This is a genomic window from Sphingomonas sp. SKA58, from assembly GCF_000153545.1.
Classification (GTDB): domain Bacteria; phylum Pseudomonadota; class Alphaproteobacteria; order Sphingomonadales; family Sphingomonadaceae; genus Sphingobium; species Sphingobium soli.
The window spans coordinates 666,959-724,629 of record NZ_CH959306.1 but is presented as its reverse complement, the minus strand read 5'-3'; the positions used below and the strand labels follow the sequence as shown (position 1 = coordinate 724,629).

The 57,671-nt window shown below is 62.3% G+C and carries 49 protein-coding genes, 1 tRNA gene, 2 pseudogenes and 1 other annotated feature (1 of these 53 cut by a window edge); of the genes and pseudogenes, 26 read left to right on the top strand and 26 right to left on the bottom strand.

Annotated features, from left to right (window positions below):
• The 5 genes from SKA58_RS03965 to SKA58_RS03945 form a co-directional block, all read left to right on the top strand.
• Window positions 1-1,058 carry the 3' portion of a PQQ-like beta-propeller repeat protein gene (locus tag SKA58_RS03965; RefSeq protein ID WP_009821066.1) on the top strand. The gene continues 304 nt to the left of window position 1, outside the view, so only the last 1,058 of its 1,362 coding nucleotides appear in the window; its start codon lies beyond the left edge, outside the window; its stop codon occupies window positions 1,056-1,058.
• Window positions 1,059-1,173: 115 nt separating this feature from the next.
• Window positions 1,174-2,544 carry a ribosome biogenesis GTPase Der gene (gene der, locus SKA58_RS03960; RefSeq protein WP_009821065.1) on the top strand — a complete coding sequence of 457 codons (1,371 nt, stop codon included), beginning with the start codon at window positions 1,174-1,176 and terminating at the stop codon, window positions 2,542-2,544.
• Entirely contained in the window at window positions 2,534-2,776 is a 243-nt protein-coding gene (locus SKA58_RS03955; protein WP_009821064.1) for a sulfurtransferase TusA family protein, read from the top strand. The genes der and SKA58_RS03955 overlap by 11 nt, the downstream gene beginning before the upstream one ends.
• A gap of 54 nt (window positions 2,777-2,830) precedes the next feature.
• The gene (locus SKA58_RS03950) at window positions 2,831-3,271 is read left to right on the top strand and encodes an Hpt domain-containing protein (protein ID WP_009821063.1); all 441 of its coding nucleotides are present in this window, start codon (window positions 2,831-2,833) and stop codon (window positions 3,269-3,271) included.
• Between the two features lie 59 nt (window positions 3,272-3,330).
• Complete coding sequence (locus SKA58_RS03945) at window positions 3,331-4,347, top strand: LLM class flavin-dependent oxidoreductase (protein ID WP_037542552.1); 1,017 nt, start codon at window positions 3,331-3,333, stop codon at window positions 4,345-4,347.
• Here the strand turns inward: SKA58_RS03945 and SKA58_RS03940 are convergent.
• Window positions 4,313-5,431, bottom strand: a complete 1,119-nt coding sequence (locus SKA58_RS03940) for an acyltransferase family protein (protein ID WP_009821061.1) — start codon at window positions 5,429-5,431, stop codon at window positions 4,313-4,315. The genes SKA58_RS03945 and SKA58_RS03940 overlap by 35 nt on opposite strands.
• 190 nt (window positions 5,432-5,621) lie before the next feature.
• On the opposite strand from SKA58_RS03940, the gene SKA58_RS03935 reads away from it, so the two are divergent.
• Window positions 5,622-7,259 (top strand): ATP-binding protein, encoded by a 1,638-nt coding sequence (locus SKA58_RS03935; RefSeq protein ID WP_371388878.1) that lies wholly within the window; start codon window positions 5,622-5,624, stop codon window positions 7,257-7,259.
• Window positions 7,260-7,263: 4 nt separating this feature from the next.
• Here the strand turns inward: SKA58_RS03935 and SKA58_RS03930 are convergent, their stop codons facing one another.
• From SKA58_RS03930 to SKA58_RS03900, 7 genes are all read right to left on the bottom strand, one after another.
• Window positions 7,264-8,715 (bottom strand): MATE family efflux transporter, encoded by a 1,452-nt coding sequence (locus SKA58_RS03930; protein ID WP_037542550.1) that lies wholly within the window; start codon window positions 8,713-8,715, stop codon window positions 7,264-7,266.
• Between the two features lie 143 nt (window positions 8,716-8,858).
• The gene (locus tag SKA58_RS03925; RefSeq protein WP_009821058.1) at window positions 8,859-11,777 is read right to left on the bottom strand and encodes a valine--tRNA ligase; all 2,919 of its coding nucleotides are present in this window, start codon (window positions 11,775-11,777) and stop codon (window positions 8,859-8,861) included.
• Between the two features lie 45 nt (window positions 11,778-11,822).
• Window positions 11,823-12,509 carry an NnrU family protein gene (locus SKA58_RS03920; RefSeq protein ID WP_009821057.1) on the bottom strand — a complete coding sequence of 229 codons (687 nt, stop codon included), beginning with the start codon at window positions 12,507-12,509 and terminating at the stop codon, window positions 11,823-11,825.
• 52 nt (window positions 12,510-12,561) lie between these two features.
• On the bottom strand, window positions 12,562-14,589 hold the full coding sequence (locus SKA58_RS03915; protein ID WP_009821056.1) for a S9 family peptidase: 2,028 nt from the start codon (window positions 14,587-14,589) through the stop codon (window positions 12,562-12,564).
• 105 nt (window positions 14,590-14,694) lie between these two features.
• Window positions 14,695-15,165, bottom strand: coding sequence for a DUF2497 domain-containing protein (locus SKA58_RS03910; RefSeq protein ID WP_009821055.1), 471 nt, complete (start codon window positions 15,163-15,165; stop codon window positions 14,695-14,697).
• Between the two features lie 71 nt (window positions 15,166-15,236).
• Window positions 15,237-16,730: a TolC family outer membrane protein gene (locus SKA58_RS03905; protein ID WP_009821054.1), complete on the bottom strand. Its 1,494-nt coding sequence runs from the start codon at window positions 16,728-16,730 to the stop codon at window positions 15,237-15,239.
• Between the two features lie 20 nt (window positions 16,731-16,750).
• A complete protein-coding gene (locus SKA58_RS03900; protein ID WP_009821053.1) occupies window positions 16,751-17,383 on the bottom strand; it encodes a protein-L-isoaspartate O-methyltransferase family protein in 633 nt (210 codons plus the stop codon).
• Between the two features lie 189 nt (window positions 17,384-17,572).
• On the opposite strand from SKA58_RS03900, the gene SKA58_RS03895 reads away from it, so the two are divergent.
• From SKA58_RS03895 to SKA58_RS03890, 3 genes and pseudogenes are all read left to right on the top strand, one after another.
• Window positions 17,573-17,646, top strand: a tRNA-Cys gene (locus SKA58_RS03895).
• A gap of 174 nt (window positions 17,647-17,820) precedes the next feature.
• Window positions 17,821-17,931: a sequence feature (AL1L pseudoknot), on the top strand.
• Window positions 17,839-17,979, top strand: a pseudogene (locus SKA58_RS19325) (IS3 family transposase); the annotation flags it as partial. (Overlaps the previous feature by 93 nt.)
• Window positions 17,980-18,144: 165 nt before the next feature.
• Window positions 18,145-20,406, top strand: a complete 2,262-nt coding sequence (locus SKA58_RS03890; RefSeq protein WP_009821051.1) for a TonB-dependent receptor — start codon at window positions 18,145-18,147, stop codon at window positions 20,404-20,406.
• A gap of 147 nt (window positions 20,407-20,553) precedes the next feature.
• Here the strand turns inward: SKA58_RS03890 and SKA58_RS20245 are convergent.
• Both SKA58_RS20245 and SKA58_RS19100 read right to left on the bottom strand, forming a co-directional pair.
• Window positions 20,554-20,682 (bottom strand): annotated as a pseudogene (locus tag SKA58_RS20245) (LysR family transcriptional regulator); the annotation flags it as partial.
• A 135-nt stretch (window positions 20,683-20,817) separates the two neighbouring features.
• A complete protein-coding gene (locus SKA58_RS19100) occupies window positions 20,818-22,245 on the bottom strand; it encodes a LuxR C-terminal-related transcriptional regulator (RefSeq protein ID WP_009821050.1) in 1,428 nt (475 codons plus the stop codon).
• A 265-nt stretch (window positions 22,246-22,510) separates the two neighbouring features.
• On the opposite strand from SKA58_RS19100, the gene SKA58_RS03880 reads away from it, so the two are divergent.
• The 14 genes from SKA58_RS03880 to SKA58_RS03825 all read left to right on the top strand — a co-directional run bounded on the left by SKA58_RS03880 (window position 22,511) and on the right by SKA58_RS03825 (window position 33,993).
• The gene (locus SKA58_RS03880) at window positions 22,511-23,467 is read left to right on the top strand and encodes a ferritin-like domain-containing protein (RefSeq protein WP_009821049.1); all 957 of its coding nucleotides are present in this window, start codon (window positions 22,511-22,513) and stop codon (window positions 23,465-23,467) included.
• Between the two features lie 33 nt (window positions 23,468-23,500).
• Window positions 23,501-24,487, top strand: coding sequence for a ferritin-like domain-containing protein (locus SKA58_RS03875; RefSeq protein WP_009821048.1), 987 nt, complete (start codon window positions 23,501-23,503; stop codon window positions 24,485-24,487).
• 32 nt (window positions 24,488-24,519) lie between these two features.
• Complete coding sequence (locus tag SKA58_RS03870; RefSeq protein WP_009821047.1) at window positions 24,520-25,863, top strand: Nramp family divalent metal transporter; 1,344 nt, start codon at window positions 24,520-24,522, stop codon at window positions 25,861-25,863.
• A gap of 18 nt (window positions 25,864-25,881) precedes the next feature.
• Window positions 25,882-26,004 carry a hypothetical protein gene (locus SKA58_RS20465; RefSeq protein ID WP_009821046.1) on the top strand — a complete coding sequence of 41 codons (123 nt, stop codon included), beginning with the start codon at window positions 25,882-25,884 and terminating at the stop codon, window positions 26,002-26,004.
• A gap of 95 nt (window positions 26,005-26,099) precedes the next feature.
• Window positions 26,100-26,675 carry a sigma-70 family RNA polymerase sigma factor gene (locus SKA58_RS03865; protein WP_009821045.1) on the top strand — a complete coding sequence of 192 codons (576 nt, stop codon included), beginning with the start codon at window positions 26,100-26,102 and terminating at the stop codon, window positions 26,673-26,675.
• On the top strand, window positions 26,668-27,360 hold the full coding sequence (locus SKA58_RS03860) for an anti-sigma factor (protein ID WP_009821044.1): 693 nt from the start codon (window positions 26,668-26,670) through the stop codon (window positions 27,358-27,360). The genes SKA58_RS03865 and SKA58_RS03860 overlap by 8 nt, the downstream gene beginning before the upstream one ends.
• 87 nt (window positions 27,361-27,447) lie before the next feature.
• On the top strand, window positions 27,448-27,789 hold the full coding sequence (locus tag SKA58_RS20545; RefSeq protein ID WP_198005921.1) for a hypothetical protein: 342 nt from the start codon (window positions 27,448-27,450) through the stop codon (window positions 27,787-27,789).
• On the top strand, window positions 27,755-28,165 hold the full coding sequence (locus SKA58_RS03855; protein ID WP_050762991.1) for a MerC domain-containing protein: 411 nt from the start codon (window positions 27,755-27,757) through the stop codon (window positions 28,163-28,165). Before SKA58_RS20545 ends, SKA58_RS03855 begins: the two co-directional genes overlap by 35 nt.
• Window positions 28,162-28,395 carry a hypothetical protein gene (locus SKA58_RS03850; RefSeq protein WP_009821042.1) on the top strand — a complete coding sequence of 78 codons (234 nt, stop codon included), beginning with the start codon at window positions 28,162-28,164 and terminating at the stop codon, window positions 28,393-28,395. Before SKA58_RS03855 ends, SKA58_RS03850 begins: the two co-directional genes overlap by 4 nt.
• On the top strand, window positions 28,392-29,525 hold the full coding sequence (locus tag SKA58_RS03845) for a CobW family GTP-binding protein (RefSeq protein ID WP_009821041.1): 1,134 nt from the start codon (window positions 28,392-28,394) through the stop codon (window positions 29,523-29,525). The genes SKA58_RS03850 and SKA58_RS03845 overlap by 4 nt, the downstream gene beginning before the upstream one ends.
• Window positions 29,522-29,995, top strand: a complete 474-nt coding sequence (hisI, locus tag SKA58_RS03840) for a phosphoribosyl-AMP cyclohydrolase (RefSeq protein WP_009821040.1) — start codon at window positions 29,522-29,524, stop codon at window positions 29,993-29,995. The genes SKA58_RS03845 and hisI overlap by 4 nt, the downstream gene beginning before the upstream one ends.
• A 56-nt stretch (window positions 29,996-30,051) precedes the next feature.
• Complete coding sequence (locus SKA58_RS03835) at window positions 30,052-30,501, top strand: Fur family transcriptional regulator (RefSeq protein ID WP_232209360.1); 450 nt, start codon at window positions 30,052-30,054, stop codon at window positions 30,499-30,501.
• 35 nt (window positions 30,502-30,536) lie between these two features.
• Window positions 30,537-32,621, top strand: a complete 2,085-nt coding sequence (locus tag SKA58_RS03830; RefSeq protein WP_009821038.1) for a M3 family metallopeptidase — start codon at window positions 30,537-30,539, stop codon at window positions 32,619-32,621.
• Window positions 32,622-32,685: 64 nt separating this feature from the next.
• Window positions 32,686-33,993: an alkaline phosphatase PhoX gene (locus tag SKA58_RS03825; RefSeq protein ID WP_232209359.1), complete on the top strand. Its 1,308-nt coding sequence runs from the start codon at window positions 32,686-32,688 to the stop codon at window positions 33,991-33,993.
• A 201-nt stretch (window positions 33,994-34,194) separates the two neighbouring features.
• Here SKA58_RS03825 and SKA58_RS03820 read toward each other — a convergent pair whose 3' ends face one another.
• The 12 genes from SKA58_RS03820 to SKA58_RS03760 all read right to left on the bottom strand — a co-directional run bounded on the left by SKA58_RS03820 (window position 34,195) and on the right by SKA58_RS03760 (window position 47,882).
• Entirely contained in the window at window positions 34,195-34,398 is a 204-nt protein-coding gene (locus tag SKA58_RS03820; RefSeq protein ID WP_009821036.1) for a hypothetical protein, read from the bottom strand.
• Window positions 34,399-34,501: 103 nt separating this feature from the next.
• Window positions 34,502-34,963 carry a DUF3299 domain-containing protein gene (locus SKA58_RS03815; protein WP_009821035.1) on the bottom strand — a complete coding sequence of 154 codons (462 nt, stop codon included), beginning with the start codon at window positions 34,961-34,963 and terminating at the stop codon, window positions 34,502-34,504.
• A 147-nt stretch (window positions 34,964-35,110) separates the two neighbouring features.
• Complete coding sequence (locus tag SKA58_RS03810; RefSeq protein WP_009821034.1) at window positions 35,111-35,602, bottom strand: DUF3299 domain-containing protein; 492 nt, start codon at window positions 35,600-35,602, stop codon at window positions 35,111-35,113.
• 11 nt (window positions 35,603-35,613) lie between these two features.
• Window positions 35,614-36,909, bottom strand: coding sequence for an ABC transporter permease (locus SKA58_RS03805; RefSeq protein WP_009821033.1), 1,296 nt, complete (start codon window positions 36,907-36,909; stop codon window positions 35,614-35,616).
• On the bottom strand, window positions 36,906-37,553 hold the full coding sequence (locus tag SKA58_RS03800; protein ID WP_232209358.1) for an ABC transporter ATP-binding protein: 648 nt from the start codon (window positions 37,551-37,553) through the stop codon (window positions 36,906-36,908). Before SKA58_RS03800 ends, SKA58_RS03805 begins: the two co-directional genes overlap by 4 nt.
• Window positions 37,554-37,952: 399 nt before the next feature.
• Complete coding sequence (locus SKA58_RS03790) at window positions 37,953-39,782, bottom strand: CocE/NonD family hydrolase (RefSeq protein ID WP_009821030.1); 1,830 nt, start codon at window positions 39,780-39,782, stop codon at window positions 37,953-37,955.
• A gap of 133 nt (window positions 39,783-39,915) precedes the next feature.
• Complete coding sequence (locus SKA58_RS03785; RefSeq protein ID WP_009821029.1) at window positions 39,916-40,740, bottom strand: class I SAM-dependent methyltransferase; 825 nt, start codon at window positions 40,738-40,740, stop codon at window positions 39,916-39,918.
• 1 nt (window position 40,741) lies between these two features.
• On the bottom strand, window positions 40,742-42,796 hold the full coding sequence (locus SKA58_RS03780; RefSeq protein WP_009821028.1) for a S46 family peptidase: 2,055 nt from the start codon (window positions 42,794-42,796) through the stop codon (window positions 40,742-40,744).
• A 74-nt stretch (window positions 42,797-42,870) separates the two neighbouring features.
• Window positions 42,871-43,467 (bottom strand): DUF1826 domain-containing protein, encoded by a 597-nt coding sequence (locus tag SKA58_RS03775; RefSeq protein WP_009821027.1) that lies wholly within the window; start codon window positions 43,465-43,467, stop codon window positions 42,871-42,873.
• Window positions 43,464-44,687, bottom strand: coding sequence for a GTP-binding protein (locus tag SKA58_RS03770; protein WP_009821026.1), 1,224 nt, complete (start codon window positions 44,685-44,687; stop codon window positions 43,464-43,466). Before SKA58_RS03770 ends, SKA58_RS03775 begins: the two co-directional genes overlap by 4 nt.
• 334 nt (window positions 44,688-45,021) lie before the next feature.
• Window positions 45,022-45,747: a hypothetical protein gene (locus SKA58_RS03765; protein ID WP_009821025.1), complete on the bottom strand. Its 726-nt coding sequence runs from the start codon at window positions 45,745-45,747 to the stop codon at window positions 45,022-45,024.
• A gap of 53 nt (window positions 45,748-45,800) precedes the next feature.
• Window positions 45,801-47,882: a TonB-dependent receptor domain-containing protein gene (locus tag SKA58_RS03760; protein WP_037542093.1), complete on the bottom strand. Its 2,082-nt coding sequence runs from the start codon at window positions 47,880-47,882 to the stop codon at window positions 45,801-45,803.
• A 541-nt stretch (window positions 47,883-48,423) separates the two neighbouring features.
• Between SKA58_RS03760 and SKA58_RS03755 the strand changes: the two genes are divergently transcribed.
• The 3 genes from SKA58_RS03755 (at window position 48,424) to infC (ending at window position 53,937) form a co-directional block, all read left to right on the top strand.
• Complete coding sequence (locus SKA58_RS03755) at window positions 48,424-50,547, top strand: TonB-dependent receptor (RefSeq protein ID WP_009821023.1); 2,124 nt, start codon at window positions 48,424-48,426, stop codon at window positions 50,545-50,547.
• Between the two features lie 728 nt (window positions 50,548-51,275).
• On the top strand, window positions 51,276-53,273 hold the full coding sequence (gene thrS, locus SKA58_RS03750; protein ID WP_009821021.1) for a threonine--tRNA ligase: 1,998 nt from the start codon (window positions 51,276-51,278) through the stop codon (window positions 53,271-53,273).
• Window positions 53,274-53,403: 130 nt separating this feature from the next.
• A complete protein-coding gene (gene infC / locus SKA58_RS03745) occupies window positions 53,404-53,937 on the top strand; it encodes a translation initiation factor IF-3 (protein WP_037542090.1) in 534 nt (177 codons plus the stop codon).
• 125 nt (window positions 53,938-54,062) lie between these two features.
• Here the strand turns inward: infC and SKA58_RS03740 are convergent, their stop codons facing one another.
• The 4 genes from SKA58_RS03740 to SKA58_RS03730 form a co-directional block, all read right to left on the bottom strand.
• Window positions 54,063-55,178 carry a zinc-binding dehydrogenase gene (locus SKA58_RS03740; protein WP_037542087.1) on the bottom strand — a complete coding sequence of 372 codons (1,116 nt, stop codon included), beginning with the start codon at window positions 55,176-55,178 and terminating at the stop codon, window positions 54,063-54,065.
• 76 nt (window positions 55,179-55,254) lie between these two features.
• Complete coding sequence (msrA, locus tag SKA58_RS03735; RefSeq protein ID WP_009821018.1) at window positions 55,255-55,929, bottom strand: peptide-methionine (S)-S-oxide reductase MsrA; 675 nt, start codon at window positions 55,927-55,929, stop codon at window positions 55,255-55,257.
• A complete protein-coding gene (locus tag SKA58_RS20000) occupies window positions 55,913-56,065 on the bottom strand; it encodes a hypothetical protein (RefSeq protein WP_009821017.1) in 153 nt (50 codons plus the stop codon). The genes msrA and SKA58_RS20000 overlap by 17 nt, the downstream gene beginning before the upstream one ends.
• Before the next feature lie 279 nt (window positions 56,066-56,344).
• The gene (locus tag SKA58_RS03730; RefSeq protein ID WP_009821016.1) at window positions 56,345-57,547 is read right to left on the bottom strand and encodes a pyridoxal phosphate-dependent aminotransferase; all 1,203 of its coding nucleotides are present in this window, start codon (window positions 57,545-57,547) and stop codon (window positions 56,345-56,347) included.
• Window positions 57,548-57,671 lie beyond the last annotated feature (124 nt).

Genomic DNA, 57,671 nt, shown 5'->3' with positions numbered 1-57,671 from the left:
CGAGCCAGGCCTGGACTGTCTCCATTCAGGGCAGCAAGCCCCAGGCGCGCCTGGCCGCGTCCCCCGTGGTGTCGGACGGCAAGCTCTATATCATCGACGCGGGCGCGCATGTGATCGCCTTCGACGCCGCGAGCGGCTCCAGATTGTGGCAGACATCGCTGCCGGCCGAAGGCAATGGCCGGGCGCTGTTCGGCGGTGGCGTCAGCGTGCTGGGCGACCGGCTGTTCGCCAGCACGGGCGTCGGCGATGTGGTTTCGATGGAGGCGGCGACCGGCAAGATCCTGTGGCAAAAGCATTTGGGCGGTCCGCTGCGCGGCGCGCCGACGCTGGAAAATGGCCATGTCTATGTCATGGGACAGGACAACCAGATTTTCGCGCTGAACCAGAGCGACGGCGTCACCCAATGGACCGACAGCGGTACGTTGCAGGTAACGGGCATCTTCGGCGTTGCAGCCCCAGCCGCCGCGCAAGGCACGGTGATCGCCGGCTACAGCTCGGGCGAAATTTCCGCCTATCGCTATGAAAATGGCCGTTCGCTGTGGGGTGACGCGCTGTCGCGCACCAGCATTTCGACCGCTGTCGCCACGCTGACCGACATCGATGCCGATCCGGTTATCGACCGCGGCCGGGTCTTCGCCATTGGCCAGGGCGGTCGCATGGCCAGCTATGAACTCACCAGCGGCCAGCGCATCTGGGAAATCAACATCGCGGGCATTTCGACGCCGGCGGTGGTGGGCGAATGGGTTTTCGCCGTCACCAGCGATGCCAAGCTGCTGTGCGTATCGCGCGCGACCGGCAAGATCCGCTGGATCAGCCAGCTGCGCCGCTGGGTGAAGGAAAAGAAGAAGGACAAGGCGATCCGCTGGACTGGCCCGGTGCTGGCGGGCGGCCGGCTGATCGTGGTGTCCACGCGGGGCGAAATGGTCTATGTCGATCCCGCGTCTGGCGATGTTCAGTCGACAGTCGACATGGACCGTTCCATGTCGCTGTCCCCGGTCGTCGCCAACAACATGCTCTACATATTGGCCGACGACGGGAAGCTGACGGCGTTCCGTTAAGCCGCATACTCATGCTAAGCGTGCTCCTGCGCAGGCAGGGGGGTGGGGTCCACTCGATGGGCCAGCCCCCTGCCCGCGCGGGAGCATCTGTTTTTTGACTGGAAGGATAAGGGCCATGCTGCCCACCGTAGCGATCGTCGGACGCCCCAATGTGGGCAAGTCCACCCTGTTCAACCGCCTGGTCGGCAAGAAGCTGGCGCTGGTGGATGACCAGCCGGGCGTGACGCGCGACCGGCGGGAAGGTGAGGCGCATCTTCTGGGTCTGGACTTCACCATCATCGACACCGCCGGCTATGAGGATGAAGACCCGCAGTCGCTGCCGGGCCGGATGCGTATCCAAACGGAGGCGGCGGTCGACAATTGCGACGTCGCCCTGTTCCTGGTCGACGCGCGAGCGGGGATCACGCCGCTGGACGAGGAAATCGCCCGCTGGCTGCGCGAAGGCGATGCGCCCGTCGTGCTGGTCGCCAACAAGGCGGAAGGCCGGGCATCCGAAGGCGGCGTCATGGAGGCCTTTGGCCTGGGCCTTGGCGAGCCCATCCCCTTTTCCGCCGAACATGGCCAGGGCATGGCCGACCTGTTCCAGGCATTGCTGCCTCACCTCGACCGTGAGGAAGAGGAGGAGCCGGAAGCCGACGGCGACAGCGAAGCGGACATGGAGAACGCGCCGCTTAAACTGGCGATCGTGGGCCGCCCGAACGCAGGAAAGTCCACTCTTATCAACAGGTTGTTGGGTGAAAACCGGTTGCTGACGGGGCCGGAGGCCGGCATCACCCGCGACAGCATCGCCGTCGACTGGAGCTGGACCAGCCGCGAGGGGCTGGAGCGGCCCGTGCGCCTCATCGACACAGCGGGCATGCGCAAGCGCGCGAAGGTGCAGGACAAGCTGGAGAAGCTGGCGGTCAGCGACGGCCTGAACGCCGTGAACTTTGCCGAAGTGGTCGTGCTGTTGCTCGATTCCACGCGCGGGCTGGAAGCGCAGGATCTGCGCATCGCCGACAAGGTGCTGGAGGAAGGGCGTGCGCTGGTCATCGCGCTCAACAAATGGGATACGGTGGATAATGGCTCGGCGCTCTATCAGGGCATCAAGCAGGCGCTGTCCGACGGTCTGGCGCAGGTGCGCGGCGTGCCGATCATGACCGTGTCGGCCGCGACCGGAAAGGGCCTGGATGACCTGATCCATGTCGCGTTCGAAACGCGCACCGCCTGGTCGCAGCGTATTTCCACCGGCATCCTCAATCGCTGGTTCGAGCGCGCGCTGGAGGCCAATCCGCCGCCAGCGCCCGGCGGCAAGCGCATCAAGTTGCGCTACATCACCCAGAACAAGACGCGGCCGCCGACCTTCGTTCTGTTCGGCACACGGCTCGACGAACTGCCCGAAAGCTATCGCCGCTATCTGGTGAACGGCATCCGCAAGGAACTGGGCTTTGGCGCGGTGCCGGTTCGGCTGACGCTGCGCAGCGCGAAGAACCCCTTTGGCAAATGACGATGATTCGGTGGCGATCAACGCGCGGGGGATGAAATGCCCCTGGCCCGCACTGCGCGCCGCCCGCGCGATGCGAGAGGCGCATGCCATCCTGATCGAGGCGGATGATCCCATAGCGGGCGCGGAACTGGCCGCGCTCTCGGCCCAGCATGGCTGGGATTTCGCCGCGATCGGGCAGGATCGCTATCGGCTTTCGCATCGCGTGAGCGGACCCGAAGCCCACGAAATTTAACCGGCTGTTTACGCGCCCCCCTTATGTTCGCACGCGCATGTAAGGGAGTGGCGCGTGCTGCATCAACAATCCGACCTGGTGGACTTGACCGAGCTGGCGCGCGCGCGCGCGGAGCTGGGCGCAGCCTATTTGCGCATCCTGAGCTATTTCAAGGAAGACGGCGTCAAATCGATCCATGAGATCGAGGAAGCCATGCGCACCCGCAATGCAACCGCGCTGGTGCGCCCGGCCCATACGCTGAAGGGCGAATCCGCCCAATTCTGCGCGCATCGCCTGTCGGCGCTTGCCGAAACGATCGAAATGACCGCGCGCCGCTGTGTTGAAATGCATGAGACGCCCGACGAGCTGATCGAAACGGTCGTCGCGCTACGCCCCTGTTTTAGCGAAACCATCGCCCTGCTCGACCGTGATGCCAATCCTTTGGCGGCGCGCCGCCCGGGAGGCTTTGGCCGCCGCGTGGGCGCGCCGCAGGCCAGCTTCGGGCGCGCGGGCTGATCGCAGACCTCACCTAATACGTCTTGAACTGAAACGCATCATGCCCCCATATGGTGGGCATGACAAGCTTTTCCCTGCTCGACCTTGTCCCCGTGCGCGAAGGCGGCGACGTCGCGTCCGCGCTGGCCCAGACAGCTGACCTTGCCGCCCATGCCGAACGCCTTGGCTATCACCGTTTCTGGGTGGCCGAGCATCATGGCATGGCGGGGATTGCATCGGCCGCGACCGCCGTGGTGCTGGCGCATATCGGCCATGCCACCTCCACCATGCGCATCGGCGCGGGCGGCATCATGCTGCCCAATCATGCGCCGTTGGTGATTGCCGAACAGTTTGGCACGCTCGACGCGCTGTTTCCCGGCCGCGTCGACCTGGGCCTTGGCCGAGCGCCGGGATCGGATCAGAAGGTCGCGCAGGCGATCCGCCGGAACCTCAGCGGCGGCGCTGATCAGTTCCCCCGCGATGTGATGGAATTGCAGGCTTTTCTGGCGGGCGACGATCGACTGGGCATTCAGGCGACACCGGGCGCCGGTGCGGACGTGCCGCTGTGGATCTTGGGTTCAAGCCTCTATGGCGCGCAACTCGCTGCGGCGCTCGGCCTGCCCTATGCCTTCGCATCCCACTTCGCGCCGGCTGCGCTGGACGAGGCAATCGCCATCTACCGGCGCGACTTTCGCCCCTCCGCCCAGCTCGACCGACCCTATGTCATGGCGGCCTATAACGTCTTCGCCGCCGACAGCCAGGAGGAGGCGACGTTGCTCGCCAGTTCGATGCAGCAGGCCTTCGTGCGGCTGCGCACTGGCCAGCCGGGCAAGCTGCAACCGCCGGTGCCCGATTATCTGGCCAGCCTGCCCATGCAGGCGCGCGCGATGCTGGCCGATGTGATGAGCGTGTCGAGCATCGGCACCAGGCAAGATGTCGAACGCGATCTTGCCGCCTTTCTGGATCGCACGCAGGCCGATGAAATCATCCTGACCGGGCAGATCCACGATCCTGATGCGCGCAAGCACAGCTTCGCCATCGCCATGGCCGCCGCGCAGGCGATTACGGCGCGCGCACCAGAACCGGTTGATCCCTGACCCGGGCCGGGCCGAGCCGGCCGCCGCTCAGCAATGCCGCCGCGCGCGGCGCGACGCGCCGCAGCGCCGATCCGACCGCAATGACGACGAGCAGCACGATCAGCGGCTGAAGGATCAGGTAAATCGGATAGAGCGGCGATCCCATGTCGCCGGTGATCTTTCCGATCAACGGGCCGCCCAGCCAGATCAGGATCAGATGCGCGCAGAACAGAAAGAACATATAGGGTTCGATCCGCAGCAGCAGCCCCCGCGCGCCCGATCCCGCCAGTCTCCATGCGATCCGCCAGAAAGCGACGGCAGCAGCGATCCGCACGCTCATGTCGATCGCCCTCTGCACCATGGACCATTCGCCATCCCCCACGGCCACGGCCCGGTAAAGCTGCACCATCATCAGCAAGAGGAAGGGCAGCAGCGCGAGCCATAGCGGCATGCGCGCCACGACCTGCTCTGTCCCCTGCCGGCGCGCCAATATGCCGATGACGAAGAAGAACAGGATCGATGCGCGCATCAGCACCGGCGGCCCCAGCCCCGCCACCTGCGCGGCGGCTGCTGCCAGTGCGATCAGAATCAGCACCCAGTTAGGCAGCCGCACCAACAGGGGCGCGACGAGCATGCACAGGAACAGATCGCGCAGGAACGGCATCTGGACATTGATGTCGGGATTGCGCGTCAGGATGAACAATTCCTGCGCCACCCATTCCAGCGAACTGGGCGTGGGCGCCTTAAGATGGAACAGCAAGGCCGCGCCCGATACGAACAGGATGGCAAGCGCGTTCCACAGCACCATCGGCAGCAGGATCGTCCGCGCCTTGCGCGCCACATGCGTGGTCCAGGCGCGCGACGTGCCCGATCCGGCGACCAGCCAGCCCGAGATCAGGCCCAAGAGCGGCACCGCGCTGCGCCCGAACACCTCCATCAGCGTCCAGCGCAGCGTGTCCTGCCCCGTGCCCCGCAAAGCCGCCAGCGCAATGCCGTTGAGCCCGGTCCAGGCATGGACATAGACCACGCCCAATATGCAGATGACCCGCGCGATGGCGATGGCGTCGGATCGGCGTGCGCGGTCGGCGACTATCGTTTCGGACAAGAAAGCATCCTGTGTTCAGCTGGCGCTTGAAATGCCTGAAGCTGATCCATGTTCCCTTGTCCAGCCTTAGCATGCAACCGGGATCACAGCCGACCGACGCGGCTAAGCCAAAATTTACCTCTTCCTTCTAAAGCCTTGATGTTTGCCGGGTCTCAATCGGCGCCAAGGAAACGGATGCACCATGTCCTACATGTCGGACGCCCAGAATTTTGCCGCGTCGTCCACGCCGGATCATCCGCATTCCATGGGCATGATCTTCCAGATTGCCGGGTCCAGTTCCAAAGTGCTGATCGACGCGCAGCGCCTGGGGATATTGGGCCAGGACGCCGATCCCTGCGTCGCGATGGCGGGACAGGTCGGCAGCCAGGTCAAGATGCGGGTCGGCGGCTGCTGGCTCATCGCCAGCGTGCGCACCATGGCGCTGGATCAGGCGACGCACAGCGTCATCGCGGACATTGATTTTCTGGGTGAAGGCGATGAGGAGTCGGCGACCGGCCGCATCCATCATTTCCGGCGCGGCGTCACCCGCTATCCCACGCCCGGCACCGACATCTTCCCGGTGTCGAGCGCCGACATGCAACAGATTTACGCCGCCGATGACCGCGCCAATGTCGAAATCGGCACCGTCTACCCGACCAGCGAAACGCGCGCGGCGCTCTATGTCGATTCGATGCTGGGCAAGCATTTTGCGCTGCTGGGCTCGACCGGCACCGGCAAGTCGACCAGCGCGGCGCTGATCCTGCATCGCATCTGCGACCTGTCGCCCCAGGGGCATATCGTCATGATCGATCCCCATGGCGAATATGGCGCCGCCTTCGCGCAGAATGGTGCGGTCTATGACGTCAGCAACCTGGCCCTGCCCTATTGGCTGATGAATTTCGAGGAGCATTGCGAGGTGTTCGTGACCTCGCAGGGGGCCGACCGCACGGTTGACAGCGACATCCTGGCCAAATGCCTGCTCGCCGCGCGATCGAAGAACCGGCTGGCCGAAAGCATCGGTCGGCTGACGGTCGATTCGCCTGTCCCTTATCTTCTGTCCGACCTCACCACCATCCTTCAGAACGAGATGGGAAAGCTGGACAAGGGCACGGGCGCGCTGCCCTATATGCGGCTCAAGACCAAGATCGACGAGATCAAGGCCGATCCGCGCTACAGCTTCATGTTTTCCGGTATGCTGGTCGCGGACACGATGCAGCAGTTCATTGCCAAAATTTTCCGCCTGCCCTCCGATGGCAAGCCCATTTCCATCATCGATGTGTCGGCCATGCCATCCGACATCACCTCGACCGTGGTGTCGGTGCTGTCGCGGCTGGTGTTCGACTATGCCATCTGGGCACGGGACGAACCGCAGCGGCCGATCCTGCTGGTGTGCGAGGAAGCGCATCGCTACATCCCCTCCTCCACCAGCGGATCGGGTCAGGCCGTGCGCAAGATATTGGAGCGGATCGCCAAGGAAGGCCGCAAATATGGCGTGTCGCTGGGCCTCATCACCCAGCGACCATCCGATCTGGCCGAAGGCGTGCTGTCGCAATGCGGCACCATCATCGCCATGCGACTCAACAATGATCGCGACCAGGCATTCGTGAAGGCGGCGATGCCCGAAGGCGCGCGCGGCTTCCTGGATACCATTCCTGCGCTGCGCAACCGCGAGGCGATCATCTGCGGCGAAGGCGTCGCGGTGCCGATCCGCGTCGCGCTCGACAATCTGGAGCCGCAGCGCCGCCCGGCGTCCAATGATCCCAGCTTTACCGATCTGTGGCGGCAATCGGGCGGCGAGGCTGATATTCTGGCGCGCACCATCACCCGCTGGCGCAGCCAGGGGCGCTGACACCTTATCCTACCGGGGCGATTCGGCCGGCAGGCTCGGTTTCGCTGTTCACGCTTTCGCGGCATTGTTCGGCATGGACCGGCGCCATCAGCTTCGCCTTGCGCCAGCCCCCATGCAGATACACCGCCGACGCGAGCAGCAGCGCGGTCAGCGATCCGGCCGGGAAACTCAGCCACAGGGCGTTCGCATCCAGCACCGGATAGGCGAGATAATAAAAGCCCAGCCGCACCGCGAACAATGTGAAGATAAGGATCAGCAGCGGCGCGACCACCACGCCATTGGCGCGCATGACCCCGAACAGGATCATGGTGCAGCCAAAGAAGATGAAGCTCCAGCTGGCGAGCAGCTGCATCGTCCAGGCCGCCTCAATCGCTGCCTGATTATTGCCCAGGAACAGCGCCAGCAGTGGTTCGTGGAACAGCAGGATCACCGCCACCATCGCACTGGTCACGGCCAGCAGATAGCCCAGGCCATAGCCGGTGATGCGGCTGATCCGGTCCCACCGCGCCGCGCCGATATTCTGCGCCGCCATCGCGCTGACCGCCGCGCCCATGGCCATCGCGGGCATTTGAAGATAGGTCCAGATCTGCTGGGCCGCGCCATAGGCGGCCGTCACCAGCAACCCTTCCCGGTTGACGAGGCCGATCATCACCAGGCCAGAGAGCGACATGACGATCATCTGCAACCCCATCGGCAGCCCCTTGCCCAGCAGCACGCGCATCTGGTCTGCTGCGGGCCAGAGGTAGCGCAGTTCGGCCCCGCGCAGCCGCAGCGGCATGTCCTTGGCATAGATGAAGGCGACGACGCCGATCAGGCTGATGAACCCGGCCGCCGCCGTCGCTGCCGCTGACCCCGCAATCCCGAAAACCGGGACCGGCCCCAGCCCCAGGATCAGTACGGGATTGAGCACCAGGTCGATGGCGACGCTGACGATCATGAAGATGAGCGGGGTGCGCGCGTCGCCCGCGCCGCGCAGGCCCATCATGATCATGACGACCAGCAAGGTCGCGGGCATGGCGAAGAAAATAACGCGCAGATAAACGAGCGCCAGGTCGAACGCCTCCTGCGGGGTCGCGAGCAGGCGCAGCAGCGCGGGTGCGCCGATCCAGCCGGCAAGGGCGACGCCCAGCCCCAGCATCGAACAAAAGCCGACCGCCGTGCCGAACGCGCGTCGCGCCGCGTCGATATCCTTCGCGCCGACCGACTGGGCGACCACCACGGTCGATGCCATGCCGAACCCGAACACGACGGAAAACATGAGGAACATGATGATATTGGCGTTGGCGGTCGCGGCCAGCGCCTGCGCGCCCAGGAAACGGCCGACCCAGATGGCGTTGATCGAGCCATTCAAGGACTGGAGAATGTTGGACGCCAGCGTCGGCATGGCAAAGAGCAGCAGCGTCGATCCGATCGCCCCCTGCGTCAGGTCTTTGCGGTCTGGTTTGCCTGTCGCCATTGTCTGCATCTCCCCGCACAGGCTGGATGAGGAGGCGGACCATGGCCGCCTCCGTTCGCCCTGAGCCTGTCGAAGGGCCATTCTTCTATCAAGGAAGAAAGGGGCTTCGACAAGCTCAGCCCGAACGGGTCATAGGCGCGTGCTTATCCCAACCGTTCCAACGCGGCCTTCAACCGCTCGGCTTCGGCCGTTTTTTCGGCATGGTCCTCGCGCGCCTTGGCGACGGCTTCGGGCTTGGCCTTTTCGACGAAGCTGGCATTGGACAGGCGAACGCCCAGACCATCGCGCTCCTTCTCCGCGCTGGCCAGCGCCTTGGCAAGCCGCGCCTTTTCCGCCGCAATGTCGATCACGCCTTCCAGCGGCAGGATGAAGGTCGCTTCGTCCACGACGATCTGCGCCGCGCCGCCGGCGGGCGGTTCGCCAAAGCTCAGGCTCTCCACCCGGCCAAGCCGCGCCAGCGCGACGCCCTGCCGGTCGAGCCGGCGGTGCGTGTCCTCCGCTGCGCCGCTCACGACCATGGGTAGCTTCGCGCCCGGTGGGACATTGAGTTCCGTCCGCGCAGTGCGGATCGCGCTCACCAGTCGGATCAGCCAGTCGATTTCCGCCTGCGCTTGCCTGTCGACGGCGGCCAGCGCCTGCGGCCATTGCGCCACGATCAGTTCGTTCGCGCGCGCGCCGGTCAGGCTCCATAACTCTTCGGTTATGAACGGCATGAACGGGTGGAGCATGACGAGAATCTGATCGAACGCCCAGCCCGCTACGGCGCGGGTTTCGTCGTCCATCGCGCCTTTGGTCAGTTCGATATACCAGTCGCAAAACTGGTCCCAGACGAAGTGATAGATGGCGTTGGCCGCCGCGTCGAAGCGCAGGTCGGCCATGGCAAGGTCAATCGCCTGCACCGTGGCCACCGTTTCGGCGATAATCCAGCGATTGACCGGCAGCGTAGCGGCGGGCGCTTCATGGGCTGTCGAGGCGGTTACGCCGTTCGACTGCAGAAAGCGCGCCGCATTCCACAGCTTGGTGGCAAAGTTGCGATAGCCCTCGACCCGCTTTTCATCCATCTTCACGTCGCGGCCCTGGCTTTCCATCGCCGCCATGAAGAAGCGCAGCGCATCCGCGCCGAACCGGTCGATCAGGCCCAGCGGATCGACCACATTGCCCTTGGACTTGGACATTTTCTGCCCATCCGCTGCGCGCACCAGGCCATGGAGATAGAGTTTACGCCACGGCACATCACCCATGAACTCCATGCCCTGCATCGCCATGCGCGCGTCCCAGAAGAACAGGATGTCGAAGCCTGAAATCAGCAGATCGTTGGGATAGTGGCGCGCGAGCAAGCTTTGACCCGTTCGGCCTGAGCCTGTCGAAGCCCTGTCCTTGTTTTCAGAAGACAAGGACTGCCCTTCGACAAGCTCAGGGCGAACGGAGGTTGGTTCTTCGGGCCAGCCAAGCGTGCCGAACGGCCAGAGCGCAGAGGAAAACCAAGTGTCAAGGACGTCCGGGTCACGCCACAGCTCCACGCCCGTAAGCTTTCCTTCGTTGGAATGGATCATGCCGCCGACGCCGCTCGGATTTTCGTCATCCGGCAAGTCCACCTGCACGTCGGGACCGTAATATTCTCTTGCCAACGCCAAGGCTTCTTCAGCCGTCTCCGCGACGAAAGCCTTCGGTTCGCTATCACCTCCGAAACTTGGCCCATCCTTCGCATCGCCAAACCATGCAGGAATCTGATGCCCCCACCACAGTTGCCGCGACACGCACCAGGGCTGGATATTCTCCATCCAGTTGAAGAAGGTCTTTTCCCATGTCCTGGGCACGATCTCGATCGCGCCGTCGCGCACGGCCTGCATTGGGGCGACCGCCAGCTTTGCCGCGTCGACATACCATTGGTCGGTCAGCCAGGGTTCGATGACCACGCCGGAGCGATCCCCGAACGGCGTCTGGATCGTGCGCGGCTCGAAATCGGCGGAAACCTCCTCACCGTCCTTGTTCTTCGTCACATGCGCGACGAGGAAACCGAGCGCTTTCATCTCAGCCACCACGGCTTCGCGCGCGCCATCGACGCCGTCGCGCTTGAAGCGGTGCAGCCCCAGAAATGCGTCGGGGATAAGGCCGTCGGCGGTCTGGACGACATTGGCGTCTGGGTCGAACATGTTGAGCATGTCGCCGGCCTTGAAGCCCGCGCGCTTGCCCACCTCGAAATCGTTGAAGTCATGTCCCGGCGTGATCTTGACCGCGCCCGTGCCCAGTTCCGGGTCGGCATGATCGTCGGCGACGATCGGGATGCGCCGGCCGGTGATCGGAAGAACGATCTGCTTGCCGATGACATCCTTGTAGCGCGCGTCGTCGGGATGCACCGCGACCGCCATGTCGGCCAGCATCGTTTCGGGCCGCGTCGTCGCGACGACGATATGGTCGCTGCCATCGGCCAGGGTCACGCCATCGGCCAGCGGATAGCGGAAGCGCCAGAAACCGCCCTTGGTCTCGACCGTCTCGACCTCCAGGTCAGAAATGGCCGATCGGAAATGCGGGTCCCAGTTGACCAGCCTTTTGTCGCGATAGAGCAGGCCGCGCTTGTGCAGTTCCACGAACACCTTGACCACGGCCTTGGAAAAGCCCTCATCCATGGTGAAGCGTTCATTCGCCCAGTCCATCGAACAGCCCAGCCGCCGCAGCTGACGCGTGATCGCGCCGCCGCTTTCGGCTTTCCACTCCCACACCTTGGCGATGAAATCCTCGCGGCTATAGTCGGTGCGCTTTTCGCCCTTGGCGTTGAGCTGGCGTTCCACCACCATTTGTGTGGCGATACCCGCATGGTCGGTGCCCACCACCCACAGCGCATCCTTGCCGCGCAGCCGTTCGTAGCGGATGACGATATCCTGCAACGTGTTGTCGAGCGCATGGCCGATATGCAGGCTGCCCGTGACATTGGGCGGCGGATTGACGATGGTGAAAGGCGTGGCGTCGGGGCGATCGGGGCGGAACAGCCCCTTTTCCTCCCAATGCTGATACCAGCGGGTTTCGATGGACGCGGGGTCGAATGTCTTGGGCAGCTCGGTCATGACAGCGCCCTTAAAGGCCCTGCCCGCTCCATTCCAGCGAAACTATCAGCCGATCCAGCGCCAGATGCCCGCCGCCCAGCCCGCAAGCGGCATATGCGCCCAGGTCGCGGCCAGCCACACGACCACGCCGCCCGCCAGGGCATGGGCGCCGAACCGCCCGAACCGCGCCCGTCCCGCCACGATGGCGGCGAACGGCCAATAGCTGGTTTTCGCCTCCCATTCCCGCCATTGCGCCGGTTGCAGCCGTTCCTTTTTCCGGTCCTGCAATGCCGCGCCGACCAGTGACAGGATCAGGATGGCGAGCGCGACGATGATATTCTTGGCGACCGGATAGACCAGAATATGGCTCAGCCCCCAGAGGGCAAAGGCCCAGAGCATGGGATGACGCGTCACCGCGAATACGCCCTTCGCCTGCGCCGGCACGCGCACCGCGCCGTCCGGGTCGGGCATTGCCGGATTGCCGACCAGCGATCCCATTAGAAGGACCGACGCCAACAACATGATGATCGTCGCCAGCGCCCACAGGCCATCGCCAACCGGCCAGAGCATTTCCGTTACGGATGCGGAACGATACGCCATGACCAACCACCCGAGGGTCGCGAAGGCCACCAGCGAATAGAGCCCCAGAAACCCCTTCTCCCCCACCCGCGCGACCAGCGGCGCGCGCAAGGGGTGGGACAAAAGGAAATGCGTGCCGACAAAGGCGATCGCCGCACTCATCACCATCGACATGGCCGCCCCCTACCCAAGGAAGCGGCCAGTCTATCACAGCCCGCGCTGCTGTCTATTTCGCCGTCCACTTGTCGAGCCAGCCCAGCGCCTCGCCATACCATTGCAACGAGTTTTTGGGCTTGAGCACCCAGTGATTTTCGTCGGGGAAAACCAGCAGTTTCGATGGGATGTCCCGCCGTTGCAATGCGGTGAAGGCGGCCAGCCCCTGGGTATAGGGGATGCGGAAATCCTTTTCCCCCGTCACCACCAGCATCGGCATCTTCCATTGCGCGACATGGTTGACCGGGTTCCATTTCTCGAACTCCTGCGGCACCTCAAAATAAGGGCCGCCATGTTCCCATTCGTCGAACCAAAGCTCCTCGGTTTCATAGGCCATGGCCCGCGCATCGAACACGCCGTCATGCTGGACCAGGCATTTGAACCCATCGGGCCACTGCCCCGCGATCCAGTTCATCATATAGCCGCCATAGCTGGCGCCGAGCGCACAGGCATTGCCGGCATCGACCTGCGCATCCTGCGCCGCGGCGGCGGCGAGGCCCAGTTTCAGGTCTTCCAGCGGCTTACCGCCCCAATCTTTGTTGATGCTGTCGGTAAAGGCCTGGCCATAGCCGGTGGAGCCGTGGAAATCGACGATCACCGCGGCATAGCCATGGGCGGCGAACGCCTTTGGATTCCAGCGATAGGACCAGCTGTCGCTGAAGCTGCCCTGCGGCCCGCCATGGACCAGGAAGGCGACGGGCAATTTGCCGGTCGCGCCCTTCGGCTTGACGATCTGCCCCCAGACGGTGTCGCCATTGGCGCCCTTGAAGCTGTAGCGTTCGACCGACACATCGTCGACGCCCGCCAGCCTGTCGGCATTGACGCGGGTCAGGCGCACCGGCTTGCCCCTGGCCGGCATCTTCCAGAAATCGGCGGGCGACTGGATGCTGTCGAGCGCATAGACGAACCCGCCCTGCGGCAAGGGAATGACGCTGCCGGCATGGCCCTTGCCGGTCAGGCGCGTCACCTTGCCCAACGCGGCATCGACCCGGAATACCGGATTGTCGAGCACGTCATTGGCCGTCACCAACAGCGACTTGCCATCCGCCGCCCAGGCGATCGACCCGACCGACCGGTCCCATCCTTCGGTCAGCGCGCGCGTTTCGCCGGTCGCGATATTGCGCAGCGTCAGCACCAGCCGGTCCGCTTCGTAACCCGGCCGCTTCATCGCCGCATAGGCCAGCCATTGGCCATCGGGCGACACCGCCGGCATCGTGTCGGTCGCGTCATTGGCGTCGGTCAGGTTGGTCGGCGCCGCGCTGCCATCGGCGGGGGTGGAGAAAATGTCGAGATTGGTCGACAGCGGCTCGATCCGTCCCGCCTCCCGCAAGGCGAAGAACAGGGTCTTGCCGTCCCTGCTCCAGGCGATCTCTTCCGCGCCGCCAAAGGGCTTTGACGGGCTGTCGCCGACCAAACCGCCCATCACCGACACGGCTGGGCCACCGGCAATCGGCATGACGAATATCTGAGATCGCTGGCCATCCGACCATGTGTCCCAATGGCGCACGAACAGTTGCTCGTAAACGCGGCCGCTGCCCGCATCTGCCGGCGCGGTCGGCTTTACATCGTCCAGCGTCTTCGCGCCCACCGGCCGGTCGGCCCATAGCGCGACCTTCATGCCATCGGGGCTGAGCAGGAAACCGGAAATGCCGCCGGGGGCCTTGCTGATCTGAACCGGATCACCGCCGCTCAGCGCCACCCGCCAGAGTTGATCGTCGCCGCTCGCGTCCGACTGAAAGTAGAGCGCCGACCCGTCGGGCGAAAAGACGGGCGAGGCTTCATTCTTGTCCGCCACCGAAGCGATCTTGCGCGGCGTCTGGCCTGGCCGATCGATGGCAAGCAGATAAAGGTCCGTGCGCCCGCGATTGGCGGCCAGGTCGGTGCTGCGCAGCTGATAGGCCAGCCATTTGCCGTCCGGCGACACCGCCGGCGCGCCGATCCGGTCAAGGCTCACCATGTCGGCGGGCGTGAACGGCCGGGCCAGCGCGGGCGCGCAGGCCAGTGCCATCGCGCCGATCCCTGCAAGCAGCAAAGTCTTCATGCATATGTCCCCATGTCGTGCAGACGACGGTTAAGGCCGCAAGGCCCGTGCGCCGTCAGGATGACAGGGGTCTAGGCCGCTGCGTCAGCGGCCGCAAGACCGGCCTTAGCGGCTGGTGATGCGCGCGATTTCCTTGGCCACCATATCCTCGACCAGCGCGGGAAGGCGTGCATCGAGCCATTCCTTGAGCATCGGCCGCAGCATGGAACGGACGAGGCCGTCCAGCGTGTTTTCCTCGCCATCGCGCGGGGCGACCAGCATGGAAGACAGCGCGGAAAGCGAATGGCGCGCGGCCACCTCGCTTTCGACCGACAGGATCGTATCCTCGCCTTTCGGATCGGACGGCTTGGTGGCAGCAGCTTTGGGAGCGGGCATCACTTCCTCCTCCGCGACCTCATCGGTCAATTCCAGCACTTCCTCGATCGCGGGCGCGACCGGCACGGACGCCGCCCGGGCGCTATCGGCGCGGGTGCGGCGGGGCGCGGCCTGCACCGCTTCCTCGCCTTCCTCGGCGATGATCCGCTTGATGGACGAGAGTATCTCTTCCATCGAGGGTTCCTTGGTCATGTCACCCATGGATAGTCCCCGTCCAAAATCCATTGCGCAGCGATACCGCCTTAGAATTACCTGATCCGGTTAACAAGCGGTTAAGGCTGGCGGGCCGTCGCGGGATCGACTTTGGCATCCTGCGCGGGCGTGTCAACGGTCCGCGTCGCCACTGGCGCGGGCGCGGCGCCCCAGTCCCAGTCGAACCATTTGCCCTCGACCCGGTCATAATTGACCATCGGATCATAGAGCGTGCCGCTTTCCAGTCCCAAATCCTTCGCTTCGGCGTGCCCCATCGCGGCGAGCAGCGTGAAGCCGGCGACATAGGCGTTACGCTGCGCCGACACCAGTTCGACCCGCGCGATCAGCGCTTCCTGCTCGGCATTGAGGATGTCGAGGATGGTGCGGCTGCCCACCGAATTTTCCGCCCGCACGCCTTCCAGCGACAAGCCCGTGGCGTCCACCGCCTTGCGGCTGGACTGGATCGTCTGGAGCGACGCCTGCCAGCTGGCATAGGCCGCACGCGTCTGCGCGATGACGTTGCGTTCGGTTTCAATCTCCTGCTCGATCGCCTGCGATTCGAGCGCCTGATTCTGCCGCACCTGCGCGGCGGGTCGTCCACCCTGATAGAGCGGGATCGTCAGTTGGACGCCGGCGGCGGCCTGCTTGTTGACCTGCGGCCCTTCGATGCTGTTGCCGTCGGCGTCGAGCGCAGTGCCACCGAGCGTATGGAGATAGTTGGTATAACCCGCCTGGGTGAAGGCGGAGATGGTCGGCAGCACGGTGCCGCGCGCCGCCTTCACGTCATAACGCCGCGCATCGCGCTGCTTCTTGGCCGCCAATATGTCGGGATTGTCATTGAGCGCGACGCGCACCGCGATCGACGGGTCGGCCGGCAGGCCGGGGAGCTGCGGCGGCGGCTCCAGCGCGTCGGGCGCTTCCCCCACCAGCGCGATGTAATTTTCGCGGCTGGTGATGAGGTTGGCCTGCGCCGTCTGCAGGTCGGACCGGGCCAGCGCCAGCCGCGATTCGGACTGGGCGACGTCAGTGCGCGTCAGGTCGCCGACCTCGAACCGGTCGTTGGTCGCCTGAAGATTGACCTCCAGCACATTCACATTGGCCTGATTGAGCGACACGATCGCGCTGTCGCGGATCACGTCCATATAGGCCGCGACGGTTTGCGAGAAAATGCTGGCTTCGGTGCCGCGCAGGCCCGCCTGCCCCGCCTCCACCCGCACTTCGGCGGCCTTGACGCTGTTGCGCACGGACCCGCCGGAATAGATCGGCACGCTCAGGGATGCCTGGGCGTTCAGCGTGCGCTGGGGCGAGGTGAAGCTGATCGTGGGCTTGAGGATGCTTTCGCTATAGCTGCCCTGGATGTCGGCGGCCGGTCGACCATTGGCCTTTTGAATAGGCACATTCTCGTCGGTCGCGCGCTGCCCCGCGCGCGCGCCGGTCAGCGTCGGGTTCGACGCATAGGCCTTCGCCAGCGCACCCTGCAGCGTTTCGGCATGCACGGGCAGGCTGATGGCGGAAGACAGCAACAGCAGGGCAGCTGCGGCATGGTGCCGTTTATAGGTGCGCTTGCCTGTCATCTCCCCCGCTCATCCTCCTTCTAGAACGTAAACGTCTTGGCCGCGCCGAACCCGGGCAGAGCCACCATTTCAATATCCGCCAGGCTGCCAAGCCCCAGCGCGCCGCCGACCGTCCGGCCCGCGCACAGACGCGTGACGCCACGATCGATGATTCCGGTCACGACGCGGGCGCCATCGGCAAGCTGCTGAACGAGCGCGGCGGGGACTTCCTCCACCGCGCCATCGATGAACAATATGTCATAGGGCGCGCCATCGGGCGCACCGGCGGCCAGAGCGCCCCGCACGAGGGTCACGCCCGGGACGGCAATCTCGGGACCGCCTTCTTCTTCCACCGCCGTCACCTGCGCGCCCATTTCGGCGAGCAGCGCGGTGCTGTAGCCGGTCGCCGCGCCGATCAGCAGCACCTTGTCCCCCGCATCAACCTGCGCTTCCTTGAGCAGCCGACCGGTCACCAGCGGCGCGTTGAGCGCGCGGCCACCGCTCAACGGAATGGGACGGTCGATATAGGTCATGGCGCGGCGCTCGGCGGGAACATAATCTTCCCGCGGCACCCGGGCCATCACGGCGATCACGCGCTGGTCGTCCACGTCGCTGGTGCGCAACTGGCTTTCGACCATGGCGGTCCGCATCGAAGAATAGGTCTGCTCGCTCACGATAGTTCCTCGCTTGGCACAACTGTATTGGCAATGCAATACACTAAGGAGATCATCGGACCTCTAAATCAGCGGGCGCGCCGCGCCAAGCGGCTTTGCATGGACACGCCCAAGAATCTTAGGGCGCCGCCAAGCCATCCGGCTTGACTTTGCGATCAAAGCCGCACATTTGCGGCGTCCCACTTGCAAGGCCCGATGGCGGAGTGGTGACGCAGCGGACTGCAAATCCGTGCACGCCGGTTCGATTCCGGCTCGGGCCTCCATTTGAACGCGCCAACACCTTAATTTGGTACGTGTTTTTCCGGTGGTTAAGAGGACATCCCCTCACCGTTGCCCACATCGGGTTGCGGCTGGGCGCGAAAGAGAGCGAACTGTGACGGGCAAAACACAGTTTCGCAAAATCATCAGGCCTGGCCTATCTCATCAGCCCGTCTCCTTGGTTATTTGACCGTCCCCGACCGCCCGTTCAAACGATGGCGGCCTTCATAGACGAGCATCGCGCGGAATATAGGGTCGAGCCGATTTGCAGGGTTCTGCCATTTGCCCCATCCACCTATCATGAGTGGGTCGCAAAGCGACGTGATCCGGAGCGCCTGTCAGATCATGTCTGCCAATCATTACAGCGGTTTGTAAACAGGTTGACGATATGTTATATCCTCACTAGGTGCACCCCATTCTGAAACCGGAGGGTTACCTTGAGCGTCGCCAATTCGCAGAAGGCGAAAGCCTGCCTCATTTCTATTGTATCCACCTTGGCTTTCATGCCTATCGAGGCCCTGGCCGAGGACGCGGAGACGGACGATCGCAAAGAGGAGGTTTCAGGCGGGACCCGCGTAAAGTCCGCGCGCGATACCATTGTCGTCACCGGACAGTCGCTCAGCGGGTCTGACGGGGCGACGCCGCTACCTGTCACCGTGCTGAGCGGCGAAGCACTGGTCCATCGCCGGCGCGGTACACTGGGCGAAACGCTGGACGGACTGCCCGGCGTTCACATGGATAATTTCGGCGCCGGCGCTTCGCGCCCCGTCATTCGTGGCCAAACGCTTCCCCGTATCGAGATACTGTCCGATGGCGCGAATGTGTTCGATGCGGCCTCTGTGTCACCCGACCATGCCATCGTTACCGATCCGCTGTTGCTCGACGCGATCGAGGTGCAGCGGGGCCCGGCGGCGATCCGCTATGGCGGGAGCGCCGTCAACGGCGCGATCAACCTCATCGACAGCAAGGTATCCAAGGCGCTTCCCGATGGGGGGATCACCGGCGCTACCGAAGTGCGATATGGAACGGCGGATCAGGAAATGACCACCGCTGGTCGCATTACCGCCGCATTGGGACCAATCGCACTTCACGCGGAAGGATCTTATTCAGATCATGAAGATTACGACGTGCCGGACAGCTATGGTTCCGGTAGGCTTGCGGATTCCTTCGCTGAAAGCTCAAGCTATGCGATCGGCGCATCCTGGGTGACCGACAAGGGCTATATCGGGGTGGCATACACACGGCAGGATGCTCAATATGGCCTGCCAGGACACAGTCACGCCAATGGCGTATGCCACCTGCACGGATATCCTTTTCCTGCGCCCGGCCGGATCGACCTGCATTGCATCGGACATGGCAACTACCAGAACCCGCTCACCAATCCCGACAGCGACACGGCGCTGATAGACCTGCGCAGCGAACGCGTCGACTTGCGCGGTGATTTCGTGGATCTGCTGCCCGGCATATCCAATGTTCGGATCAGGGGTTCATATACCGACTATCAGCACGACGAAGTCGATGGCCCGATCCTGTACAGCCGCTATGCCAACGAGGTGTGGGATGGCCGAATCGAGCTGACCCACAAGCCCTTGTTCGGATTCACCGGCACTCTGGGTGTGCAATATACCGATGGCACATTCAGCGGGCTGAACCTGATCGACCTGCATGTGCCGCCTACCGCGTCGTTCGGCTTTGCCGGTACGCAGGAGTATCGAACCGAGAATATCGGCGTGTTCCTCAGCGAGCGCCGCAGTTTTGGCCCCGTCGATATCGAAATCGCGGCGCGCAAGGACTGGAGAACGATCAAGACTCCAATTCCCGGCGAGTTCTACATCAATCTCGAGGAAGAATATTGGGGCTATTATATCGACAATTATGGCGACGACTGGCGTCAGGATGTCGAGCGGGAGCGCCGGGAGTCCTTCATCGCGAGCAATCCCGATCGGAAGCACAACCCCTTCTCGATCTCCTTGGGTGCAACCTGGAATGTCACTGACGGATACTCGCTAGCGCTTTCGCTCGCGCAGACCGAACGCGCGCCCAATGTCCGCGAGCTGTTCGCCGACGGCAGCAGCCTGGCGACCAACAGTTACGAGGTCGGCCTGCTGGCGACGGGTTTCGTACAGGATCACCTTCCCCAAGACCTGTTTTCCTATGATGACGATGTCATGGAGCGGGCGCGGGCGATTAATCTGACCTTCCGCAAGGCGGGCGGACCGCTGGAGTTCGAAGTCGGCGCCTTCTATCAGGATGTCGACAACTACATCTTCGCGCATTTGCTCGAGACCGAATTCACCACCGGCCAGCGCCACGACTTCCTGCTCTACACCACCGCAGATGCCGAATTTTACGGCGTGGACGGGGAGGTCAGCTATCAGTTTGATGAGAGTTCGCAGGTGACCGTCTTTGGCGATTATGTCGCGACCAACCTTACAAACGATGACCACAATCTCCCGCGCATCCCGCCCGGTCGGCTTGGCGCGCGCTACGCCTATGCAGCCGGTCCGATCTCTGGCGACATCGAATATTATCGCACGTTCGGGCAGGATAAGGTGGCGCTCTACGAGACGCCTACCGACGGCTATAACATGGTCAACGCCACCATCGCTTACAAAATCGATATGGCTCGCGGCGCGGACCTGGAACTCTACGCTCGCGGCACGAACCTGAGCAACGAGCTTGCCTTCGTACACACGTCGTTCGTCAAGGATCAATCGCCGCTGCGGGGGCGAAGCATCGTGTTCGGGCTGCGGACGCAATTTTAGAGAGTGCGTGGCGGCCGGCAACCATCGGCCGCCACTTGATGCCAGTCCATAGCGGCCGCTCTGTGCACCTCTCAACCCAAAAGCCGATCGTCAGCTATTGGCCAGTCTTAAGTGTTAAGGTTAGAAAAGCTGCCGGTCGGCACCGGGTAACTGGCCCAGCGTTTCGCCATTATTCGCCTCGATCGTGCTTCGGACGCTCAGCGCATAATCGCGGCCATTCTTGCGGAACGGCCAGACCGGTTCGGCCCGGCGAAAGTTGAAATTCAGACAATTGTTCAGCGCCCGGCATGGCTCTTTCGATGAGACACATGGTCATAAGCCCATTGCGTGAGCTGATCGTCTGGCATTGAGGAGCGAACACCTGCGAAAGCGCGCGTGCTCATGGTGTTTGCGCTCCGTGCTTGAGCAGGATCACGACCGGTGCCTGTCCCGATCGCCATGACCGGCCTGTCCGATCCCTGCGCGGTGCGCCATTTGGAGAAGTTCGGAAAGATTGCGGGCGTCCAGCCTTTCCATAAGGTGCGCGCGATGGACCTCGACGGTCCTTGGACTGATTCCAAGGGTGCGCGCGATGCTCTTGTTCGTGCCGCCGTCGACGAGACCCAGCAGCACATCGCGCTCGCGGCGAGGCAGGCGAGCAAGTCGGTCATGAAGGTCGTGACGATCCTCCCCCACCTGTTCGAAACGGGGCGGCAAGGCTTCGCAAGCGTGCCGAACCGCTTCGTCCAGGTCGTGGGACGTGACTGGCGCGAGGAGAAAATCAATCGCCCCCGCGCGCATCGTCGCGATGATCTCGTCACTCTCCGTCAATGCGTCGCCGATGAAGACTATCTGAAGATCCGCTGGACGGGCCGACAGGATGCGGGAGAGTGATGCTGCGGCAAGATCGATGCCCCGTATGTCGACGATGATGCAGCCCGGGTTCAGTACATCAGCCACATGCATCAGCGCCTCGGCCGATGAGAACCGCTTGATGCGGTGGTTTGATCGGACGAGCGCGTCATTCAGAGTTGGATCAGCAGCATTCGGATGCTGAATTAAATAGATCTGGATTTCCGGTGACACGTCTTCGACGATGCCGCCGATCCAGTCTTCCTGTCCGGGGCCGGCCGGGATCGCGAAGCAGGTCTCGCGTATCTGGAACCGTATGATGCCTTGTGTATCGACAAGCCGGTAATGCAGCTTGCGCACAATGCCATGCGCGGCGTCTGCCCGCGCTTCAAGCAGGCGTTGCCGGTCATCCTGGTGGACGGCTTGCAGCCAATCGCCATGCTCTTGTCCTGAGCTCTCCATGCCCCACAGGCGCTTGGCGGCAGGGCTCAGATATTCGACCGCGCCACTCGAGGCATGGGTGATCCAGAGCGCATGATGCAAATGCTCGGCAAAACGCTGGAAATGCGTGATTTCCAGGCCCGGCGCCGGCGACGCCCGCAAACCATCCGAAATATCCTCGACGACGACCATGGCACCAGAGACGCCCGATATGGTGGTGGAGGCGAGCGGCACGACACTCATCGAAAGGCGCACTTCCTTGCCGAGATCGTCGCGCAGATTGAATTCGACGGCCGGCATGACGATCTCGCCGGCCATCGCCTTCGTGACGGGATGCGCGAGGAGAGACAGCTGCGTCCCGTCATCAAGAAAACCGCGCCGGCAATCGGCCAGCAGGCAATCAAGAGACATGATGTCAGCGCCCATGTTCCGGCCAAATTGCGCGTTGGCATGGAGTAGCAGGCCATCGTCATCGAAGAGGCCAATGCCGACCGGAACGCGGTCGAGTATGTTAATCAGCTTTTCCGCACGGAGCTCGTCCGTTATTGGCCCATTCTCTCTCGCCATATCCGCTCCCTGATTGGCAGATGCGCGTCCCAGCTCTCTCAAGCTACGGTTGCTTGGCCGAAAAGGATGCAGTGGCTGATTCAGACCACTGCAAAATTATGAGCGAACTACGCACAACGTCCTTAAGGGCAGATCGTTGCTACGTGTCATCCCTTAGATATTGCGCGGAATAGGCAGCGACCGCTTCGTCCGTCACGCCTTTGATTGCTGGCCATGTTCGCACTGGTGGCGAACGTCTCCGGTCAGCCCATCGGAGCAAAGCGACATGAACGAAGATGAGGATCGGACCATCGATCGCCTGCGCGAGCATGGCGAGCGGCGCCAGCAGCGGCGCGAATTTTTCCGTGCGATCGCGGCCGTGGCGGGCGTTGCCGGGAGCATGCAGATGGCGATGACGATTGCGCCCGCCCATGCCCAGGCGACCGCCGTCAGCGATGCGGATGTGCTCAATTTTGCGCTGAATCTCGAATATCTGGAGGCGCAATTTTACGCCTATGCGGCAAGCGGCGTCGGCCTTTCCAACAGCGACCTGTCGGGCAGCGGCTCTCAGGGCGCCGTCAGCGGCGGGCGTCAGGTCAATTTCAGCGACCAGATTGTGGCCCAATATGCCCGGGAGATCGCGGCGGACGAACTGGCGCATGTCAAATTCTTGCGCGCGCAGCTCGGCAATTCGGCGGTCGCGCAGCCGGCCATCGACATCGGCGTGGGTCCCAACAGCGCCTTCTCCGCCGCCGCGCGCGCGGCCGGCCTCATCGGCGCAGGCGAGACGTTCGATCCCTACGCCAGCGACGAGAACTTCTTGCTCGGCGCCTTTATTTTCGAGGATGTGGGCGTAACCGCTTATAAGGGTGCTGCCCCGCTCATCACCAACGAGACCTATCTGGAAGCCGCTGCCGGCATATTGGCGGTGGAGGCCTATCATGCCGCGATCGTGCGGACGACGCTCTATGGCAAGGGCATCGACACGCCTGCGCTACGGTCGTCGGCGGACAAGATTTCCGACGCACGCGACAGCCTGGATGGGGCGAGTGACCTCGATCAGGGCATCTCGCCGATCGGATCGGCGTCCAACATCGTGCCGCTGGACGACAATGGCATCGCCTACAGCCGCTCGACCGGACAGGTGCTCAACATCGTCTATCTCAACAACGCTGCGGTGAGCGGGGGCGGCTTCTTCCCGTCCGGCGTCAACGGTTCGATCCGCACCAGCGCCGCGAATTGAGCGGCCGTCCCAGCCTTTTAAAGGAACAAGATCATGGACCAGAATGATGCGATCATGGCCGCCCTTAGGGCCCGCGCACAGCGCCGCGAAGAACGCCGGCGCTTCTTCAAGGTCGCCGGGAGCGCCGCCGTCCTGGCGTCTGCCGGCAGCCTGTTGTCGGCATGCGACGACGACGACAAGACCACCACGCCGACGCCTACCCCCACGCCCACACCTCCGCCAAGCTTGACGGATGCCGACGTCCTGAATTTCGCGCTTCAGCTCGAATATCTGGAGGCGCAATTCTATACCTATGCCGTTACCGGCGAAGGACTGCCGGGCAGCCAGTTGACGGGAACCGGAACGCAGGGCGCAATCATGGGCGGCCGCAAGGTCACCTTCAGCGATCCTGTCGTCGCCCAATATGCGGCTGAGATTGCCGGGGATGAGGCCAAGCATGTCCTTTTCCTGCGCGATCAACTCGGCAGTTCGGCCGTGGCCCAGCCGGCGATCGATATTAGTGCGGGATCGACAAGCGCCTTCTCAGCGGCGGCGCGGGCGGCGGGCCTTATCAACGACAACCAGTCCTTCGATCCTTATGCCAATGACGAGAACTTCCTGCTCGGGGCGTTCGTGTTCGAGGATGTCGGCGTGACCGCCTACAAGGGTGCAGCTCCCCTCATCTCGAACAAGACCTATCTGGAAGCGGCTGCCGGCATTTTGGCGGCTGAAGCCTATCATGCCGGACTCATCCGTACGGTACTCTACCGCAAGGGGTTGGAAGCGCCCAGCCTGCGGACATCTGCCGACAAGATTTCCGACGCCCGCGACAGTCTCGACGGGTCTTCGGATCTGGACCAGGGCATCAGCCTATCCGACGGCAAGTCCAACATCGTGCCGACCGATACAGACGGCATCGCGTACAGCCGGTCCGCTGGCCAGGTTCTCAACATCGTCTACCTGGACAAGACCGCCAAGAGCGCCGGCGGCTTCTTCCCGTCGGGCTTGAACGGCAACATCAAGACCAGCGCTGCGAACTAACGCCCCGCAACGGACACGACGAGGAGCCGCCCATGTCCCCACCACCGCCCGCCGCCGACACGATCATCGATCCGGTCGCAACGGCCTATCAGCCGAGTCTGCCCGAATCCCATCGATCGGTCGGCGTGCCTGGCGGGGTGGGGCAGTTTTGGCGCAAGCTCGGCGCCTTTGCGGGGCCGGGTTACCTTGTCGCCGTGGGCTATATGGACCCCGGCAACTGGGCAACCGACATCGCGGGCGGGTCGGCTTTCGGCTATACTTTACTGTCAGTCATTCTCTTTTCCAATCTGATGGCGATGCTGTTGCAATCGCTCGCCGCCCGGCTCGGCATCGTTACCGGGCTGGACTTGGCGCAGGCCTGTCGCCAGCATTACAGTCGGCCGGTCCGTATCTTCCTGTGGCTGATGTGCGAGATGGCGATCGTCGCCTGCGACCTGGCCGAGGTGATCGGTACGGCCATCGCCCTGCAACTTCTATTCGGCATCCCGCTCGTGCTCGGTATCTGCATCACCGCCGCCGACGTGCTGCTGATCCTGATGCTCCACCAGCGCGGCTTCCGTCAACTGGAAGCCTTTGTCGTCGCGCTGCTGATCGTCATCGCCGTCTGCTTCGCGATCGAACTGGTCTTTTCGCAGCCCGATATGGCCGCCGTCGCAAAGGGGTTCATACCCACGGCGCAGATCGCCACCAACCCGGCGATGCTCTATATTGCGATCGGCATCCTTGGCGCGACAGTGATGCCGCACAACCTTTATCTCCATTCCTCGCTGGTGCAGACCCGCCGGTTCGACCGGACACGCGGCGGCATTCGCGAAGCGATCCGCTTCGCCACCATCGACAGCACGGTGGCACTCGGTTTCGCCTTTTTCATCAATGCCGCGATCCTGATCCTCGCGGCGTCCGCCTTTCATGCGAACGGACGAACCGATGTCGCCGATATCCATCAGGCTTATGATCTGCTGACCCCGGTGCTGGGCGCGGCTGGCGCGAGCGCATTGTTCGCGACCGCTTTGCTCGCATCGGGCCAGAATTCGACGGTGACGGCGACGCTCGCCGGCCAGATCGTCATGGAGGGCTTTGTCGACTTCAAGGTCAGCCCGTGGGTCCGTCGCCTTGCGACCCGGTTGATGGCGATCGTGCCCGCTGTGATCGTCGCCATCCTCTATGGGCAAAGCGGCACCACCACGCTGTTGATCTTCAGCCAGGTCATCCTCAGTCTCCAACTGCCCTTCGCGGTCGTGCCGCTGGTGCGCTTCACCAGCAACTCCAAGCTGATGGGCAGTTTCGTCAACACGGCATGGATCAAGGCCATCGCCTGGGGCGTGTCGGCAATCATCATTATCCTCAATCTCAAGCTGCTCAGCGAATTTGTCTGACGCCAAAGGAGTTGAAAAATGGATCGTTTCGACAACTTTACCGGTATCGCCATCTCGCGCCTGACCAACCCTCGCAAGCTGATGGTGGGATGTTGCATCCTGCTACTTGCGCCTATTCTGACTGTCGGGGCGATGATGTGATTCCGATCGACGCAAGGTTTTTCCTTGCGTCATGGGTCCGATGTCGGCCCAATGCGTTATGCTATCCATGAAACCCGAAGGGAACGGGACAGCGGATGCAGGATGGGGCCGAAGACGAAATGCAAGCGGCCCGCCAGCAGCTTGTTGAAGCCATGGCGGATGCGGCGTCCGGCGAGACATCTGCGGTAAAGACGATCTATGACATGACCTCGGCGAAACTCTTCGGAATATGCCTGCGTATCTGCGGCGATCGGGAGGCTGCGGAGGATGTGTTGCAGGACGTCTATGTGAAGGTGTGGCGCCGGGCAAGTTCGTTCGATCCTGCCAAGGCCAGTCCGATCAGCTGGATGGCAGTGATCGCGCGTAACGCCTCTATCGACTGGTGCCGGCGCGAGACGCGTCATGCAGTCTCCTCGGATGACACCCTGATGATGGCCATTGATGATGCGCCTCTGGCAGACACCCGGCTGGAGCAGGTCGAGATGCGTGCGCGGCTGATCGCCTGTCTGGAGAATCTGAGCGCTGACCAGTCTGGCGCCATCCGCCTCGCGTTTCTCGAGGGGCGGACGTATCAGCAATTGTCGCAGGATCAGGGAACGCCAGTTGGAACACTCAAAAGCTGGGTCAGGCGCGGCATCGCGCAATTGAAGGCGTGCCTTGGTGATGACTGAGCCCACGCCGCCCGAACGGGATCTGCTCGCGGCCGAGCTGGCTCTTGGCCTGCTGGACGGGACGGAACGCGCGGAGGCGCTGCGCCTGTGCCTGTCCGATCCAGCCTTTGCGCGAGCGGTCGATGCGTGGAGCATCCGCCTGTCGCCCTTGCTGGATGGCGTGCCTCCTGTGGTGGCGCCCGAACGCGCATGGCATGCGGTGGCCGCGCGCATCGGTGCAGTGCCTCAGCTTGCAAATGATGCGACCGTTCTCCAGCTGAGGCATTGGCGTCGCGGGGCGCTGCTACTCGGTGCGATCGCGGCTTGCCTCGCCCTTTTCCTCGTGGTTCGCCCGGCCAAGATACCCGGCTCACCTAGCGTTGGCGTGTCGCAACTCGCCGACGCCAGCGGTGCCGCGATATTGGGTGTCGCCTATGATCGTCAACATGGGACGTTGCGACTCAGTCAGACGTCCATCGGGACGGCGACTAAGATGCCAGAACTCTGGATTATCCCTTCCGACGGCAAGCCACGATCGCTCGGCCTGCTGGCGCAGGACACGAAATCGATCCACGTCAGCCGGGAAATGCAGATTTTCTTCGAAAATGGCGCCACTCTGGCGATCACGCTGGAAGATCCCGGGACCGCCCCGCATGAGGCGCCCAGCTCCACACCGATCCTGACCGGCAAAATCACCGATATCTGACCGGCAAGCGCATCCGTCTGACTCCTCATGACGTAACTTCGTCGCATCTCCCGCAGAAGGGAATGCGCGAAGCAGCACATACCAGACATGGCTTTTTCATTTCATCGCCACGTGGCGAGCATCGGCGCTCTTCTCTTATCGTCGGCAGGCGGCCTGACCACGCAGGCCAAAAATCCCATGGTCGGCCGCGCCGCCATATATCCCACGAAGACGATTATGAACAATGCGGTCAACTTGAAGGACCACAACACTGGTCGCGGCGATCACGGCAACGGGAGTTGGCGAAACCCTGTTGTCAGTGGAAGCCATAATTTACCCTTGACCTTTATGTTACAGTATATCATCCCCAATGCAGCGAAGGGCAAGGGATGCCCAGCGCTGATGGGAGTCGGGCATGGCCGTCAATACGCAAGGACAACGACTATTTGACGGTATCGCGATCGGTGCCTCGATCCTCTGTATGATCCATTGCCTTGTCCTGCCTGTTTTGATCGTCCTGCTGCCGACCCTCGCCGCCTTTTTCATGATGCCCGAAGACTTTCATGTCTGGGCGCTCGCGCTTGCCGTCCCCACTAGCGTCCTGGCCCTGGCGACCGGCTATCGCCGCCATCGCAGGATCAGGCCAACGATCATCGCGCTGCCGGGGCTCGGCCTGCTGGCCTTCGGTGCTTTGCTGGCGCCGACCGAGAGCACAGAAACCATGTTGTCTGTTGCTGGCGCACTGCTCCTTGCCATCGGACATGCCCTCAACTGGCAGGCACTGCATGATAGCGGCGCACCGCAGAGAGGAAGCCGGACCTTATGAAACCGCCGCTTATTGCCCGCAATTACGAGGAATGGAAACATTGCATCACGGTCTTGTGCCGCATTCCGATGACGCCCGCTTTCGTCGAAGCGCGCATCGCGGCGCTCGCCGATCTGCGTGATTATGGAACGGTGCGCTTTGTCGAAACCTGGGGAGAAGCCCATCTTGAGCGGGTAAAAGCCTGGTTTCTTGAGGCCCGCGCCGAACTTGCTGCCGGGGGCGCTTCATGAGCGCGCTTTTCGCCGGTCCCCAGTCGCTGATTCCGGTGTCGGTGCTGACCGGCTTTCTCGGCAGCGGCAAGACCACGCTGCTCAATCATCTGGTCAATGCGCCGGAAATGCGCCGCGCGCTTGTCGTCATCAACGAGTTTGGCGCGGTCAGCCTCGACCATGATCTCATCACCCGGTCGAGCGATGACCTGGTGGTGGAAATGATGGGCGGATGCCTGTGCTGCACGATCCGCGGCGATCTGTTGCGGACGCTGCGCGATGCGCCTTGGCGATTCGCGCGCGAGGGCAAATGCTGGTTCGACCGCGTGGTCATCGAGACGACCGGACTGGCCGATCCCGCGCCGATCCTGCACACGCTGATGACCGATAGCCACCTGGCGACGCTCTATCGGCTGGACGGGGTGATCGCGACGGTGGATGCCGCCGCCGCCATGGCGACGCTCGACGCGCAGGAGGAGGCGATCAAACAGGCCGCCATGGCCGATCGCATCCTGCTGACCAAGACCGACCTTGTCACAGGCGATAAGCGAGTGGCAATTGAGCAACGACTGCGCGCACTCAATCCCGCCGCACCGATCATTCCGGTCAGCAATGGAGAGGCCGATCCCCGCTCGCTATTCGATGCGGGCCTCTACGATCCTGCGACCAAAACGAACGACGTCCAACGCTGGCTTCAGGCCGAGGCTTATACGGACGATCATCACAGGCATGACCACCATCACCATCATAACCTGAACCGCCATGACGATCATATCCACGCCACCTGTCTGACGTTTGACGAACCGCTTGATGCCAAAGGCTTCGAGCGATGGCTGGACATCCTCACCATGTTCAAAGGGCCAGACATCCTGCGCATAAAGGGGATCGTCAACCTGATCGGGGAGCCGAAGCCCGTCGTTATCCACGGCGTCCAGCATATCTTCCATCCACCGGTGCTGCTCGATGCCTGGCCATCGGATGACAGGAGGACGCGGCTGGTTTTCATCACGCGCGACATACCCGCCGAAGAACTGCGCGATACGCTGGCGCTGCTTACCAGCGGCATCGAACGCTACAGGCTGCCGGGCTATGTCGAGGATCTGCTCAACGACCGCGCGCCCGCCCTAGGTTCCGGGAGGATCGGATCATGACGATGTTCGCCGCACGCACGGGCGTCGAGCAGGTCGAACTCGGCCATGATCTCGCGCCGCGCTTCGATGCCGAAGGGCTGATGCCCACGATCGTCGTCAATGCCAACGACCAGATGGTTTTGATGCTTGGCTATATGAACGCCGAAGCGTTGGGGCGGACATTATGGACGCGCCAAGCGCATTTCTGGTCACGCAGCCGCCGCGCCTTGTGGCGCAAGGGTGAACATAGCGGCTTTAGGCAGAGGGTCGATCATGTGTTGGTCGATGACGATCAGGATGCGCTGATCCTGATGGTGACGATCGATGCGCCGGGAAGCTGCCACGTCGGGTTCCGATCCTGCTTCTATCGCGAAGTCGACCTCGACATGCTCCCGGATAAAAGTCCGGTCAGACTGCGTCGCATCGAGCGCGAGGCTGCATTTGACGCGAAGACAGTCTATGCCGGCCTGCCAAATCCTACGCGGCTGTGATTATGCGAGCGGCGCCCCTTTCGCTCCACACAGCCGATAGTAAATTTCGCTTGCCCGTGCGGCGAACACCAGAAGATCTGGACGCGCTCATCCTCGACCTCCTCGCTCGGTCGAACCGGCCGATCAGCGCCTACGACATTTCCCATCGGTCCATGGACGTTGGCCGGCCGGTCGTGCCCAACCAGGTGTATCGGACGCTCGCGCGGCTGATCGAACGGGGCTTGGTCCATCGGGTGGAATCGCTTTCAGCCTATATGCTGAGGCAGCAATCCTTCGACGGATGCATGATCTGCGATCAGTGCCATACGGTCCAACTCCTGTCTAATCCGGAGGTCATTTCCGGGCTTGAGGATTGTGCACAGCGGCTGGGTTTTGCCATCCAGCGGACCGTTGTCGAGTTGCACGGGCATTGCAGGGATTGTGAGGCCAATATCCGCGCCACTGGCGACCATGAGGCAGCGCTGGCTTTGCCAACTGTCTCTTCATCACCCATCGTTGGAGTTTGAACGTGCATCTGCTTGCCTGTACCGTCTCTATTGCCATGCTGATATCTCCGCTCTCCACCGCCGCCGCTGCACCGGCCGCCGCCTTGGCTGACCAGTCGACCAACCCGTTGCTCGGCGAATGGACGACCCCTGATGGGGTGCCGCCCTATGACCGAATCCGGCCAGAGCATTACGAGCCTGCATTCGATGCCGCCCTTGTCGCCGCCCGTGCCGACTATCGGCGCATCGCCGACAATGCCGCCGTGCCTACCTTTGCCAACACCATTGAGGCGATGGAGGGCGCCGGTCGCCCGCTCGGCCGCATCGCCAGCGTCTTTTTCAACGTCGCGTCCGCAGACGCGACCGACGCGATCCAGGCGATCGAGGAGCGCGTCACGCCAAAGCTGACCCGCCTTTCGAACGAGACCTTCCTTGACCAAAAGCTTTTTGGCCGGGTCGACCGGCTGTGGAAAGCGCGCGCCACGCTTGGCCTCGACCCCGAACAGGCGCGCCTGCTGGAAGAAACCCATGAGAAGTTCGTCCGCGCCGGCGCGGCATTGCAGCCGGCCGCACGGGCGCAAGTCGCAGCGATCAACGAGGCGTTGGCAAAGCTGGGCGTTGAATTCGGACAGAAGCTGCTGGCCGACCAGAAGGCGAACGACGTTCTCCTGACGGCCGACGACGTTGCCGGTTTGCCGGGCGACCAGCGCAGCGCCGCAGCGATCGCGGCGAAGGCGGCTGGGCGCGAGGGGGGCTACCTCTTTCCCGCCACGCGATCGGCCGCTGAGCCGTTTTTGACGGCGTCGCCCAATCGGTCGGCGCGCGAGCAGATCTGGCGCGCCTTCGTAATGCGCGGCGACAACGGCGATGCGAACGACACCAATGCCATCATCGCGAAGCTGGTCGCGCTCAGGATCAAGCGGGCGAAACTGCTCGGTGCACAGAGCCACGCCGAATTCGTGCTTGAGGACCAAATGGCTAAAACGCCAGAAGCGGCGATGGACCTGCTGATGAAGGTCTATCGCCCCGCATTGGAACGCGCGAAGGAAGAATTGCGCGATATCACCGCCCGCGCCGCCAGGGATGGGATCAGCACGGTCGAACCTTGGGACTGGCGCTATTATGCCGAACAGGTGCGCAAGGAACGCTATGCGCTCGATGAGGCTGCGATCAAACAATATATGCCGCTCGACGGCTGGGCGGCAGCGCTGTTTGATACCACAAACAAGCTCTACGGCATTACTGCGCACGAGCGGAAGGACGTGCCCGTCTATGCCGACGGCGTGCGGGTCTGGGAGTTGCGCGAGGCGGACGGGCGCAAGATCGGCCTGTTCTACGCCGATTGGTTCGCGCGGCCGACCAAGCGCCCGGGTGCCTGGATGAACAGCCTGCGGGACGAGAATAGCCTGTTCGGCGAGCAGGCGATCGTCGTCAATAACCAGAATATCGTGCCGCCCGCCCCGGGCCAGCCCGCGCTGATCTCAATCGATGAGGCCGAGACCCTGTTTCACGAGTTCGGTCACGGCCTCCACGGCCTGCTCAGCAAGGTGCGCTATCCCAGCCTGTCGGGAACCGCCGTCTCGCGCGACTTTGTGGAGTTTCCAAGCCAGGTCTATGAACATTGGGTGATGGAGCCGCAGGTACTGCGCAAATATGCGCGCAACGCGGCGGGCGAACCCATGCCAGAGGCAATGATGCAGTCCCTGATCAAGGCGCGGACATTCAATCAGGGCTATCTGACGGTCCAGCAACTCTCCTCCGCGATCCTGGACATGCGGTTGCATTCGCTGACCAGCCTGCCCGCGAATTTCGATGCCCGAACATGGGAGGCGGCGCAGCTCAAGGATCTCGGCGTGCCGGAGGAAATTGGCATGCGGCATCGGCTTGCCCATTTCAGCCATATCTTCGACGGCGGCTATTCGGCGGGCTATTATGCCTACACCTGGGCGGAAGTCATGGATGCCGACGGGTTCGAGGCCTTCACGGAAGCGGGCAACATCTTTGATCCAACCCTCGCTGCAAAGCTGCGCCGGGAGATTCTGGAGCGTGGTAACACGCGTGACCCGGTCGAAAGCTATACGGCGTTTCGAGGCAGGATGCCGTCGCCCGACGCGCTGCTGCGAAACCGGGGATTGGAATGAGAGCGCGTCGGATGAGGAAAGATGCGCCCCGGCAATGATGCATCGGCGTGGATTTGCGATCAGCATGGCGACGGCGCTGGGCGGGCTGGCGATCGCGGGCTGCGCTGAACGCACGTCTCTTTTGACCGGCGCGGCTACGCCATCGGCGGGCTATGGCCCTACCCTTCCTGACCCTGCCGGATTGCTCGATCTGCCTGCGGGCTTTTCCTACCGCGTTATCTCACAATTCGGTGAGGCGATGAGCGACGGCCGCGCCGTGCCTGACCGTGCCGACGGCATGGGCTGCTTCACACTGCCTGGCGGACGTCACGCGCTGGTGCGCAACCATGAACTTTCACCGAACGGTATCGACCAGGGCGCCTTGCGCGGGGCGGCGGGCGATCTGCTCGCCTACGACCGGCTGAGCGACGGTCGCGCGCTTCCCGGAGGCACGACGACGATCATTATCGACGATGCGAGCGGCCGGGCAGTTTCGCAGCATCTGAGCCTCGCCGGCACGATCCGCAACTGCGCGGGTGGTATCACGCCGTGGGGCAGTTGGTTGAGTTGCGAGGAGGACGTCACCAAAGCGGGGAATGGGGTCGGCCAGGATCATGGCTGGGTGTTCGAAGTTCCGGCAACGGCGCGGGGGCTGGTTGATCCGCAGCCGATCCGCGCCATGGGCCGCTTCAACCATGAAGCCGCGGCAATCGATCCACGCACCGGTATCGTCTATCTGACCGAGGATCGCGATGATGGGCTGCTCTACCGCTATGTGCCTCATCGTCCTGGCAGGCTCATGGCGGGAGGGCGCCTCCAGGCCTTGGCGCTGCTAGATCCCGCGCGAACCGACAGCCGGAACTGGGCCGGCACCGACGTGGCGGAGGGCGACTGGTTGGCTGTCCGCTGGATCGACCTCGATGGGACCGATGCTCCAGACGACGATCTGCGCCAACGCGGCAATCAGGCGGGTGCGTTGCGGTTCGCGCGGGGCGAAGGGATCCACTGGGGCGATGGCGAGCTGTTCTTCTGCTGCACTTCGGGGGGCGCGGCGAAATTGGGGCAGATCATGCGGCTGCGGCCGGGAAGGTCGGGCGACCGGCTCCAGCTCTTCGTCGAATCGCGCGGCAAGACAATGCTCGACTTTGGCGACAATCTGACGGTGGCGCCCAATGGCCATCTCGTGGTGTGCGAGGATCAATATACCAAGGTGGTCGCCAACCGGCTGATCGGCGTGACGCCGGGCGGCGCGACCTATGTGCTGGCCGCCCTCACCGCGCAGACCGAGCTTGCGGGTGCCTGCTTCTCGCCTGACGGCAGAACCCTTTATGTCAACGCTTATAGTCCGGCCAAGACCTTGGCTATCACCGGGCCGTGGATGCGTATGGCCTGAAGGGAATCTTTAATACGACCCTTGGCTTTGGCTTTGTGCATGGGCCTTGCATCTGCACTGGCCAGTGGCTGGAGGCGTCTTTGCTACCGCTCACTCCAAATTGCAGCATCCTGCCTGCTGGTGCCCTGCTCGTTAAAGACCTGTTTGCTTTGCGATCAAGCACATAGCGCATTTGCGTCAGCGAAGATCGCCCTAATGGGTTTATTGTTGCGCCATTTCGGCCGGGGCGGGATCAGCCTTGAAACGTGAGGCGAACACGGCCTTGGCTTTTTCCAGTTCGGCCGCCTTCTCTCGGTCATAGCGTGCCAACGCTTCCTCCTGCGCCGCGAGCTGTTGCTTATAGGTCAAGCCAGTGTAATCAATCGCGGCCAGAATGTCCGCTTCCCCGAAGCCATATCCATGCATGTCGCAGCCATCGCCGGCATCGCGACGAGCAGTAATACGCCAGATGCCATTTTAAACATGATTGAAACTGGACCACGCATGGATCTTGTCCTTTCAATGCCGCTCAAATCTCGCGGCTCTCCTGCATCTGGTAGAAAATGCCACTTTCGTCCTCGCCGCTCAGGATCAGCCGTCCTTCAAAGGACTGAACGCCCGATCGTACCGCGATGGGAGAATTCGTCCTGATCTCGATGAATTGATTGGGCGCAGGATTCAGGTGGAACGGGCAGTCAGGTGGATAGGCGAGCAGAACGAAATGCGTCTGCCTGGGGCTGTTTTGAAGCGGCATGACATAACCACTGACCTTGATCCGCTTGCCCTTGAGTGCCTTTACCTTCTGCGAAAAGGCCGGCTTCGAATAGATCGTGCCGGTTTGGCGTCGCTGGATTTCCTTGGTCGATTCAAGCACCGTCCAGGATATCCCACCTGGCGGCGCGGCGGCCGGTTTCCATACCGACTCGGACGGTTTCAAATTATCGGGACGCTGCGCGACCGCCGCCGGCGCGATCAGGACCGCCACCGCCACGGCATGGCACAAGAATAAAGCTGCAACGCGCAACACATGTCTCCGATCAGATATGAGATATCGTGATATTCCGACATGACGAAGTCAAGCTGGGTTCCCGCCATTCGCCCCAGCCTTTCGCGCAAAATCGCGGCGGTTCATCATGTCTCAGCCGGGACGCGCGTTGACGAGACGATAGAAGATGCCACTCTCATCATAACCAGTCAGTTGCAAGGTGCCCGTGACCACATGCACCTTGCTCTCATCGGTCGGAAAGGGGACCGCGGCTTTGACCTCCATGAACTGGTTCGGCAGCGCGTGCATGTGAAACGGACAGCCCGGTGGATAACCGAGCAACACCCAATGTTTCTGCTGGCGGCCATTTTCCAGCGGCATCATCCAGCCAGCCACCTTGACCTGCTTACCGTTGAGCGCCTTCACCGCGGCCGGGAATGTCGGCTTGGTGAAGATCGTCATCGTCGCTTCGTCCGTGCGATCGTTGAGCTTGGTCTGCTGCAACAGGGACCAGGGCGTGCCGCCCGGCGGCGTTTTTGCCGGTTGCCAGACATCTGTCGCTGGCGCCGGTTTGCCCAGCTGCATGGCGGCGCCAGCAGGAATGGACATAGCGAATAGGATCGCGGCCAGAAACGGAAGGCGCATCGTCAAAATTCCTAGCTTGAGCGGGAAAGAGTATCCGCGAGATCAAGGCGGAACACACGAATGGCGGGAATTATCGCCGCCACAAAGCCGATGCCTAGCACCGCAAGGACGATGCCCCATTCGCCCGGTAGGAGGGCGAGCGGATCAAAGCCCAAGTCTCTGAGTTGCGCGAAATTAGCGCGCGCGAGCGCCAGGATGCCGTGTCCCAGGACGAGACCTGCGATAGCGCCGATCGCGGCAATGAGCAGCCCTTCAACGACGATCGTGCCAAAAACCTGCACGCGGCTCGCTCCCATGACCCGCAGCAGCGCAAGGTCGCCCTCACGCGCCGATGCCGCCGCCAGGAGCGCGACGAAAATGGAAAGCCCCCCGGTCGCTGCGAGCAACCAGGCGAAAAGCTGCGCCCCATCGATGCCGACCCCCAGTAGCGAGAGCAGGCGCGCGGTCTCTATTGCCGGCACCGCTGCCTGCATGTTGGTCTGGCGGTTGATCATGGACGGGATGCGCACCGCGCCGAAAGCGGACTTGTAGGACACAAGCAGCGCGGTGATTTCCGGCTTCATTTCCTCATGTTCTGTCAGGCTGGCGGCCTCGTGCTCGTGCTCGTGCTCGTGCTCATCCTGATGCGCGCCGGCCTCGTGATGGTCCGTATCTTCGCCCTCATGGGCTTGCGTGCCATGATGATCGTGGTCGATGCCATGCGCGTCCCAAACGCTCTCGACCGGGGTGAGGATCAACCGATCCATAACAGAGCCGGTGGGGGCAAGTATGCCGACAGTCGTAAAGGGCGAATGTTCATGCTCTCCGGCCGCCCCGTCCGCGACCAGTCCGTGCGATCCGACGAAGCGCTGGCCGAGATCCATGCCTAGCTCCTGCGCCACGCGCGCGCCGATCACCACCTCTTGCGCCTTGCCGAACATCCGCCCTTTGGCGAGCTTTGCATTCTGTAGCGTCAAATAGGACGGCTCGGTGCCGACGATGCGATAGCCCCGGAAATTGTCACCCATGGCGAGCGGTATCGCCTGACGCACAGAAGGATCGCGGCGCAGGAGTGCAACGCTCTCGAGCGGGATATTCCCGGTTGGTGTATCCATTTGGTAGATGCTGGACAGGATCAGCTGAAGCGGCGACCCCTTGGCGCCGACCACAAGGTCTATCCCTTGCGCATCGCGTTCAAAACGCTCGCCAAGCTGCGTCGAGACCGACAGCAGCATGACGAGTGTGGCCACCGCCAGCGCCAGCAGCAGAATGTTGAGCGCCGTCATCAGCGGACGATCGCGCAGATAAGCGAGGGCAAGGCCGATCATTGGACCGTTGTCCCTGCCGGAACGAGGCTGACGGTGCGCGGGATCAGCGCCTTGAGCCGTTCATCATGCGTGGCGATGAGCAAGGTCGACCCATTGCGGTCGGCCGTTTCGAGCAGAAGGGAAGCCACCCGACGGGCATTGTCGTCATCCAGCGCCGAGGTGGGCTCGTCCGCGATCAGCAGCCGTGGCTTGCCAACCAGTGCGCGCGCGATCGCCGCCCGCTGCGCCTCGCCCTGGCTCAGCAAGCGCGGCTTGGCCGAAGCCCGGTGGCCGACGCCGACCTGATCCAAAAGGGCATCTATATTATCGTCGTTAGCGGGATGCCCACTTAAGCGGCTCGCAAGGCGCAGATTGTCGCGGACGGTCAGTGCCGAAACAAGCCTCAGCGACTGGAAGATAAGCCCGATCTTATCACGCCTCAGTCGGTCGCGAGCAGCCGCGCCTTGTCCGGTCATCGGTTCGCCATCAATGATGATGCTACCCTGATCAGGTTCCAGCAAACCCGAGATAGCATGGATCAGCGTCGTCTTGCCCGACCCTGACGGTCCTAGAAGCAGATGGTGCTCGCCTTCATTCAGCTCGAGCGCTAATTTACAGAGAACCGGTCGTTTATCATACCGATGTTCCAACGCCTGTACGACCAAGATAGGATGGGCGGACATTATCTGAATCTCCCGTGCCGCACCCCCGCGGCCACAGCAACAAAAACGATATATCGTTACACGCCCGTCGTACAAGGCTTGTTTTCGCTGGAATATGGAAGGAAATCTCGCGTCGCGTTGGTTGCTCAGAATGGCAGGGAGGGCAAGACTGCGATTACTCGCACTTTGCGGCGGACGGGCGGTCTTTGCCAGACCGCGCGTATATCAGGACCCCGTTCGCGCCTTTTAGCAGCGCCTTCGTCATTTCCACTATGGCTAGTTCTTCACGGATAAACCCTGCGGAAAAGCGCATTGAGACAAGGGTCCGAAGTTTGAAGGCTGATCGCGCTGGGCTGATGTCGTCCATCCACGACTTTCCAGCGCGACCGATCATATGGTGGTTCAGTCTTGAATGATGGGCAGCCAGACGGCGCTGGCCGCGTCGCCGCCCCGGTGGATCGTCTCGGTCGCCTTCATATAGTCTTCGGGCTTGGCCTCCATGATCGAGTTCACCCAGCTTTGCGGGTTGCGGTCGTAGAGCGGAAACAGGCTCGACTGCACCTGCACCATGATCTTGTGACCCGGCAGGAACACATGGTCGACATTGGGCAGCGACCATTGGAAAGCATAGGTTTTCCCCGGCTCCAGCGGCGCGGGGGTGGAGAAGCCGTGGACATAGCGGCCGCGGAAAATCTCGATGCCGATGCCCAGTTGGTAGCCCGCCATGGCTGGATTGGCGGAGTTCTCCTGAGGATAGACGTCGATCAGCTTGACGACGAAATCGCTGTCGCGCCCTGTGGTCGCAGCCCGCAGATCGACCTTGGGTGCCCCCTTGATATGCACGGGCTTGTCGAGCGTGCCGGTTGTGTAGCTGAGCACATCCGGACGACCGTCGACGAAGCGCTGGTCATGCACCAGCCAGGTTCGCCATTCCTCACCCTGCATATGGACCGGGCGCGGCAGCATCGGCACGGGCTTGGCAGGATCAGAGACATAGCTGTCACTGCCTGCCTCCGGCCTGGTCCAGGACAAGCCGAAATTGCTGCCGAGGTAAAGCGGCGTCGGCGTGCCCGCCGGCCATTGCTGCGACACCTCCCACTGATTTGCGCCGGTCGCATAGGTCAGCACGGGAGGGGTCGTGCATGGTGGCGGATTGGATTTGAGATGGCAGTCCAGAAAAGGCTTCATGTACCGCGTGCGGAACTGCAACCCCGTGTCGCCTTCCCATTGCAACGGGCCAAGGGCGCGGGCTTCATAATTAACCTGGCTATGCCGCCAGGGGCCGATGACGAGGCTGACCATGTCATTGGCCGCGTCCTGCTTTTCCAGCGCCCGGTAGACAGCCGGGGCGCCATAGCTGTCTTCCTGGTCCCACTGGCCGACAACCAGCATAGTCGGAACCGTCAGCTTTCTCTTCTCCAGCAGCTTGTCGACCGCCTGCCCCTGCCACCATGCGTCATAGCTGGGATGCTCCAGCACCTTGCGCACCACGGGCAGGTCCAGCAGGCCGTAGGCCCTGGCATAGTCGGCCGCTGACCCCGCCTCCAGATAGGCGCTATATTCGTCGCCCGTCCCCTTGGGCACTGCCCCGCCGCCCTTCTTCACCGTCTGGCCCAGGTCATAATCGAAGCCGAAGGTGCGGAACGCGCCGTTGTGGAACCAGTCGTCGCCCATCCACCCGTCGACCATCGGGCTTTGCGGCACTGCGGCCTTGAGCGCCGGATGCGGGTCGATCAACGCCATGAGCGACGTGAAGCCGAGATAGGAGGAGCCGGTTATGCCGACCTTCCCGTTGCTCTCCTTCACATTCTTCACCAGCCAGTCGATCGTGTCATAGGCGTCGGTGGCGTGATCGACCTTGGTCGGGTTGAGCGGGCCGCGCAGCGGGCGGTTCATGACATAGTCGCCCTCCGACCCGTCAAGGCCGCGCACATCCTGATAGACCCGGATATAGCCGTCATTGACGAACTCCGCGTCCATTACGGGCAGGATCTCCTCGATCTTCTGGCTGCGGTTGCGGCTGGTCGATTTGTCGGCATTATAGGGCGTGCGGCTCAGCAGGATCGGCGCATCGCTCACGCCCTTGCGATACACGATAACGGTGTAGAGCTTCTTCCCGTCGCGCATCGGGATCATCACCACTTTGCGCACATAGTCGGCCTGCGGGCGAACCCAGTCATAGGCCTTGACCTGCTCGTTCATCATCGTGTCAGTCAGCGGCGGCCGCTGCATCGGCGCTGCGGCGCCCCCCAGTACCCATCCGCAAAGGGACAGGCATAGTGCGCCGGCCAAGCGGTGACGAAAGGAAACTCCCAAACTGCTTTCATGCATCATCTTTGCTGTCCTTCCGTCACGATGCGCCATCTTATGCGGCTTCTCGCCCCTTATTGCCCGGCTTGGTCGCGACCGCCAGATGCGCCTTCCCCGGCATGCGGATGAGATCGCCATCGCGCCAAGGATCCAGCATGGTTTGCGCCTGCGCGATGACGGCGCGGCGCTCGCTTTCGCTCAGCCCGGCGATCAACGGGTTTGACCCGATCATCGCGCTGTCATGGGTCAAAATGCCCGCTGGCAGCACAATGTCATGAGTCCGGCTGTGCAGCGTGACGTGCGCCAGCCCTGCTGCTTCGCACGCGGCAATAATGCAATCGCCCTCATGCAGCGCCATCATGCCAGGCATATCCATGTCGATCGCAATGTCTGGCCATAGGGCCAGCCGCGCCTCCGCCAATAGCTGGTTCGGACCAAATCCATAGGGATTGGCCGCTACCCCAAGGACGGCGAGGCCGCCGGGGCGCAGCACGCGCGCCATTTCGGCAAGGCCCGCCCGCCAATCGGGGAAAAGCGGCACGCCGAAAACCGAGCAGACGCGGTCAAACGAGTCTGAGGGCAGATCGAGCGCCTGACCGTTCATCTGCCGCGCCGTAATGGCAAGTCCATCAGACCGGCCAGCGAGCCGATCAATCATCGTCGCGGAAAAATCGATGGCGGTCACCTGCGCGCCTTCTTCCGCTGCGGCGAGCGCCAGCGCGCCGGGCCCCGTCGCGATATCAAGCAGGGACATGCCCGTTTCTATCTCGGCCAGCGCCACGGCATCGCAGCAAAATTGTGCGGTGAACGGCTCCGCGCCCACGATGTAGGCATCCGCCGTCTCGTCCCAATAGGCAGCGGTTTGAATGGGTTGCGCCACGTCAGCGCGCCTTGAGTTCAGCGACCAGAGCGGGCGCGGGATAGAGTTTTTCCAGCGCCTCTTGCACCGCATCGGTCGACACGACCACGGTGCGGTTCAACGCCGGATCATACCCATAATTGCCGCCCAGCGAATGGATGTTGCCATCAAAGGCCGCGCCGATCACCGCACCGCTCCGGTCGATGACGGGACTGCCGGAATTGCCGCCGATAATGTCGTTGGTAGTCACGAAATCATAGGTCGTGGCGGGATCGATCGCCTTGCGGTTGGCGGCGAAGGCGGTCGGCAGGTCGAACGGTGCGCTCCCGGTCGCGCGGTCGAATGTGCCCCCCATGGTCGTGGCATAGGGAACGGCCTTGCCCCGTTCGGTCCAGCCTTTCACCTGTCCATAGCTGATCCGCAGAGTGAAGGTCGCGTCGGGGTAGAGCGCGTTGCCATAGGCCGCAAAGCGCGCCCCGGCGAGCTTGCCCCCGGCAGCCGTCAGAGGTCCCTGATAATTTTCGTCCACCTGGCGCTTGAGAGCGCGCTGGCGCGGTTCGAGCTTGAGGGCATATTGGATCAGCGGATCCTTTGACGCCTCAATCGCCTGCAACCCGCCTTCCCATAGCTGGCGACGATAGTCGGGATCGGCCAGGCGCGTCTGCGACACCAGCCGCTCGGCCAGTTGTTCGGGACTTTCCTTGCCCAGCAGCAACTGCGTGTCCGCATCGTCCACGCCCAGATATTCGCGCGCCTTGGACAGGCTCCAGGACAATTGCAGCTTTTCCAGCCAAGGATAGAGCGGGCGCTTGTCCAATATCTGCTTTTCCAGCAGCGGCAGCGCGCTGTCGGTATAGCCTGGCAGGCGCTCTTCGTTCGGTTTGGCCCTTTCCTTCGCCGCCATGACCAGAGCCTCGGCATAACCATAAAGATCACTCGATGGCGTTATGAACCGATAGGGAAGATAGAGCGGGCGATAGGCCTGCACCGCCGCACTCACATCCGCCCATGGGTCGCCAATCGCCGCATTGCCGCCGCTGCGCTGGCGCAGGTCCGCTTCCGCCTTGGCCAGCCTTCCGGTAAAGTCGGGGTCATTGAGCGCCTTGGTCCGGCCGATATAGACTTTAAGTGAATTTTCGATGCCGTTCAGCATGTCGAGGCCTTCGCGCTGCCTCTCCGGGCTGGTGTCCATCGCGGCGATCAGCCGCCCGCGCAGTTCGGACAGGACCGCGACCGTGATCGGCAGGCGCACTTCGCGCTCGAAGGCGAACTGGCTTTGCGTCCACAGCCGCGCCGTCGATCCGGGATTGCCGACGACGAAGGTCAGCTCATCCTTCTTCGGCGGGCGCGGGTTCCATGTCAGATGATCGGATGGCACGACCGGCTTGCCGTTTTCATAGGCGCGCAGGAAACTGGCATCGAGCGAATAGCGGGGAAAGTTGAAATTATCGGGGTCGCCGCCAAACGTCGCTGCCCGATCCTCCGGCGCCCAGACCAGCCGCACGTCGGAATATTTGCGGTAAGTATACAGCTTATATTGCCCGCCGCCGAACAGGGTCACGACCTGGCAGCGCATCGTTTTGCGATCCGGGCAGCCATCGGCCTCGATCTTTGCGATGGCCGCGTCGCGCGCGCGCGTCAGTGCTTCGCCCGTCATGCCCTTATAGGCGCCCTGAACGGTTCCGGTGACATCGGCGATGGCGGTCACGATTTCCGCCTGCTGGCCCGGACATGCCTTTTCGTCCTCGCGCCGCGCCGCGATGAACCCCTTGTCGAGAAGATCGGCGTCGGCGCTGCTGTTGTCGAACAAGCAACTGGCGACGCAATGGTGATTGGTGAGGATCAGTCCCGCGTCTGAAACGAAGCTTGCCGAGCAGCCACCCGTCAGGCGAACCGCTGACTTGCGGACATGGTCCAGCCAGGCCTGATCGGGCGCCCAGCCATAGCTGTCACGCATGGCCTGTGTCGGAAATGCGTCGAAGGTCCACATCCCCTCCTCCGCAGCGGCAGGAGCAGCGACCGTGGCCGCAAGCGCAATGATGGCGCAAGACCGCGCCAATATGTGAAGGGACGTCATGCACCTGCCTCCGGTCTGAATCTGATCTTGGGATAGTTGTGCGTCTATTGTGGAAGGTCGAGAAAAAAATGCCGTCAGGCGACGTCGTTTCTCTCGACCGGACTCAGCGCGAAGAGCAGGCGGGTTTCACCCGTTGCCGCGACAGGCGGCGACCGGTGGAGGATGCGCGGTGCCTCGGTCCATTTCCAACCCTTAAACAGCCCGACCTCGCCAGGTTGCAGCGCCTCGATCTTGTGGTCATCGCCGGCATGAACCCATTGCGTGCCCGGCCCCACCAAAGGCATCAACAGACGCGCGGAAACATTGTCGGCATGGAATTTGCGGCATGCATCGGTTTCGACGACCTCCAGCCGCAATTTCATCTGGGAGCAATCCATGATGGCGGCTAAACGCGCGCATAGCGGCAGTATCTCGTCTGCCAACGCCTGCCTCAATTCCGCATAGCCCGCTGCCTCAAGATAAGAGGGGAGGTCCGCCGCCACAGTCTCGCGCGACACCGGCTCATCAATGTCGTCAATCTGTTCCCAATCGAGCGAAGCGAGCGGCATCAGGCTGTCGGGCAGCAATCGCCGCCAAAGCGCCAGATGCACATCCGGCTCCCATATCCGTGCCAGGATATTGGCATTGTCGTCCTCTACCATCGCATCGCTGCACGCTGCCAGAACGCTCATTCCGCTGCCTCCATCTGCGGCTCCCAGCTTGGGAAAGGATCGCGCAGGCCCATCCACATGTCCGGCGTGAAGCGTGCGACCGCGAGCAGGCAGGCGTCGAGCCGGGCGCGGATGCGCGTTTCGTCCATGCCGATGCCGATGAACACCAGCTCCTGCCGCCGGTCGCCCCAGTCCTGATCCCAATGCTGGGCGACGAAGCGTTCGAAACGATCATCGTCGGGCCAGTGGTTCTTGGGAATGGAGGCCCACCATCGGCCCATGCGCGCCGTCATCGTCTGCGCCCCGGCAACGGCCAGTTCGCCAACCCAGTCCGGCCGCGTCGCCAGCCAGAAATGCCCCTTGGCGCGCACCACAGTGTCAAGCCCGCCATCGGTCAGGAAGGCGTGGAGCTTTGCCGGGTCAAAGGGCTGGCGGGCGCGATAGACGAAGCTCTCGATCCCATATTCCTCGGTTTCGGGCTGGTGGCTGGCATAGCCGTACAACTCCTTGGCCCAGCGCGGATGCTGCCCGGCCCTTTCTTCGTCGAACAGGCCGGTATCAAGCATCTCATCGAGCGGCGCCTTGCCCTGATCGCAAGTGATGATGCGCGCATCAGCATTGAGCGAGACGACCAGCTTCTTGACGATGGCAAGCTGCTCCGGCGATACGGCACTTGCCTTGTTGATGACGACCACGTCGGCAAACTCGATCTGCTCGACCAGCAGGCCGACCAGGCTGCGGGTATCGTCCTCGCCCAGGCTCTCGCCGCGGTCGGCGAGGAAATCCTGGCTCGAATAGTCGGCGAGCAGATTGAGCGCGTCGACTACCGTAACCATCGTGTCGAGCCGCGCGACATCGCCCAGGCAATTGCCATCCTCGTCCCGGAAGGAAAAGGTCGTCGCCACCGGCAGTGGCTCGGAAATGCCTGTGCTCTCGATCACCAGCGCATCGAACCGGCCCGCCTCGGCAAGCGCGCGCACTTCCTTCAAAAGGTCATCGCGCAAGGTGCAGCAGATGCAACCATTGGTCATCTCGACCAACGCCTCCTCGCTGCGCGACAGCGCCGCGTCGCCGCCGCGCACCAGATCGGCGTCGATATTGACCTCCGACATGTCGTTGACGATCACGGCAACGCGTCGCCCCTCACGATTGGCGAGAATATGATTGAGCGTCGTCGTCTTGCCCGCGCCCAGAAAGCCGGACAGTACGGTGACCGGGAGCCGATTGTCAGTGGAAGCCATATTCTACCCTTGACTTTATGTTACGGTATATCATTTCTCGATACGGCGAAGGATACAGGATGTCCAGCGTCAGTCAGAAATTGTCATGAATGTCTTTCCCCCGAAACAAAGCCTCCCCGACGAACCAGCGCGTGCACTCCTTTGTATGCTTTATCCCTTTGGCTCGCCGCCGCTTTTAGCCATGCAGCTAAGCGCCCTGACGCCTATGTGGCCTGATCGGACCGCTCATATCTGGGCGCGCGTTTTCGAAGCACCGGCCACCCTGCTTGCGCAGCCCATGGCTATAAGCGTCCGTCATGCGGACCCCCCGACTTTAATATTGATGGCGAGTCGATCAGCCTTTCTCAGCAGCGATCACATAGTCGAAGCCATGGCGCAGCCCGCCTTCGCGCCCGATGATGGCCAAAGCGTCCTGTCGCAAGGCTTCGCCCCGCGCATGTAATGCCGCCGCCAGTGACCGATCCCCAAGCCTCGAAAGCCGCGACGCGCACATGTCGATCTGGCTGTTCACAAACTTCTCTTGGTAACGGATGGGGAAACGATGCGCGCTGACGACGCGAAAACCCGACGCCGTCATCTGTTCCAGCACCCATTCCATCGGAAATTCGCGGTAGGGTCGCTCGCCCGCTTGCAGCAACACGGCGTCGCGCCATCGCCCGATGTCACACAGGATGCGGCCGTCAGGTGTCTCCGGTCGTTCAGCGACATAGGGCTCAAGGCCGACCAGATAGAGCCGCCCGCGCGCCAATGTCCGCAGCCGGGCGAACATCCGTTCCTGAAAATAGGGTGCGAATCCCTCGATCGCCCCGATCAGATAGTCGGCGAGAATGGTATCGAAACGCTCGCCTGCCAGCAGCGTCGGGTTGGCCCAGTTACCAAGGATGATCCTGTCCTGCGGTCGGCGAACGCGATCCGATGCGTCACGCACCTGAACGGCATGGCCCGCCGCGCCGGTGACGGCGACCCAGCGATCGGTCGCAAGCCCTGACACCCAGCCGATCGAATTGGTGCCCGTTCCCGCGTCCAGAAAGGTGCCCCAGGGCCGATCGCCCTGGAGCATCTCGATATGGCGGAACAGCGCGGACGGTCGCCGCGCTGTTCCTTTCGTCTTGCTCAGAATGCCCCCCGCAGGCCGAACACGAAGTTGCGGCCGCGCAACGGAGAGAAGGCCTTGATGAACGAGCTATGGTTATACGCCAGTTCGTTGGTCAGGTTGGTGCCGCGCACGAACAGTTCCGCGCTGCGCTTGTCCCCCAGTTCGAGGCGATAGGCGAGCGTCGCATTGACCATGTCGTAGCCCGGCGTGCGCGTTTCAAAGGCTGCGATCCGGTCCTGTTCGAACACATGATAATATTCCGCATCCGCCGTGAACGGCCCGACATGCGCATCGCCGCGTGCGCCAAGGCGCCCGGCCGGAATACGCGGCAGGTCACCGCCACCATTTTTCAGCTTGGCGCGAACATAGTCGCCGAACACCGACAGGGCGAACTGATCGTTGAAGGCATGGCGCACTTCCCCATCGATGCCGGTGAAGGTCGCCTCTGCCCCGGCATAGCGGATCAGACGGAAATCTTCGAACTGGTCGAGCGTCTGGGCGTAGATATAATTATCGAAGTCCTGATGATAGGCGCCGATGGTGAAGGTTGTCGGCCCTGCCGTCTTGCGCAGCGTCAGGTTGACCGAATTCGCCTTTTCAACGCCTTGCGATACTTTTTCGGCAAGGCGGCTGTTGCCGCTGACGATCCCGATCTCATAGGTGTTGGTCGCAAGGTGCAGGCCATAGGCATAAAGTTCCTGCACCGAAGGCGCGCGTTCGGTATGCGCCAGCGACAGAGCCAGCGAGTAGTCGCTGCCCATGCTCCAGATCGCGGCGGCTGACGCCGAAAAGGGCTTGTGCTTGATCGAGGGATAGCGCGTGATCAGCGACTTCACCGTCTGCCATTCCTGTCGGGCAGCCGCCTCCAGCCGGACATTGCCAAGCGAATAAGTCTCCAGCAGGAAAATCGCGGTATTGCTGGAGTCCGTATTCAGCGTGTGCGTCACACCGCCGCTGATCGCCTGGAACCGGCTGCCGCTCTGTTGGATGCCGAACGTACCGCGCAAGCCCCCCAGCGGCGCATGGGTCAGTTCCACACGCAGGTCGTGGGCCTTGTTGAGGAAGGTGTTTTCCGCTTCCCCATCCTCGATCTCGTCATGCGCATAGTCGGTGAAGGACAGGCGGAAGCGTACCTTCTCCAGCGCGGGCACCGGATTGTTATAATCGCTACGAATGTCGAAGCGATTGCTGCGCAGCTTTACGAACGGCACTTCCTCCTCATGGTCGTGTTCATGATCATGGTCGTGATCATGTTCCTCCTCTTCTCCATGACTGCCGCAATGCAGGCCGATGCCATGGGGATGGCAGCTTTCATAATCATGATTGTGGCCCGGCACGCCATATTCATTGCGCTGGCGGGTATAGGCAACGCCCAGATAGCCGTCCGGGCCGATCCAGCTTCCCCCGACACTGAAGGTCGATGTGTCATTGTAGGAGCCATGCACTCTGTCCTCCCCAAAGGCGCGAGGCACCCGATAGTCGTCGGAGCGGCGGTGGACGCCTTCAACGCGCAGCGCCAGCGGCCCGACGCCGACTGTTGCACCGCCTACCAGGCTGCGCTCATCATCACCGGTGCCCAGCCGCCCTTCGGCTGCACCGGTGATGCCGCCCTCCGGAACATAGGTCGGAACCTTCTCGTCGAGCAGGTTGACCGCGCCGCCGATTGCGCCGCTGCCATAGAGCAGGGTCGCCGGACCGCGCAGCACTTCGATCCTGCGCAGTAGAAGCGGTTCCCCCGTGACATTATGGTCCGGCGAGATCGCCGAGGCGTCCTGCACATTGGCGCTGTCGCTCAGCACCTGCACGCGGGGCGAGGATTGGCCGCGAATGATCGGACGGCTGGCGCCGCCGCCGAAATTTTCGAAATTGATCCCCGGCTGACCTGCCAGCGTCTCGCCAAGCGTTGCGGCGCGCCGGTGAATCAGTTCTTCCCCCGTGAGTGTCACGACCGGCGTGGTGGTCTCATCAGCCTTTTGCCCCAAAGGAGCAGCCGTAACAACGATATCCCCCTGGCCATGCCCGCCTGCCTGAGCAAGGGCGATGCCGGGGGTGATCGCAATGATCGATACGGCGCACAAATGGTGAAGGTGATTTCTCACGGAATGTCCCCTGTCGATGTTCTGAAGATGCGGCGTGATACGTAATAATATATCACATCACAACCCTGAACTATGAGCTATCGCCCACGATAACGGTTCATTTCCATATAGTTACAGAATGTTTCTGGTGGCAGCCAAGATAGTAGAAGGACCGATGCTACCCTGCCACCTTATCGCGGGTCATTACGAGTTGGCGGCTGATTTCACCGCAATTTCCCGCGATCAACATCGCCAATAGAAGAAAGGTGCCACGCCGCGTGTCTGACCGGAAACGAAAGGATGGCGACCCTCGACCTTATCGGCGTAGGCCGCGATCAACAGATGCGGCACGCCAGGAGGCATCATTTACAATGGGCGGAAGCACGTCGCCTAGCAGGATGAGGAGTGATGCAACCATCACACACTCAGCAATATTTTGACACGATATGGTTATGATATGTTGTAACGCGCAATAAAGGAGCATAAGAGGCCCGCAACAGGGGAAAGCGCCTCGAGCGCAGTCAGGAGAGGATCCGAGGTTCGGATCAAAAAAGGGTACCCCATGCGCATCAGTTTGCTTCTATCGACCTGTTCAGCCATCGCGATCTTCACGCTCAGCAATCCCGCTCTGGCGGAAGATGAGAGGGCTGAGAAAGCCGCGCTGCACGAACAGACCCCCGCCAACATCATCGTCACCGCGCCGTTCCAACGTGACCGGTCCGATATCCTTTCGGGCGCGTCGGTGCTTCAGGGGAGCGACCTCACACAGGCGATACGCCCATCGATCGGCGAAACGCTCCAGCATACGCCTGGCGTGTCCGCAACCTCCTTCGGCCCCAGCGCGTCCCGCCCGGTCTTGCGCGGACTTCAGGGGGAACGCGTACGCGTGCTGGTCGATGGCATTGGCTCCATTGACGTGTCCAACACCAGCGTTGATCATGCGCCTGTGGTCAATCCATTGCTCGCCGAACGCATTGAAGTGCTGCGGGGTCCCCAGTCGCTGCTATTCGGTGCGTCCGCGATCGGTGGCGTTGTCAATGTCATCGACAAGCGTATCCCCCGCAGCGTGCCCGACGAGCCCGTCCATATCGACGCGATCGCCACCTATGGCAGCGCAGCCGACGAGCGCAGCGGTGCCGGTTCGGTCGATGTGCCGCTGGGTGACAAGTTCGTCGTCCACGCCGATGGCAGCTATCTGAAATCGGATAATATGCGCATCGGCGGCTACGCCTTGTCGCCAAGCGCGCGCGCGCAGGCGCTGGCATCCAGCCAGCTTCCCGCCGAAGAGCCGGAAGAAGGCGAGGAAGCCATCGACTTTGCCGGTAATGCTGCGATCCGGGGAAAGCTGCCCAATAGCCAAGCCAAGACGTGGACCGCCGGCGTCGGTGCAGCTCTCATTACCGAGACCGGCAATCTGGGCGTATCCTACAGCCATTATGACAGCCTCTATGGCGTGCCTGTGCGCTACGCGACGCTGCCAGGCCAGGAACAGGAGGCGCCACGCCTCGATCTGGCGCAGGATCGGCTGGATTTGCGGGCTGAGGTTGAGACGGGCGGCGGCTTCCTCAAGGCCATTCGCGCGCGCGCCAGCTATGCCGATTATCGGCATTTCGAGCTGGAGGAGAGCGGAGAAGTCGGCACCGCCTTCTACAACAAGGGCATGGAGGGCCGCATCGAACTGGTGCAGGCCGATCATGGCCCTTGGCAGGGCGCAAGCGGCGTCCAATATTACTCGCGGAACTTCAACGTCGTCGGCGAGGAAGCCTTCCTGCCCAAAAATGATACGCAGCAGTTCGGCGCGTTCACGCTCCAGACGCTCGACTATGGCGCGGTCAAGCTGGAAGCAGGCGGGCGCTACGAGCATAGCGAATTGCAGGCATTGCCACTTGAAGACCAGGATCAGTTCTTCGCAGGCAAGCGGACCTTCGACACCTTCTCCTTCTCTGGCGGCGCATCCTATGGCTTCAATTCCGACTGGCGTCTGGGCGTCAATCTCTCCCGGTCCGAACGCGCGCCTTCGGCAGAAGAGCTGTTTGCCAACGGTCCGCATGCCGGAACGCAGGCGTTCGAGGTTGGCAATCCCGACTTCAAGACCGAACGCGCATGGGGTGTGGAAGCGGTGCTGCGGGGCAAGGGCGACAATTACAGTTTCGAAGCGTCGGCCTATCATAACTGGTTTTCCAACTTCATCTATGAAGGGCTGACCGGCGAGGAAGAGGATGGCCTGCCCGTCTATCAGTTCAGCCAGGCCAAGGCGCGCTATTACGGGTTCGAGGCGCAAGGGTCCGTCACCCTCGCCACGTTCGGCGAGGCAAAGCTCGTCGCCGACGCGCTGGGCGACTATGTCCACGCGCGGATCGTCGGCGAAGGCCCGGCCCCGCGCATCCCGCCGCTGCGCCTGCTGGGCGGTCTTGGCGTCACCAGTCCCAAAGTGGACGTGCGCGGCGAGGTCGAATGGACCGACGACCAGAAGCGTGTGTCGGACTTCGAGACGGAGACCAAGGGCTTCACCCTCGTCAATGCGCAGGTCAACTACCGTCCTTGGGGTACAGAACGTCCTCTCAGCTTCGCGCTGTCGGCAAACAACATCTTCGATGTCGTTGCCCGCCGCCATGCCTCGTTCCTTAAGGACTTCGCGCCCTTGTCGGGACGCGACATCCGCGTGACCGCCCGCGTCAGCTTCTGACGCCATATGTCCCGCCGGGGGAAACCGCGGCGGGACGCAATGGCAGCGTTCGTAGGAAGGATGACGCGGGCGCCAGTGGAATAGGTAAGCCTGTGTGCGTCGCGGCCGCTGAGCATGTTTTTTTCGGGTCTGTTCTGTCGTATCTTGATAAGGAGGCACGGCAATCATGGGCGCGGTGAGATGCGAATGCGGGAGCGCCATCATTTTGATAGGACTTGGAAGATCGCCAACATGGCTGAAAATCCGAGCAATTGGGTGAAGCATCGTAGCAACGCGCCCAGACTGCTGCTTGATAGCCAGGCTATCGCCATCAAAATGAACGATGGGACTTAGCCGCAATAGGAAGCCCAGCGAATAGACAGCCGTGCACTAGCCTGACGGCGAGCAAGCCAGACGGCGGAGGAGAGCGGCTCCCTATTTGGTCCGACAACCCCACCTCGTTCATTGTCCGTTCCATTATGGCGAGCATTTTGATAAACAACTGAAAATCCGTTGTGATTTTCAAGTTCAGCAAAGGCGGCCTGGGGCTTTTCTGAGGCCCTTTTGCGCATTCCATTTCTATCATCTATCTCAAAATTAACTTAGAATTTTTGCGAGTTCGGTTCCGGCTCGGCCTCATCATGAGATCCCCCCTGTATTGACAGGCAAGTCGACCCATCTAAGGGAAAGGCGCGGCTATGTGTGCCGCGCTGACAGCTCCTTCAACAGAAAGATATATCGTGTCCGCCATGCTCAAAATCACTCTGCCCGACGGTTCCGTGCGTGAAGTCGCGCCCGGCACTACCCCGGCGGACATTGCGGCGGCGATCGGCCCGGGTCTCGCCAAGGCGGCAATCGCGGCGCGGGTCGATGGCGAATTGCGCGATATCGGCCGGCCGCTGGAAGAGGACGCCCATCTGGCGCTCGTGACCGCGAAGAACGAAGCGGACGCGCTGGAACTGGCGCGCCACGATTTTGCCCATGTGCTGGCCGAAGCGGTACAGGCGCTGTTTCCCGGCACGCAGATCACCTTCGGTCCGGCGACCGAGGATGGTTTCTATTATGACTTCGCGCCCAAGGATCGGCCCTTCACCGAGGAAGACCTGCCAGCGATCGAGGCCGAGATGCGCAAGATCATTGCCGCAGACAAGCCGCTCAAACGCGAGGTGATCGACCGTGACACGCTGATTGCACAATGGGAAGCGGCCGGCGAGACGTTCAAGGCGCAGTGGGCGGCCGAATTGCCGCAGGGTGAGGAACTGACCGTTTATCATTCTGGCGCCCCCGGTTCCGAAGGCTCCTGGTACGATATGTGCCGTGGTCCGCACCTTGCCTCGACGGGCAAACTGGATCCGCAGGCCTTCAGGCTGACCCGCGTGTCGGGCGCCTATTGGCGCGGGGACCAGAAGAATGCGATGCTGTCGCGCATCTACGGCACGGGCTGGCTCAACAAGAAGCAACTGGCCGAACATCTGACGCGGCTTGAGGAAGCGGGAAAGCGCGACCATCGCAAGCTGGGCGCGGAGATGGACCTGTTCCACCTTCAGCAGGAAGCGCATGGCTCGGTCTTCTGGCATCCCAAGGGCTATGTCATCTGGCGGAACCTCGAAGCCTATATGCGCCGCGCTATCGACGATGCTGGCTATCGCGAGGTCAAGACGCCGCAGGTGATGGACGCACGCCAGTGGGAACAGTCGGGCCATTGGGGCAAATATCGCGAAAATATGTTCGTCATCCCCGACGAAGTCCCCAATGTCGAGGACGAAGGGCCGCTGGTGTCGGACGATGCCGACTGGATGGCCTTGAAGCCCATGAACTGCCCGGCGCACGTCCTGATATTCCGGCAGGGAATCAAAAGCTATCGCGACCTGCCCTTGCGCTTCTACGAAAATGGCTGCTGCCACCGCAACGAGCCGCATGGCGCGCTGCACGGCCTGATGCGCGTGCGCCAGTTCACGCAGGACGACGCACATATCTTCTGCCGCGAGGACCAGATTGTCGAGGAAGTACGCGCCTTCTGCGCGCTTGCCGACCGTATCTACAAGGATTTCGGCTTCACCTATTCGATCAAGCTGGCGCTGCGTCCCGAAAAGCGATTCGGCACCGAGGAGATGTGGGACAAGGCAGAGGAAGAACTGCGCAACGCGGTCGCTGCCGCCGGCCTCAATACGCCGGACTATGGCTGGGAGGAGTTACCGGGCGAAGGCGCTTTCTACGCGCCCAAACTGGAGTGGCACCTCACTGACGCGATTGGCCGCACCTGGCAGGTCGGCACGATCCAGTCCGACCGGGTGCTGCCCGAACGGCTCGACGCCAGCTATATCGGTGAGGATGGCGAGCGGCATCGCCCGGTCATGCTCCATCGTGCGATCTTCGGCAGCTATGAACGTTTCATCGGCATATTGATCGAACATTATGCGGGCAAATTCCCGCTCTGGCTCGCCCCGGTTCAGGCGGTGGTCGCAACCATCGTCTCTGATGCGGATGATTATGCCAAAGCGACCGTCGACAGGCTTCGCGCCGCCGGAATCCGGGCCGAACTCGATACGCGCAATGAAAAGATCAACTACAAGGTGCGCGAACATAGCCTGGCCAAGGTGCCCAACCTGCTGGTCGTCGGGCGGCGCGAGGCGGATGAGGGCACGGTGGCGTTGCGCGAGTTGGGCAAGGATGGCCAGAGCGTCCTTTCGCTGGACGATGTCATTGCCCGCCTTGAAAAAGAAGCGTCGCCCCCCGATATGCGGTGAGGCAGAAATGCTGCAAGGGTGCGTGATTTCGCCACGGCGGAACCGCGCACCCCTTTCCGCATTGGTAAAATGTCGCTAAAAGCCGCTCGTTTTCGTAACGACCATAGGAGATATTGCTATACGTCCCCCGATGATGCGCCGCCCGATGGCGCCGCCGCCGAAATCCGGCCCCCGTTATAACGAGTTCATCAACGTGCCCAAAGTGCGCGTGATTGACGATGAAGGCGAAAATCTCGGTGTGATGTTTACGCAGGAGGCGATCGAGCAGGCCTATGAGATTGGCCTCGATCTCGTCGAAGTCTCGCCTAACGCCGATCCGCCGGTCTGCAAGTTTCTCGACATCGGCAAGTTCAAGTATGAAGCGCAGAAGAAGGCGAATATCGCCCGCAAGACGCAGAAGACGCAGGAACTCAAAGAAATCAAGATGCGCCCCAACATCGACGATCATGATTATGAGACGAAGATGAAGAAGGTGCATGACTTCATCGGCGATGGCGACAAGGTGAAGATCACGCTGCGCTTCCGCGGCCGCGAACTCAGCCACCAGCAGTTGGGCATGAATTTGCTGCAACGCGTGGCTGAGAATGTCCAGGAAATCGCGAAGGTCGAAGCCTATCCGCGTATGGAAGGCCGTCAGATGCTGATGGTTCTCGCGCCGAAATAAGCGCGCACCAGCGAATCGCAAAAAGAGGCGGGGCCTGGAAGCAGACCCCGCCTCTTTTTATTTGAGGCGCATCGACTGACCGGGTGCCTTCCGCCAAGCCATGGTATAGTCCGTCCGGCCTCAGCTCAGCCATTGGGCAGCAGCAGATATTTCTCGCCCGTGCGCCGCGCATTATAGGTCAACACTGCATCGCGCTTGAGCGCGTCCTCCAGTGAAATGCGCGCCTTATACTGGCTCGCGAAGGTCGTCGTCAGATTATCCCGCACGCGCGCTCTCAGTTGCTCCAGTGCGGCTGCATCAAGACTTTGCAAAAAGGGGAAGAGCAGCCAGCCCCCGACCGACCAGCTGAAACCGAAACTGCGGTTGAGAATGGTCGGGCCGGTATCGAGCGAGCCATAAATATAGGCCTGCTTGCGGCTGTTGGAGCCATAGCGGCTATATTCCTGCCCTTCCGACGCCACCTGTTCCATAGCGTGCAAGATCTGCCCGACCAGCGTGCCTCCGCCGATCGCATCAAAGGCCAAAGTCGCGCCCGTGGCCTTGAGCGCCGCGACGAGATGCGCTTTGAAATCGTCGCTGCTGCTGTCGACGACATGCTCCGCGCCCATATCCTTCATCATCGCGGCCTGCGTAGGGCTGCGCACGATGTTGACGAGCGGAACGCCGTCTTCCTTGGTGATGCGCAGCAGCATCTGGCCCAGGTTGGAGGCGGCGGCCGTGTGGACGATCGCGCTATGGCCGTCGCGACGCATGGTTTCTACAAACCCGAGCGCGGTCAATGGATTGACGAAGGCGGACGCCCCCTGCTCCGCCGTGGCATTATCCGGCAGCTCAATGACGGACCGGGCATCGACTGTCCGATATTGCGCGAACATGCCACCGGCGACACAAGCGATCGTCTTGCCCAGCAAGGCTTGCGCGTCGGCGGCTTCCCCTGCTGCGACGACGGTTCCTGCACCTTCGTTTCCGACCGGCATCGCCTGCCCGACACGCGCGGCCATCGCCCGGCGCGCGCCGTCCGGCATCGTCGCTACGATGCGGCCATCGCCATATTCGGCATTGTCCAGGTCCGCCGGACCGAAAAGCAGGCCAAGGTCGGATGGGTTGATCGGCGCTGCCTCGACCCGCACGACGACGTCATGCCCGGTTGGCGGCGGCAGGCTTTCCTCCGCCAGTTCGACGACCAGTCGACTGTCCTCCTGCAAGGTCGTCAAAATCCGGCGGCCGCGCATGTCGCTCATCCTATCCTCCTGCATCGTTCCTCAAACAGGTAGGCGCAGGTCCGGCCAGAACAAGGGCCGGCTTCGCGCGCGCGTCTCAGGCGGAAGGCTGGTCGCGATATGATGCCGGAAACATGGTTTTGAACGCCGCCAGCTTGGGCGCGTCCCAACGCAGGATATAGGGATGGCGCGGGTTCTTGCGCATGAAATCCTGATGATAGCTGTCGGCGTCCTGGAAGCCGGTGAACCGCTCCACCTTCGTCACGATCGGATCATTCCACAGGCCGCTTTTCCCCAGTTGCGCGAGATAGGCGCGCGCCGCCCGGTCCTGTTCGCCATTCAAGGGAAAGAGCGCACTGCGATATTGCGTCCCACGGTCGGGGCCCTGGCGGTTAAGCAAAGTGGGGTCGGCGATGACGGAGAAGAAGATGCGCAGCAGCGTGCCATAGCTTACGATCTTGGGATCATAGGTTACGCGCACGGCTTCGGCATAGCCGGTATCGCCGCCGCTGACCGTGTCATAATCGACGCGCATGCCGCGCGGGCCGCCGGCAAAACCCGAGACAGCGAGTTTGACGCCTTTGACATGAGAAAAAACGCCCTCGACGCCCCAATAGCAGCCGCCTGCGAAAACGGCTGTTTCCAGCTTGCGCTTGGGTGCGGCATCCATGGCGGGGGCAGGCGCGGACACGACACGCTCCGCGTGCGCTGGGGCGGCTGCGGCAAGCGCAGCCACCAGAAACGGGATGACGCGCTTAAAGGGCCGAGCCATCGGTCGAGGTCGCGGCGACAGCGGTGCTGCTGAACATCGGCGGCTCGTCAGGTTGCAGCATGACCATGCCAACAGCACCGATCGCAAACCCGCCCAGGAAGCGCAGGAACAAGTCGGATTTGAGGAACGCCTTCATGGCAAACGCCTTTCTACCATAGTCTGCCGATCTCATCGGCTTTCCCGCTACCTTCATGCGCCTTGCCCCTGACTGAACAATCGACGCCACCGCAGCAGCTTTCGACCAATGCCAGGATAAGGACGACGAACGCCGCCGGATATTTAGGTTTCTGTTCGCAACCGGCATATAAGCCGCGCTGCGCCGAACACAAGACGGCGCAGCGGGAAAAGGACCGTTTCCAGTTTGGGCGAAAAAAGTTCCCGCCGCCTTTTTTTGCGCGGTAGGAAAAAGACGGCCTTATTTCAGCGCCGCGCAGGCTTCCTGAATGCGGGTGCACGCCTTGCGCAGCACATCGTCCGAGGTTGCATAGCTGATGCGGAAAGCCGGCGACAAACCAAAGGCGGCGCCATGGACAGCGGCCACCTTGGCCTCGTCCAGGAAATAGCCGATCAGTGCTTCATCGCTGTCGATCACCGCGCCCTTGGGCGTCGTCTTGCCGATCACGCCACTGGCGTCAGGGTAGACATAGAAAGCGCCCTCGGGGGTAGGGCAATCCAGGCCCGGTGCATCGTTCAGCATGGCGACGACCATGTCGCGGCGCTTCTTGAACACCGCATTGCGGTCTTCCAGAAAATCCTGCGGACCAGTGAGCGCGGCAACGGCGGCGGCCTGGCTGATCGAGCAGGGGTTGCTGGTCGATTGCGACTGGAGCTTGCCCATCGCCTTGATGATCCATTCAGGACCGCCGGCAAAACCGATGCGCCATCCGGTCATGGAAAAGGCCTTGGAACAGCCATTGACCGTCAGCGTGCGGTCATAAAGGTCCGGGCACACCTGCGCGATGGTGGCGAAGGGCGATGCGGCATACCAGACATGCTCATACATATCATCGGTCATCACCATCACATGGGGATGGCGCAGCAGCACATCGGCCAGCGCCGTGAGTTCGTCCGCCGAATAGGCCGCGCCCGAGGGGTTGGACGGGGAATTGAGCATCACCCATTTCGTGCGCGGGGTGATCGCGGCGTCTAGCTGCGCCGGCGTGATCTTGTACCCCTGGGCAGCCGGCGCTTCGATGATGACCGGCGTGCCGCCCGCGAAATTGACGATGTCGGGATAGCTGACCCAATAGGGCGCGGGGATGATGACTTCATCGCCCTTGTCCACCGTGGCGATCAAGGCGTTGAACAAGGTATGCTTGCCGCCCGAATTGACGCTGATCTGGCTGCGCTTGTACACAAGGCCATTGTCGCGCTTGAATTTGAAGGCGACCGCTTCCTTGACATCGACGGTTCCGTCCACGTCAGTATAGCGGGTCTGGTTGTTGCGGATCGCTGCAATGCCGGCGTCCTTGACGAAATCGGGCGTGTCGAAATCCGGTTCCCCCGCCGACAGGCCAATGACATCCACACCTTCGGCTTTGAGCGCGTTGACGCGTGCGCTCATGGCGAGCGTGGCGGACGGCTGGATGCGACCGAGGGCAGCGGAAGTCTGGCTCATGGCAATCTTCTTTCTCAAATATCCTCTTGCCCGCACATTAAGCGGACGCGGCGGTCCTTAGTGCGCAACGCACTTAGGGGCAACCGCCAGATGGGCGGCAATGGCTTTGCCCTTTAAAAGCGCG

What these genes read in the sequence shown, in the direction of transcription:
- der (WP_009821065.1), top strand. Translation starts at nt 1,174, where the DNA reads ATGCTGCCCACCGTAGCGATCGTCGGACGCCCCAATGTGGGCAAGTCC.
- SKA58_RS03945 (WP_037542552.1), top strand. Translation starts at nt 3,331, where the DNA reads ATGACAAGCTTTTCCCTGCTCGACCTTGTCCCCGTGCGCGAAGGCGGC.
- SKA58_RS03935 (WP_371388878.1), top strand. Translation starts at nt 5,622, where the DNA reads ATGTCGGACGCCCAGAATTTTGCCGCGTCGTCCACGCCGGATCATCCG.
- SKA58_RS03930 (WP_037542550.1), bottom strand. Translation starts at nt 8,715, where the DNA reads ATGGCGACAGGCAAACCAGACCGCAAAGACCTGACGCAGGGGGCGATC.
- SKA58_RS03925 (WP_009821058.1), bottom strand. Translation starts at nt 11,777, where the DNA reads ATGACCGAGCTGCCCAAGACATTCGACCCCGCGTCCATCGAAACCCGC.
- SKA58_RS03920 (WP_009821057.1), bottom strand. Translation starts at nt 12,509, where the DNA reads ATGTCGATGGTGATGAGTGCGGCGATCGCCTTTGTCGGCACGCATTTC.
- SKA58_RS03915 (WP_009821056.1), bottom strand. Translation starts at nt 14,589, where the DNA reads ATGAAGACTTTGCTGCTTGCAGGGATCGGCGCGATGGCACTGGCCTGC.
- SKA58_RS03910 (WP_009821055.1), bottom strand. Translation starts at nt 15,165, where the DNA reads ATGGGTGACATGACCAAGGAACCCTCGATGGAAGAGATACTCTCGTCC.
- SKA58_RS03905 (WP_009821054.1), bottom strand. Translation starts at nt 16,730, where the DNA reads ATGACAGGCAAGCGCACCTATAAACGGCACCATGCCGCAGCTGCCCTG.
- SKA58_RS03890 (WP_009821051.1), top strand. Translation starts at nt 18,145, where the DNA reads ATGCCTATCGAGGCCCTGGCCGAGGACGCGGAGACGGACGATCGCAAA.
- SKA58_RS19100 (WP_009821050.1), bottom strand. Translation starts at nt 22,245, where the DNA reads ATGGCGAGAGAGAATGGGCCAATAACGGACGAGCTCCGTGCGGAAAAG.
- SKA58_RS03880 (WP_009821049.1), top strand. Translation starts at nt 22,511, where the DNA reads ATGAACGAAGATGAGGATCGGACCATCGATCGCCTGCGCGAGCATGGC.
- SKA58_RS03875 (WP_009821048.1), top strand. Translation starts at nt 23,501, where the DNA reads ATGGACCAGAATGATGCGATCATGGCCGCCCTTAGGGCCCGCGCACAG.
- SKA58_RS03870 (WP_009821047.1), top strand. Translation starts at nt 24,520, where the DNA reads ATGTCCCCACCACCGCCCGCCGCCGACACGATCATCGATCCGGTCGCA.
- SKA58_RS20465 (WP_009821046.1), top strand. Translation starts at nt 25,882, where the DNA reads ATGGATCGTTTCGACAACTTTACCGGTATCGCCATCTCGCGCCTGACC.
- SKA58_RS03865 (WP_009821045.1), top strand. Translation starts at nt 26,100, where the DNA reads ATGCAGGATGGGGCCGAAGACGAAATGCAAGCGGCCCGCCAGCAGCTT.
- SKA58_RS03860 (WP_009821044.1), top strand. Translation starts at nt 26,668, where the DNA reads ATGACTGAGCCCACGCCGCCCGAACGGGATCTGCTCGCGGCCGAGCTG.
- SKA58_RS20545 (WP_198005921.1), top strand. Translation starts at nt 27,448, where the DNA reads ATGGCTTTTTCATTTCATCGCCACGTGGCGAGCATCGGCGCTCTTCTC.
- SKA58_RS03855 (WP_050762991.1), top strand. Translation starts at nt 27,755, where the DNA reads ATGGCCGTCAATACGCAAGGACAACGACTATTTGACGGTATCGCGATC.
- SKA58_RS03850 (WP_009821042.1), top strand. Translation starts at nt 28,162, where the DNA reads ATGAAACCGCCGCTTATTGCCCGCAATTACGAGGAATGGAAACATTGC.
- SKA58_RS03845 (WP_009821041.1), top strand. Translation starts at nt 28,392, where the DNA reads ATGAGCGCGCTTTTCGCCGGTCCCCAGTCGCTGATTCCGGTGTCGGTG.
- hisI (WP_009821040.1), top strand. Translation starts at nt 29,522, where the DNA reads ATGACGATGTTCGCCGCACGCACGGGCGTCGAGCAGGTCGAACTCGGC.
- SKA58_RS03830 (WP_009821038.1), top strand. Translation starts at nt 30,537, where the DNA reads ATGCTGATATCTCCGCTCTCCACCGCCGCCGCTGCACCGGCCGCCGCC.
- SKA58_RS03825 (WP_232209359.1), top strand. Translation starts at nt 32,686, where the DNA reads ATGGCGACGGCGCTGGGCGGGCTGGCGATCGCGGGCTGCGCTGAACGC.
- SKA58_RS03820 (WP_009821036.1), bottom strand. Translation starts at nt 34,398, where the DNA reads ATGCATGGATATGGCTTCGGGGAAGCGGACATTCTGGCCGCGATTGAT.
- SKA58_RS03810 (WP_009821034.1), bottom strand. Translation starts at nt 35,602, where the DNA reads ATGCGCCTTCCGTTTCTGGCCGCGATCCTATTCGCTATGTCCATTCCT.
- SKA58_RS03805 (WP_009821033.1), bottom strand. Translation starts at nt 36,909, where the DNA reads ATGATCGGCCTTGCCCTCGCTTATCTGCGCGATCGTCCGCTGATGACG.
- SKA58_RS03790 (WP_009821030.1), bottom strand. Translation starts at nt 39,782, where the DNA reads ATGCAGCGGCCGCCGCTGACTGACACGATGATGAACGAGCAGGTCAAG.
- SKA58_RS03780 (WP_009821028.1), bottom strand. Translation starts at nt 42,796, where the DNA reads ATGACGTCCCTTCACATATTGGCGCGGTCTTGCGCCATCATTGCGCTT.
- SKA58_RS03775 (WP_009821027.1), bottom strand. Translation starts at nt 43,467, where the DNA reads ATGAGCGTTCTGGCAGCGTGCAGCGATGCGATGGTAGAGGACGACAAT.
- SKA58_RS03770 (WP_009821026.1), bottom strand. Translation starts at nt 44,687, where the DNA reads ATGGCTTCCACTGACAATCGGCTCCCGGTCACCGTACTGTCCGGCTTT.
- SKA58_RS03765 (WP_009821025.1), bottom strand. Translation starts at nt 45,747, where the DNA reads ATGCTCCAGGGCGATCGGCCCTGGGGCACCTTTCTGGACGCGGGAACG.
- SKA58_RS03755 (WP_009821023.1), top strand. Translation starts at nt 48,424, where the DNA reads ATGCGCATCAGTTTGCTTCTATCGACCTGTTCAGCCATCGCGATCTTC.
- thrS (WP_009821021.1), top strand. Translation starts at nt 51,276, where the DNA reads ATGCTCAAAATCACTCTGCCCGACGGTTCCGTGCGTGAAGTCGCGCCC.
- infC (WP_037542090.1), top strand. Translation starts at nt 53,404, where the DNA reads ATGATGCGCCGCCCGATGGCGCCGCCGCCGAAATCCGGCCCCCGTTAT.
- SKA58_RS03740 (WP_037542087.1), bottom strand. Translation starts at nt 55,178, where the DNA reads ATGAGCGACATGCGCGGCCGCCGGATTTTGACGACCTTGCAGGAGGAC.
- msrA (WP_009821018.1), bottom strand. Translation starts at nt 55,929, where the DNA reads ATGGCTCGGCCCTTTAAGCGCGTCATCCCGTTTCTGGTGGCTGCGCTT.
- SKA58_RS20000 (WP_009821017.1), bottom strand. Translation starts at nt 56,065, where the DNA reads ATGAAGGCGTTCCTCAAATCCGACTTGTTCCTGCGCTTCCTGGGCGGG.
- SKA58_RS03730 (WP_009821016.1), bottom strand. Translation starts at nt 57,547, where the DNA reads ATGAGCCAGACTTCCGCTGCCCTCGGTCGCATCCAGCCGTCCGCCACG.